The organism is Rhodococcus sp. MSC1_016 (genome assembly GCF_023667485.2).
Taxonomy (GTDB): Bacteria; Actinomycetota; Actinomycetes; order Mycobacteriales; family Mycobacteriaceae; genus Rhodococcus_F; species Rhodococcus_F oxybenzonivorans.
Genome location: NZ_JAMOZI020000001.1, coordinates 402,783 through 458,611, shown reverse-complemented (window position 1 = coordinate 458,611; position 55,829 = coordinate 402,783). Strand labels below are relative to the sequence as shown.

General features: G+C 66.5%; 57 protein-coding genes (2 of these 57 cut by a window edge). 28 read left to right on the top strand and 29 right to left on the bottom strand.

Annotated features, from left to right (window positions below; all coding sequences use genetic code 11):
* The 4 genes from L1080_RS02000 to L1080_RS01985 all read left to right on the top strand — a co-directional run.
* Positions 1-1,383, top strand: partial view of a dihydrolipoyl dehydrogenase family protein gene (locus tag L1080_RS02000; protein ID WP_250771910.1) — the 3' portion only. It extends 51 nt beyond the left edge of the window; 1,383 of the gene's 1,434 nt are visible here — the last part of the coding sequence; its start codon lies off the left edge, out of view; its stop codon occupies positions 1,381-1,383.
* Between the two features lie 65 nt (positions 1,384-1,448).
* On the top strand, positions 1,449-3,029 hold the full coding sequence (locus tag L1080_RS01995; protein WP_250771913.1) for a carboxylesterase/lipase family protein: 1,581 nt from the start codon (positions 1,449-1,451) through the stop codon (positions 3,027-3,029).
* Complete coding sequence (locus L1080_RS01990) at positions 3,026-4,495, top strand: carboxylesterase/lipase family protein (RefSeq protein WP_159924891.1); 1,470 nt, start codon at positions 3,026-3,028, stop codon at positions 4,493-4,495. The genes L1080_RS01995 and L1080_RS01990 overlap by 4 nt, the downstream gene beginning before the upstream one ends.
* A gap of 174 nt (positions 4,496-4,669) precedes the next feature.
* Positions 4,670-5,581 carry an SDR family oxidoreductase gene (locus L1080_RS01985; protein WP_250771916.1) on the top strand — a complete coding sequence of 304 codons (912 nt, stop codon included), beginning with the start codon at positions 4,670-4,672 and terminating at the stop codon, positions 5,579-5,581.
* Positions 5,582-5,608: 27 nt separating this feature from the next.
* Here the strand turns inward: L1080_RS01985 and L1080_RS01980 are convergent, their stop codons facing one another.
* Positions 5,609-5,989 carry a VOC family protein gene (locus tag L1080_RS01980; protein WP_250771919.1) on the bottom strand — a complete coding sequence of 127 codons (381 nt, stop codon included), beginning with the start codon at positions 5,987-5,989 and terminating at the stop codon, positions 5,609-5,611.
* A 144-nt stretch (positions 5,990-6,133) separates the two neighbouring features.
* Between L1080_RS01980 and L1080_RS01975 the strand changes: the two genes are divergently transcribed.
* Complete coding sequence (locus L1080_RS01975) at positions 6,134-7,231, top strand: CaiB/BaiF CoA transferase family protein (RefSeq protein ID WP_250771922.1); 1,098 nt, start codon at positions 6,134-6,136, stop codon at positions 7,229-7,231.
* A 43-nt stretch (positions 7,232-7,274) separates the two neighbouring features.
* Here L1080_RS01975 and yczR read toward each other — a convergent pair whose 3' ends face one another.
* Entirely contained in the window at positions 7,275-8,759 is a 1,485-nt protein-coding gene (gene yczR, locus L1080_RS01970) for a MocR-like transcription factor YczR (protein WP_250771925.1), read from the bottom strand.
* Positions 8,760-8,821: 62 nt separating this feature from the next.
* Between yczR and L1080_RS01965 the strand changes: the two genes are divergently transcribed.
* Complete coding sequence (locus L1080_RS01965) at positions 8,822-9,082, top strand: hypothetical protein (RefSeq protein WP_250771930.1); 261 nt, start codon at positions 8,822-8,824, stop codon at positions 9,080-9,082.
* On the opposite strand, the gene L1080_RS01960 is transcribed toward L1080_RS01965, so the two are convergent.
* Positions 9,051-10,589 carry an alkaline phosphatase D family protein gene (locus L1080_RS01960; protein ID WP_250771933.1) on the bottom strand — a complete coding sequence of 513 codons (1,539 nt, stop codon included), beginning with the start codon at positions 10,587-10,589 and terminating at the stop codon, positions 9,051-9,053. The genes L1080_RS01965 and L1080_RS01960 overlap by 32 nt on opposite strands.
* 31 nt (positions 10,590-10,620) lie before the next feature.
* On the opposite strand from L1080_RS01960, the gene L1080_RS01955 reads away from it, so the two are divergent.
* Positions 10,621-11,214, top strand: coding sequence for a methylated-DNA--[protein]-cysteine S-methyltransferase (locus L1080_RS01955; RefSeq protein WP_201453426.1), 594 nt, complete (start codon positions 10,621-10,623; stop codon positions 11,212-11,214).
* A gap of 79 nt (positions 11,215-11,293) precedes the next feature.
* Here L1080_RS01955 and L1080_RS01950 read toward each other — a convergent pair whose 3' ends face one another.
* On the bottom strand, positions 11,294-12,583 hold the full coding sequence (locus tag L1080_RS01950; protein WP_109332728.1) for an adenylosuccinate synthase: 1,290 nt from the start codon (positions 12,581-12,583) through the stop codon (positions 11,294-11,296).
* 228 nt (positions 12,584-12,811) lie between these two features.
* Between L1080_RS01950 and L1080_RS01945 the strand changes: the two genes are divergently transcribed.
* Entirely contained in the window at positions 12,812-13,465 is a 654-nt protein-coding gene (locus L1080_RS01945) for a hypothetical protein (RefSeq protein WP_213577762.1), read from the top strand.
* Positions 13,462-14,238 (top strand): site-2 protease family protein, encoded by a 777-nt coding sequence (locus tag L1080_RS01940; RefSeq protein ID WP_250771935.1) that lies wholly within the window; start codon positions 13,462-13,464, stop codon positions 14,236-14,238. Before L1080_RS01945 ends, L1080_RS01940 begins: the two co-directional genes overlap by 4 nt.
* A gap of 43 nt (positions 14,239-14,281) precedes the next feature.
* Here the strand turns inward: L1080_RS01940 and L1080_RS01935 are convergent, their stop codons facing one another.
* Positions 14,282-14,785, bottom strand: coding sequence for a winged helix-turn-helix transcriptional regulator (locus tag L1080_RS01935; RefSeq protein WP_250771938.1), 504 nt, complete (start codon positions 14,783-14,785; stop codon positions 14,282-14,284).
* A gap of 53 nt (positions 14,786-14,838) precedes the next feature.
* Here L1080_RS01935 and L1080_RS01930 point away from each other — a divergent pair, with 53 nt between their 5' ends.
* From L1080_RS01930 to L1080_RS01920, 3 genes are read left to right on the top strand one after another with little or no spacing between them, the layout of a single operon-like run.
* The gene (locus L1080_RS01930; RefSeq protein WP_250771941.1) at positions 14,839-16,245 is read left to right on the top strand and encodes an MFS transporter; all 1,407 of its coding nucleotides are present in this window, start codon (positions 14,839-14,841) and stop codon (positions 16,243-16,245) included.
* The gene (locus L1080_RS01925) at positions 16,242-17,009 is read left to right on the top strand and encodes a thioesterase family protein (RefSeq protein ID WP_250771944.1); all 768 of its coding nucleotides are present in this window, start codon (positions 16,242-16,244) and stop codon (positions 17,007-17,009) included. The genes L1080_RS01930 and L1080_RS01925 overlap by 4 nt, the downstream gene beginning before the upstream one ends.
* Before the next feature lie 41 nt (positions 17,010-17,050).
* Positions 17,051-18,220, top strand: coding sequence for a thiolase family protein (locus L1080_RS01920; protein WP_250771947.1), 1,170 nt, complete (start codon positions 17,051-17,053; stop codon positions 18,218-18,220).
* 15 nt (positions 18,221-18,235) lie between these two features.
* On the opposite strand, the gene L1080_RS01915 is transcribed toward L1080_RS01920, so the two are convergent.
* On the bottom strand, positions 18,236-19,192 hold the full coding sequence (locus tag L1080_RS01915) for a helix-turn-helix transcriptional regulator (protein WP_250771950.1): 957 nt from the start codon (positions 19,190-19,192) through the stop codon (positions 18,236-18,238).
* A gap of 63 nt (positions 19,193-19,255) precedes the next feature.
* Here L1080_RS01915 and L1080_RS01910 point away from each other — a divergent pair, with 63 nt between their 5' ends.
* The gene (locus tag L1080_RS01910; RefSeq protein WP_250771953.1) at positions 19,256-19,717 is read left to right on the top strand and encodes a pyridoxamine 5'-phosphate oxidase family protein; all 462 of its coding nucleotides are present in this window, start codon (positions 19,256-19,258) and stop codon (positions 19,715-19,717) included.
* Positions 19,718-19,721: 4 nt separating this feature from the next.
* Here L1080_RS01910 and L1080_RS01905 read toward each other — a convergent pair whose 3' ends face one another.
* The 4 genes from L1080_RS01905 to L1080_RS01890 form a co-directional block, all read right to left on the bottom strand.
* Positions 19,722-20,135: a hypothetical protein gene (locus L1080_RS01905; RefSeq protein ID WP_250771956.1), complete on the bottom strand. Its 414-nt coding sequence runs from the start codon at positions 20,133-20,135 to the stop codon at positions 19,722-19,724.
* A 106-nt stretch (positions 20,136-20,241) separates the two neighbouring features.
* Entirely contained in the window at positions 20,242-21,168 is a 927-nt protein-coding gene (locus tag L1080_RS01900) for a cation diffusion facilitator family transporter (RefSeq protein ID WP_250771959.1), read from the bottom strand.
* A 252-nt stretch (positions 21,169-21,420) separates the two neighbouring features.
* Entirely contained in the window at positions 21,421-22,488 is a 1,068-nt protein-coding gene (locus L1080_RS01895) for an FUSC family protein (protein ID WP_250771962.1), read from the bottom strand.
* 64 nt (positions 22,489-22,552) lie between these two features.
* Positions 22,553-22,969, bottom strand: a complete 417-nt coding sequence (locus L1080_RS01890; protein WP_109332741.1) for a DUF3151 domain-containing protein — start codon at positions 22,967-22,969, stop codon at positions 22,553-22,555.
* Positions 22,970-23,106: 137 nt separating this feature from the next.
* Here L1080_RS01890 and L1080_RS01885 point away from each other — a divergent pair, with 137 nt between their 5' ends.
* Positions 23,107-24,192: an Rv0361 family membrane protein gene (locus tag L1080_RS01885; RefSeq protein WP_250771965.1), complete on the top strand. Its 1,086-nt coding sequence runs from the start codon at positions 23,107-23,109 to the stop codon at positions 24,190-24,192.
* Positions 24,193-24,250: 58 nt separating this feature from the next.
* On the opposite strand, the gene fbaA is transcribed toward L1080_RS01885, so the two are convergent.
* Complete coding sequence (fbaA, locus tag L1080_RS01880) at positions 24,251-25,285, bottom strand: class II fructose-bisphosphate aldolase (protein ID WP_109332743.1); 1,035 nt, start codon at positions 25,283-25,285, stop codon at positions 24,251-24,253.
* 250 nt (positions 25,286-25,535) lie between these two features.
* Between fbaA and L1080_RS01875 the strand changes: the two genes are divergently transcribed.
* Together L1080_RS01875 and L1080_RS01870 are read left to right on the top strand one after the other, a co-directional pair.
* Positions 25,536-26,219 (top strand): VTT domain-containing protein, encoded by a 684-nt coding sequence (locus tag L1080_RS01875; protein ID WP_236603521.1) that lies wholly within the window; start codon positions 25,536-25,538, stop codon positions 26,217-26,219.
* A 25-nt stretch (positions 26,220-26,244) separates the two neighbouring features.
* Positions 26,245-26,910 carry a DedA family protein gene (locus L1080_RS01870; RefSeq protein ID WP_159924854.1) on the top strand — a complete coding sequence of 222 codons (666 nt, stop codon included), beginning with the start codon at positions 26,245-26,247 and terminating at the stop codon, positions 26,908-26,910.
* On the opposite strand, the gene L1080_RS01865 is transcribed toward L1080_RS01870, so the two are convergent.
* The 5 genes from L1080_RS01865 to L1080_RS01845 all read right to left on the bottom strand — a co-directional run bounded on the left by L1080_RS01865 (position 26,907) and on the right by L1080_RS01845 (position 32,020).
* Positions 26,907-28,037 carry a GTP-binding protein gene (locus L1080_RS01865; RefSeq protein WP_250771969.1) on the bottom strand — a complete coding sequence of 377 codons (1,131 nt, stop codon included), beginning with the start codon at positions 28,035-28,037 and terminating at the stop codon, positions 26,907-26,909. The two genes, L1080_RS01870 and L1080_RS01865, sit on opposite strands and share 4 nt — an antisense overlap.
* 107 nt (positions 28,038-28,144) lie before the next feature.
* Complete coding sequence (locus L1080_RS01860; RefSeq protein ID WP_159924850.1) at positions 28,145-29,500, bottom strand: LLM class flavin-dependent oxidoreductase; 1,356 nt, start codon at positions 29,498-29,500, stop codon at positions 28,145-28,147.
* A 64-nt stretch (positions 29,501-29,564) separates the two neighbouring features.
* Entirely contained in the window at positions 29,565-30,680 is a 1,116-nt protein-coding gene (locus L1080_RS01855; protein WP_250771972.1) for a glycoside hydrolase family 76 protein, read from the bottom strand.
* 34 nt (positions 30,681-30,714) lie between these two features.
* Complete coding sequence (locus L1080_RS01850) at positions 30,715-31,413, bottom strand: TrmH family RNA methyltransferase (RefSeq protein ID WP_250771975.1); 699 nt, start codon at positions 31,411-31,413, stop codon at positions 30,715-30,717.
* A gap of 4 nt (positions 31,414-31,417) precedes the next feature.
* Positions 31,418-32,020 (bottom strand): DUF6636 domain-containing protein, encoded by a 603-nt coding sequence (locus L1080_RS01845; RefSeq protein ID WP_250771978.1) that lies wholly within the window; start codon positions 32,018-32,020, stop codon positions 31,418-31,420.
* A 101-nt stretch (positions 32,021-32,121) separates the two neighbouring features.
* Here L1080_RS01845 and L1080_RS01840 point away from each other — a divergent pair, with 101 nt between their 5' ends.
* Entirely contained in the window at positions 32,122-32,568 is a 447-nt protein-coding gene (locus tag L1080_RS01840; RefSeq protein WP_250771981.1) for a hypothetical protein, read from the top strand.
* On the opposite strand, the gene L1080_RS01835 is transcribed toward L1080_RS01840, so the two are convergent.
* A complete protein-coding gene (locus L1080_RS01835; RefSeq protein ID WP_159924840.1) occupies positions 32,552-33,292 on the bottom strand; it encodes a lysoplasmalogenase family protein in 741 nt (246 codons plus the stop codon). The genes L1080_RS01840 and L1080_RS01835 overlap by 17 nt on opposite strands.
* 104 nt (positions 33,293-33,396) lie before the next feature.
* Between L1080_RS01835 and L1080_RS01830 the strand changes: the two genes are divergently transcribed.
* On the top strand, positions 33,397-34,038 hold the full coding sequence (locus tag L1080_RS01830; RefSeq protein WP_159924838.1) for a ScbR family autoregulator-binding transcription factor: 642 nt from the start codon (positions 33,397-33,399) through the stop codon (positions 34,036-34,038).
* A 201-nt stretch (positions 34,039-34,239) separates the two neighbouring features.
* On the opposite strand, the gene L1080_RS01825 is transcribed toward L1080_RS01830, so the two are convergent.
* From L1080_RS01825 to L1080_RS01810, 4 genes are all read right to left on the bottom strand, one after another.
* The gene (locus L1080_RS01825) at positions 34,240-34,644 is read right to left on the bottom strand and encodes a hypothetical protein (protein ID WP_250771984.1); all 405 of its coding nucleotides are present in this window, start codon (positions 34,642-34,644) and stop codon (positions 34,240-34,242) included.
* 184 nt (positions 34,645-34,828) lie between these two features.
* A complete protein-coding gene (locus tag L1080_RS01820; protein ID WP_159924836.1) occupies positions 34,829-35,029 on the bottom strand; it encodes a DUF6186 family protein in 201 nt (66 codons plus the stop codon).
* Between the two features lies 1 nt (position 35,030).
* Positions 35,031-35,492: a hypothetical protein gene (locus L1080_RS01815; protein WP_250771988.1), complete on the bottom strand. Its 462-nt coding sequence runs from the start codon at positions 35,490-35,492 to the stop codon at positions 35,031-35,033.
* A 91-nt stretch (positions 35,493-35,583) separates the two neighbouring features.
* The gene (locus L1080_RS01810) at positions 35,584-36,096 is read right to left on the bottom strand and encodes a DnaJ family domain-containing protein (protein ID WP_250771991.1); all 513 of its coding nucleotides are present in this window, start codon (positions 36,094-36,096) and stop codon (positions 35,584-35,586) included.
* Between the two features lie 331 nt (positions 36,097-36,427).
* On the opposite strand from L1080_RS01810, the gene L1080_RS01805 reads away from it, so the two are divergent.
* From L1080_RS01805 to L1080_RS01795, 3 genes are all read left to right on the top strand, one after another.
* Positions 36,428-36,904 (top strand): DUF4190 domain-containing protein, encoded by a 477-nt coding sequence (locus L1080_RS01805; protein ID WP_250771994.1) that lies wholly within the window; start codon positions 36,428-36,430, stop codon positions 36,902-36,904.
* A 154-nt stretch (positions 36,905-37,058) separates the two neighbouring features.
* Positions 37,059-38,603 (top strand): flavin-containing monooxygenase, encoded by a 1,545-nt coding sequence (locus tag L1080_RS01800; protein ID WP_250771997.1) that lies wholly within the window; start codon positions 37,059-37,061, stop codon positions 38,601-38,603.
* Positions 38,600-39,055 (top strand): SRPBCC family protein, encoded by a 456-nt coding sequence (locus L1080_RS01795; RefSeq protein WP_250772000.1) that lies wholly within the window; start codon positions 38,600-38,602, stop codon positions 39,053-39,055. Before L1080_RS01800 ends, L1080_RS01795 begins: the two co-directional genes overlap by 4 nt.
* Before the next feature lie 85 nt (positions 39,056-39,140).
* Here L1080_RS01795 and pyrE read toward each other — a convergent pair whose 3' ends face one another.
* From pyrE to L1080_RS01765, 6 genes are all read right to left on the bottom strand, one after another.
* Complete coding sequence (gene pyrE, locus L1080_RS01790) at positions 39,141-39,674, bottom strand: orotate phosphoribosyltransferase (RefSeq protein WP_109332769.1); 534 nt, start codon at positions 39,672-39,674, stop codon at positions 39,141-39,143.
* Between the two features lie 20 nt (positions 39,675-39,694).
* Positions 39,695-40,522 (bottom strand): SDR family NAD(P)-dependent oxidoreductase, encoded by an 828-nt coding sequence (locus L1080_RS01785; protein ID WP_159924822.1) that lies wholly within the window; start codon positions 40,520-40,522, stop codon positions 39,695-39,697.
* Positions 40,523-40,589: 67 nt separating this feature from the next.
* Positions 40,590-41,372: a type III secretion system chaperone family protein gene (locus L1080_RS01780; RefSeq protein WP_250772072.1), complete on the bottom strand. Its 783-nt coding sequence runs from the start codon at positions 41,370-41,372 to the stop codon at positions 40,590-40,592.
* A 95-nt stretch (positions 41,373-41,467) separates the two neighbouring features.
* Positions 41,468-42,349 (bottom strand): DUF5666 domain-containing protein, encoded by an 882-nt coding sequence (locus tag L1080_RS01775; RefSeq protein WP_250772003.1) that lies wholly within the window; start codon positions 42,347-42,349, stop codon positions 41,468-41,470.
* Between the two features lie 171 nt (positions 42,350-42,520).
* Positions 42,521-45,073 (bottom strand): ATP-dependent chaperone ClpB, encoded by a 2,553-nt coding sequence (gene clpB, locus L1080_RS01770; RefSeq protein ID WP_159924818.1) that lies wholly within the window; start codon positions 45,071-45,073, stop codon positions 42,521-42,523.
* 148 nt (positions 45,074-45,221) lie between these two features.
* Positions 45,222-46,298: an alpha/beta hydrolase gene (locus L1080_RS01765; RefSeq protein ID WP_250772006.1), complete on the bottom strand. Its 1,077-nt coding sequence runs from the start codon at positions 46,296-46,298 to the stop codon at positions 45,222-45,224.
* A 216-nt stretch (positions 46,299-46,514) separates the two neighbouring features.
* On the opposite strand from L1080_RS01765, the gene L1080_RS01760 reads away from it, so the two are divergent.
* Positions 46,515-47,666: a globin domain-containing protein gene (locus L1080_RS01760; RefSeq protein ID WP_159927470.1), complete on the top strand. Its 1,152-nt coding sequence runs from the start codon at positions 46,515-46,517 to the stop codon at positions 47,664-47,666.
* Positions 47,667-47,734: 68 nt separating this feature from the next.
* Positions 47,735-48,487, top strand: a complete 753-nt coding sequence (locus L1080_RS01755) for an FAD-binding oxidoreductase (RefSeq protein WP_250772009.1) — start codon at positions 47,735-47,737, stop codon at positions 48,485-48,487.
* A gap of 10 nt (positions 48,488-48,497) precedes the next feature.
* Here L1080_RS01755 and L1080_RS01750 read toward each other — a convergent pair whose 3' ends face one another.
* The gene (locus L1080_RS01750) at positions 48,498-49,661 is read right to left on the bottom strand and encodes a globin domain-containing protein (protein WP_159924812.1); all 1,164 of its coding nucleotides are present in this window, start codon (positions 49,659-49,661) and stop codon (positions 48,498-48,500) included.
* A gap of 111 nt (positions 49,662-49,772) precedes the next feature.
* Complete coding sequence (locus L1080_RS01745) at positions 49,773-51,350, bottom strand: AMP-binding protein (protein ID WP_250772012.1); 1,578 nt, start codon at positions 51,348-51,350, stop codon at positions 49,773-49,775.
* Between the two features lie 194 nt (positions 51,351-51,544).
* Here L1080_RS01745 and L1080_RS01740 point away from each other — a divergent pair, with 194 nt between their 5' ends.
* From L1080_RS01740 to L1080_RS01720, 5 genes are all read left to right on the top strand, one after another.
* Positions 51,545-52,018: a CinA family protein gene (locus tag L1080_RS01740; protein ID WP_159924808.1), complete on the top strand. Its 474-nt coding sequence runs from the start codon at positions 51,545-51,547 to the stop codon at positions 52,016-52,018.
* A gap of 84 nt (positions 52,019-52,102) precedes the next feature.
* On the top strand, positions 52,103-52,510 hold the full coding sequence (locus tag L1080_RS01735; RefSeq protein ID WP_159924806.1) for a ChaB family protein: 408 nt from the start codon (positions 52,103-52,105) through the stop codon (positions 52,508-52,510).
* Positions 52,507-53,688, top strand: coding sequence for a zinc-dependent alcohol dehydrogenase (locus L1080_RS01730; RefSeq protein ID WP_250772016.1), 1,182 nt, complete (start codon positions 52,507-52,509; stop codon positions 53,686-53,688). Before L1080_RS01735 ends, L1080_RS01730 begins: the two co-directional genes overlap by 4 nt.
* A 100-nt stretch (positions 53,689-53,788) precedes the next feature.
* The gene (locus tag L1080_RS01725) at positions 53,789-55,282 is read left to right on the top strand and encodes an FAD-dependent oxidoreductase (RefSeq protein WP_250772020.1); all 1,494 of its coding nucleotides are present in this window, start codon (positions 53,789-53,791) and stop codon (positions 55,280-55,282) included.
* Positions 55,283-55,305: 23 nt separating this feature from the next.
* On the top strand, positions 55,306-55,829 hold the 5' portion of the coding sequence (locus L1080_RS01720) for a type 1 glutamine amidotransferase domain-containing protein (RefSeq protein WP_109332788.1). Its footprint extends 40 nt past the window's final position; 524 of the gene's 564 nt are visible here — the first part of the coding sequence; it begins with the start codon at positions 55,306-55,308; its stop codon lies off the right edge, out of view.

Here is a 55,829-nt window from a genome sequence, read left to right as displayed (position 1 = left end):
GGCGGCCCCGCGGGTGAGAACGCGGCGAGCTATGCCATCGCGGGCAGCGAGCGCACCGCCGCACTGATCGAGCACGAACTCGTCGGCGGCGAGTGTTCGTACTGGGCCTGTATGCCGAGCAAGGCGTTGCTGCGTCCCGGGGAGGTCCTGGGGGCCGCACGCAACATGGCCGGTGTATCCGCCGGAGCCCTCGATCCGCAGGCCGTACTCGCCCGGCGGGACTCGTTCACCAACAACCACGACGACTCGTCGCAGGTGATGTGGGCCGATGCGCAGGGAATCGAGGTGATCCGCGGCTCGGCGTGCCTGGCCGGCGAGCGGACGGTGACGGTGGGCGGCTCCCGCCGTATCCGCGCCCGGCACGCCGTCGTCGTGGCGACGGGAACCACGGCAACAATTCCGGACACACCCGGGCTCCGCGCAGCCTTGCCGTGGGCCTCGCGGGATGCCACCAATCTGCGGGAGGTTCCGCGCCGGGTCGCGGTGATCGGCGGCGGCGTCGTAGCCTGCGAGAGCGCGTCGTGGCTGCTCGACCTCGGTGTCGAGGAACTCACCATGGTGGTGCGAGGCCGAGGGCTACTCGCGAAGAACGAGCCGTTCGCCGGGAAGCTGGTGGCCGAGGGACTCGAAAAGAAGGGCGCCCGACTCCTCTTCGGCGCCGACCTCCGCGGTGTGGAGCGGCGCGATGCGCAGGACACCGGTGTCGGCCGGATCCACGGCGGCCCCGCCACGCTCGACGTGGCCGGGCAGGACCCGTTCGAGGTCGACGAAATCGTGGTCGCGACCGGCCGCACCCCTGCGACTTCGGGGTTGGGGGTCGACCCGCGACTGCTCGACGCGCGCGGTTACCTTCCCACCGACGACCACATGACGACACCGGACGGATGGTTGTACGCCGTCGGCGACGTCAACGGGCGGGCATTGCTCACTCACATGGGCAAATATCAGGCGCGGGTCTGTGGTGACGTGATCGCGGCGCGTGCGGAGGGAAGACCGCTCGACGGTTCCCGCTACATTGCGTCCGCCGATCACGGTCAGGTTCCCCAGGTGGTGTTCTCGGACCCCGAGGTCGCTGCTGTGGGGATCACCGAGAAGGAGGCCCGCGACGCAGGCGTGGACGTCGAGACGGTGGAAGTCGACATCGCCGTCGCGGGCTCGTCCCTCTCTCGCGACGATTTCGGCGGCCACGCGAAACTTGTCGTCGACAGAGATACCGACACCCTGTTAGGTGCGACGTTCGCCGGCACGGACGTCGCCGAACTGGTGCATGCCGCGACGGTAGCCGTCGTGGGAAGGGTGCCGCTGGACGCCCTGTGGCATGCGGTGCCGTCCTACCCGACGGTGAGCGAGGTGTGGCTGCGGCTGCTCGAGGCACGGCGCTGAGCGGTCCCTGCTGCGAGAACGCCGTTCAAATCGGTTTCTCAGGAGGTCTACGTATAGTCGCCGACATGGCGTCCGACATTCGCACGACAGGCACAGTCGCGACCGACAGGGCAGCGACGACCGACAGGGCAGCGACCGACACAGTGGTGAAGACGACCGACGGGAGGGTGCGCGGCCGACGGCTCGACGACCTCGTGGCCTGGCGCGGGATTCCCTATGCTGCCCCGCCGGTAGGTCCGCTGCGACTGCGGGCGCCCCAGCCGGTCACCCCGTGGAGCGGGGAACTCGACGCCACCGAGTTCGGGGACGCGGCAGTGCAGCACAAGAAGTTCACGGTGCTGCGGCCGGGCAAGTACCAGCCGAGCAGTGAGAACTGTCTGACCCTCAACGTTCTGGCCAGGCCCGGCACCACCGGCAAGCCCCGCCCGGTGATGGTGTTCGTCCACGGCGGCGCATACACACTGGGCATGTCTGCGACCGCACTGTACGGCGGTCAGTCACTGGTACGCCGGGGCGATATCGTCTACGTGTCGATCAACTACCGGCTCGGTTCGCTCGGCTACCTCGATTTCACCCAGTTCTCCACCCCCGAGCGGCCATTCGATTCCAACCTCGGGCTCCGCGACCAGGTGGCGGCACTCGAGTGGGTGCAACGCAACATCGCCGGATTCGGTGGCGACCCCGACAATGTCACCCTGTTCGGTGAGTCCGCAGGCGGAAACGCCGTCACCACGTTGATGACCACACCTTCCGCTCGCGGCCTGTTCGCTCGTGCGATCGCCGAGAGCTCGGCGCCCGGTCTCGTCACGACGGCCGAGCGGGCCGCCGGGTGGGCCGCCGACTATGTGAAACTCCTGGGCGCCGAACCGGAGAACGCGGCCGAGGCCTTGAGTACCTCACCCGTCGGAGCGCTCGGTCGAGCGGGAAACCGGTTGGGTGCCAAGGTTCTGGTGGAGACTCCCGGGCTTCACCCGTTCGGTCCCGTGATCGACGGGGACTTTCTTCCGAAGCCACCGCTCGACGCGTTCTCCGACGGCTCCGCGCACCGTGTCCCGCTGATCATCGGCACCAACAGCCGTGAGGGCACACTGTTCCCGAAGGTCTTGGACGCCCTGCCCACCGATCCTGCGCGGATCGGCCGGATGTTCGAGCTCACCGACCCGGCGGCACAAGCCCGCGTCACCGCAGCGTATCCGGGCTATCCAGCCCCCGACGCCGCGGTGGACCTCGGTGGTGACCTGACGTTCTGGAAGCCGTCGGTGGAACTGGCCCAGGCGCATTGCGCCTACGCACCGACGTACAGTTATCGGTTCGACTTCGCTCCGCGAATCATGACATGGCTCGGACTCGACGCCACCCACGGATTCGAATTACTCGCCGTCTTCGGGGTCGCCGACACTCGTTTCGGTCGCGCGCTCACGTTGGCGGGGGGTCGACGCGGACTGAAAGACGTGACCGATACGGTGCAGAGGAACTGGTTGCAGTTCGCCACGCACGGAACACCTTCGGCTGCGTGGCCGAGATACGACACCGATCGGAGGGCAACGCTCGTGTTCGACACCGTCACCACAGTCCAGGACGATCCGCGCAGGGAACGTCGACTGGCGTGGGAAGGGTACGAGGGCTACTACGGGCAGGGCCTGTGAGTCCACTCGAAGTCCACACCGAGAGCGGCGCCGTCGGAGGGCGTCGACTCGACGACCTGATCACCTGGCGCGGAATCCCGTACGCGGCTCCCCCGGTGGGCCCGTTACGGTTACGTGCCCCGCAACCGGCCCAGCCGTGGTCGGATGTCCGACGAGCCTTCCACTATGGGGCAAGCGCGCCCCAAGGTAGCGGGCCGTGCGACGAAGACTGCCTGACTCTCAACGTGGTGGCTCCCGCGGAGCCGTCCGCGACGCCGCGCCCGGTGATGGTGTTCATCCACGGAGGCGCGTATTCGGGGGGAAGCTCTTCGTCCTCGCTGTACGGTGGCCACTCGCTGGTACGGCGCGGCGACATCGTCTATGTGTCCATCAACTACCGGCTCGGCGCCCTGGGATACGTCGATTTCAGCCAATTCTCCACGCCGGAGCGGCCTTTCGACTCGAATCTCGGCCTCCGCGATCAAATGGCTGCGCTCGAGTGGGTGCAACGCAACATCACCGAGTTCGGTGGCGACCCCGACAATGTCACGATCTTCGGTGAGTCGGCCGGCGCCAACGCCGTCACTACCCTGATGGGAACACCCGCCGCGAAAGGACTGTTCAGCAAGGCCATCGCACAGAGTCCGCCGGCGGCGTCGGCATACCATCCCGAGCGGGCGGCACGGTGGGCACGCGAATTCGTCGAGATCGCGGGAGTGCCCCTTTCCGAGGCCGCGACCTGGCTGCAGACCGCGACGGCCTCCGACTTCGTCGAAGTGGGAACCACTTTGGCGGATCGGGGCGCCGACGAGGAGCCCGGAACACGAGTGTTCGCACCGGTAGTAGACGGCTTCCTGCTTCCCGCTCACCCGCTCGATACCTTCGCCTCCGGTTCCGGTCACCCGGTTCCCTTGATCATCGGCACCAACCAGTACGAGGGCCGGGTGTTCCCGCGGTTCCTCGATATTCTGCCCACCGACGCCACCCGCATCGAAAAAATGTTCTCGCATGTGGACGAGTCCGTGAAAAAGCGGGCGATCTCCGCGTACCCCGGCTATCCCGGTCGGCGTGCTGCCGCGGACCTCGGCGGTGACGTCACGTTCTGGGAACCATCCCTACTCTGCGCAGAGGGTCATGCCGCCGTAGCCCCCACCTACAGTTACCGATACGACTTCGCTCCCCGCCTCCTCCGCCTCGCCGGGCTCGGTGCCACGCACGCCACGGAGATGTACGCGGTGTTCGGGCTGACCGGACCCTGGGCGCGGGCACTCACCGCACTCGGTGGGTGGAAAGCGCTACGCACCGTCACCGACACGGTGCAGTCGCACTGGCTCCATTTCGCACGGCACGGCACGCCGGCGCCCGGCTGGCCCACCTACTCGCGGGAGAACAGGGAAACCCTCATCATCGACGAGAGAAGTCGGGTCGAGAACGATCCGCTCGGCGAGCGTCGTCGCGCCTGGCTCGGCTACGAACACCGGCGCTAGTCCACTTCCGGAACGTCGTCGCGAGTCGCGCAGGGCCTGCGGTTTCAACCCCGCAGGCCCTGCGGTTTCACCCCCGCAGGCCCTGCGGTTTCACCCTCGCAGGCCCTGCGGTGTGCCCTACTCTGAAACACCCGCACACTCGCACGCCTGTTCTCCGCGGTACCGGAGGTGAACATGATCGAACACGACGATCTCGCAGGACTCACCACGGTGGTCACCGGCGCCACGTCCGGACTGGGCGCGGAGACGTGCCGTCAGTTGGCGGCCCGCGGTGCGACGGTCGTGCTGGTCGGCCGCGACCGGGCGAAGGTCGACGAGACGATCGCCGAGTTGTCGTCGGCATACGACCCTGGCCGGTTGAGTTCGGCAACGGCCGACCTGTCCTACCTGGTCCAGGTGCGGAATCTGGCCGAGGAACTCCGGCATCGATTCCTCCGCATCGACGTGTTGATCAACAATGCGGGGATCGATGTGGGAGAGCGTCGCCTCACCCCGGACGGCATCGAGTCGACCTTCGCGGTGAACTACCTCGCGCCGTTCGTACTCGGCACCGCCCTGGCCGACGCCATGGCGCAGGCCGCCACCACGGATGCCGCCGGCTTCCGCCACCCCGCGCGCATCGTCAACGTCAGCTCGTCGGGGCATCGCGGTGGGCACCTCGACTTCGACGACCTGCAGGCCTCGAACGGCAAGTTCCGCGGCCAACGCGTATATAACAATTCCAAGCTCGCACTCACCCTGTTCAGTCGGGAATTGGCGCGGCGCTTCGACCCGGCACGGCTGGTGGTGAACTGCGCGGATCCAGGCTTCGTCAAGGGCACCACCCTCGGCCGCGACCTTCCGTTCGGCTACCAGGTGATCGGAACCCTGCTCACTCCGTTCATGGCCGATGTCGAGAAGGGCGCGAAGACGATCGTGTGGACCGCCACGGCCGCCGAGGCGGGCAAGTTCACCGGCGCCTACGTCAAGGCCTGCAAGGTAGTTCAGCCGAGCAAGGATGCACGGAACCCCGAACTCGCGGCCAGGTTGTGGGATGCCACCGAGGCGCTGGTGGCCGGACGTGGCGGCGCCGACCTCGACGCCTGAGGTCCGGGTACTCACAGGTTCGGGTACTCACGGGTTCGGGTACTCGAACAACGACAGGACGTTCCCGTGCGGGTCCCGGAACCATGCCACGCGGATGCCGTCCGGCGCGGTCCAGGCGGCGTGCTCGTCCTGGTCCATGCCGGGATACTCGGTGAACGAGATCCCTTTGGTCCGGAGTGCGTCGACCACACCGTCGAGATCGGGGACCTTCCATCCCAGCACCGTGTACCCGGTGTCGGCACGCGACTGGACCAGCGTGACCCTTAGCAGTGACCCGTTGCAGTTCAGGGCGAGCGCGAATTCGTCGCGGGAGTCGAGCTCGAGCCCGAGGGTGTCCACGTAGAACATCTGGGAGACGTCGAGGTCGGTGCTGGGAACGAAACTGACGAGCTCACCCGGAAAACTCATGCATCAACTTTGCGCCGCCCACCCACCGCGGGGCAAGGGAGCGGAGTTACACGACGGCCGTGTCGTGACCCGCGGCACAACTCCCTCACCCGGCAAGTTAACGTCGATTCGACAGGTTGTCCCGCATCGGAATGAGGAACTCGAGTGTCTGCTCCCGTTACAGAGAAGAAGGGCCCGCTCGCGGGCATTCGCATTGTCGAATTCGCAGGTCTGGGACCCGGCCCCCACGCGGCCACCCTGCTCGCCGATCTCGGTGCGGACGTCGTCTGCGTGCAGCGCCCCGGCGTGATCCCGCAGGACGGACCCTACGACCAGATTCAGCGCGGACGTCGCGTCGTCGAAGCCAACCTCAAAGATCCCGCGCAGGTCGAGAAGGTGCTGGAGCTGATCGAGCGCGCCGACGTCGTCATCGAGGGCTTCCGCCCCGGCGTCACCGAACGCATGGGCCTGGGCCCCGACGTCTGCCTCGAGCGCAACCCGCGGTTGGTCTACGGCCGGATGACCGGCTGGGGACAGGAAGGCCCGCTGGCCAATGCCGCCGGCCACGACATCAACTACATCTCCCTCACGGGTGTCCTCCACGCCATCGGGCGTAAGGGTGAGCGCCCGGTTCCCCCGCTGAACATGGTCGGCGACTTCGGCGGCGGCTCCATGTTCCTCATCTTCGGCATCCTGTCCGCGCTGGTGGAACGCCAGACCTCCGGCAAGGGTCAGGTGGTCGATACCGCGATGGTGGACGGCGCCCTGGCGCTGTCGCACATGATGTGGGCTTTCCGTGGCCGCGGTGTCTGGTCGGACGAGCGGGGCGTCAACCTCCTCGACACCGGCGCGCCGTTCTACGACACCTACGAGACGGCCGACGGCAAGTACATGGCCGTGGGATCGATCGAGCCGCAGTTCTACGCCCTGTTGCTGCAGGGACTCGAACTCGACGCCGCCGACCTGCCGCACCAGATGGACGTGTCCGCGTGGCCGCAGATGAAGAAGGTCTTTGCCGAGAAGTTCCTGTCGAAGACCCGCGACGAGTGGGCCGCGATCTTCCTCGGCACCGACGCATGCGTGTCCCCGGTCCTCACCTTCTCGGAGGCGCCGTCCAATGAACACATCGCCGCCCGCGGCTCACTGATCGAACTCGACGGCGTCACCCAGCACGCCCCGGCCCCGCGCTTCTCCCGCACCCCCGCCGGCGCACCCACCCCGCCTGCACGCGAAGGCGTCGACATCGACACCGTCTGGACCTGAGCGCAGTGGCAGAGTACGTTTCCACGTCCTCTGCCACTCCCTCTCAGACGACCAGGGACGGTTCGGCCAGCTCCGGTCCGACGGCCAGGGTGGCGTACGCGGCGGCGATGCCGTCGACGCCGCGTCGCAATTGATCGGGTGTCCGGGCGTACGGCAATCGGATGAATCGCTCGAAGGCGCCCTCCACGCCGAACCGTGGTCCAGCGGCGAGCAGCACGCCGAAGTGGGGCGCCGTCGCAGCCAGCGCGGTCGACACCGGAGCCGGAAGCCGCAGCCACAGCGACATGCCGCCGGAGCCTATGGTCGGGACCCAGTCGGGAAGTCGATCGGCCAGGGCGTCGAGCATGGCACTGCGCTGCTCGCGCAGCTCGTCACGCCTGCGGGTGAGCACCGCGTCGTCGTCGGTGAGCAGGTGTGCGGCCGCCAGCTGGTCCATCACCGGTGTGCCCAGGTCGACCGCTGCGCGGGCGCCGACGAGACGTGAGATCAACGACGGATCGGCGCGTATCCACCCGACCCGCAGCCCGCCCCAGAACGACTTGGCCGTCGACCCGATGGTCACCACTTCCGTTTTCGCCGTTCCCCGGCCGTACGCGGCGACCGGCCCCGGCGACGGCTCGTCGAGCCACAGGTCGACCATTGTCTCGTCGACGATCAGCGTCATCCGCGTCTCACGGGCGATCTTCGCGAGTTCCGCTCTGCCGGGTCCGTCGAGGCACAGACCGGTGGGGTTGTGGAAGTCGGGAATCAGATACGCCATTCGCGCGGCGGTCTGCCGCGCGGCGCTCCGGATTCCGTCGAGGTCCCAGGCCGCGGAACCGCCTCCCTCGGGACGGACGGGAACGGGCACCGGCCGCGCCCCCACTCTCCGGATCGCCTCCAGCGCATTGGGATAGGTGGGATGGTCCACCAGCACCCGCTCCCCCGGGGCGGTCAGCACGTTCAGCAGCAGTCGCAGGGCGTGCTGCGCGCCCGAGGTGACCATGATCTGTTCGGGTGTCGTGTCCAGTCCGCGGGCCCGATAGCGGGCGGCGATCACGTCGCGCAAGGCGCCGATGCCCACCGGTTCCATGCCGTGCGTCGGAAGGAACTGCGGAAGAGACTGCAAGGCAGAGGAGTACGCATTCTCGACCGCCTCTCCCGGCGCTGCCATCGCCGCATAACTGAGATCGATCATCGCACCCTCCGGCCCCGGCTGATGCGCGCGGAACATGAGGCCGTTCTGACGGGATCCGGGCGGCAACGCCACCGTGCTCCGCGACCCCTGTCGGCTGATCAGGTACCCCTCATCGCGCAGCACCGAATACGACGACGTGATCGTCGTGCGGCTCAGTTCCAGCACCGACGCCAGTTCGCGTTCGCTGGGAAGTGCCACACCCAGGGGGACGCGGCCGTCGTGCACGAGCAGCCGGATGCTGTCGGCGAGCGCCCGGTATGCCGGGCGGACCGCCGAACGACGGGTGCTGTCGTCCTGCCAGTTGCCGAGGTCCCTCGCCAGCGAACGCGCACCGAGTACACGGGTCATCATGCAGTCCAGTATCGGCCCTGTGGCTATTCGATCCCAAGCCAGTCGGGCGCAGAGTTGACCCCATGACGACACTCCTCACCCTCGCCTGCATCATCCTCCTGGCCGCGGCCGTCGCCCGATACGGCCCCAAAGAAGGAGGTGAAGGCCTGTTTCGCGTGGAGCAGTTTCGCCTGGGCGCACCTCTCGGTGGCATATTCGCCGATCCACCGAGCAGTCCAGAATCTGCCGACTGGACTGCTCGCCCGATGAGCACCGACGGTAGTTCAGGGAGCCTTGCGGATTCCCGCGATGTCACCGAGCAGGAGGCGCCAGCACCTGACTGAACAGCACCGTCCCGGCCGCGTCGAACAGGTCGACCCGCAACTCGGACGTCTCCCCGTCGATGAAGACCTCCCCGAAATGCTGGTATCCGTCGAGGGGTGAGGAATTCGGGGCAGGGGGTGCGTGGACGAACACAGCCTCGGGACCGAACGTCGGATCGAGGTCGTTGGGGCCGAAACCACCGGCGTTGAGCGGGCCCGACACGAACTCCCAGAACTCGTCGAAATCCTTGTACGCGGCACGGTCCGGCGAGTACCGGTGCGCGGCGGTGTAGTGCACGTCCGCGGTGAGCCAGACGGTTCCCGTGACGCCGCCCGCCTTGATCGCGGACAGTACCTGCGCGATCTCGGATTCACGGCCCGACGGTGGTCCCGGATCCCGGTTGGCGATGCCCTCGAACGCGGTGTCGCCGTCCGGTACCACCACCCCGAGCGGAAGGTCGTTGGCGATGATCTTCCAGGTCGCCGTCGACGCACCGAGTTCGCGAATCAGCCAGTCCTTCTGTGCTGCGCCGAGGATCTGTCCGGCCGGACCGGTATTGACACCGTTCGCATCCTTGTAGGTGCGCATGTCGAGCACGAAGACGTCGAGAAGAGGTCCGTAGCCGATCTTGCGGTACACGCGCCCGTCGACCGCCTCGGTGGGCTCGATCGGAAGCCACTCGTGGAACGCCTGGAATGCCCGCTGCGCCAGAACGTCGACGCTCTTCTCCGAGTAGGCCTCGGCGCTGAGGAGTTCGCCGGGATACCAGTTGTTGACCGTTTCGTGGTCGTCCCACTGAACAATCTGCGCGACAGAGGAATTGAAGGTTCTGTAGTGCTGGTCGCTGAGGTTGTAGGCGTACTGACCGCGGTACTGGTCCAATGTCTGCGCGAGCGCACTCTTGGCCTCGGTCACCGTGTTCCGCCAGATACGGCCGTCCGGCAGCGCAACCAACTCCTGCAGGGGTCCGTCGGCGTAGACGACGTCACCGGAGTGGAGGAACAGATGCGGGTCGCGTGCGGCCATCGTTTCGAATATCCGCATACCGCCGAGGTCGGGGTTGATTCCGTAACCCTGACCCACCGTGTCTCCGGACCACTGCAGCCGGATGTCGCCCGCGGTACTCGGTGCGGTGCGGAAGACACCCGTCACCGCCTCCGAGGAGGCGCCGTCGTCACCTTCGAGGGTCACCCGGTAGTGCACCTGCTGCCCGGCGGGTAGTCCGGTCACACGCAACCGTCCGGTGCCGTCCGTGTCCGGGGTGAGCAGTCCACCCTCGAATCGGACCGGGTCGGTGAACGACTCGGTGGCCGCCGTCTCGACGATCATCGTCGCCGGCCGGTCGGACCTCGCCCAGATCACTGCGCCGTCGGCGCGCACATCGCCGGCGGCAACTCCATGGGTCAGCGCGGGCCGGGGGCGTAGGAGGGTGGGACTCGAACCGGCCGAGCCGGAACACCCGGCGGCGGGAACAGCGAGTACTCCGAGAGCGGTGGCGCGGAGCAGGGTACGGCGCGACAGGTGCACGGGACATCTCCTCGGTGGTGGATCCTCGAGGATGTCCAACCGTGGCCAACAGACGGTAAACGTCGGATGTGGGGCGCATACTGGGTTGGTGACCACAGGATTCTGCCTGTTCGACACAGCACTCGGCACGTGCGCCATTGCCTGGCGGGCCGCCGGGATCGTCGGTGTGCAACTGTCGGAGGGTTCACCCGAGGCGACACGGGCCCGCGTCGAGCGCTGCTTCCCGGGTGCGGTGGAGCACTCACCGCCCACACCGGTACAGCAGGCGTTGGACGCCATTCGGGAACACCTCGGCGGCGCACTCGACGACCTGCGCTGGATCGACCTCGACTTCGAGGGAGTCCCCGAGTTCGATTGCCACGTATACGAGATCGCCCGGGCCATCGACCCGGGCGACACCCTCACCTACGGGGAGGTGGCTGCAGCACTCGGCAAACCCGGCGCCGCGCAGGCCGTCGGCCAGGCACTCGGACGCAACCCCTTGCCGATCGTCGTCCCCTGCCACCGCGTGCTCGCCGCCGGAAACAAGGTCGGCGGATTCTCCGCGGGCAGCGGCACCCTCACCAAACGCGAACTACTCGCCCTCGAACACGCACCCGGATTCGACGACCCCGTCCTGTTCTGAGCAACCGCACGGGCCGGACCGACGTCACAGCCGTTCGACGTCACAGCCGTTCGACGTCACAGCCGTTCAGTGCGACTGTTCAGCGCACCACGTCGCGGCGCACGATGGTCTCGTCACGGCCGGGGCCGACACCGATGCACGAAATGTAGGCGCCGGACAGCTCTTCGAGGCGCAGCACATAGTTCTGCGCATTCTTCGGCAGTTCCTCGAAGGTGCGTGCGTGCGAGATGTCTTCCCACCATCCGGGCATCTCTTCGTAAATGGGGGTGGCGTGGTGAACATCCGTCTGCGACATCGGCATTTCCTCGTGCCGTACACCGTCGATGTCGTAGGCGACGCAGATGGGGATGGTGTCGAGGCTGCTGAGCACGTCAAGCTTGGTGAGGAAGTAGTCGGTGATGCCGTTGACGCGAGTTGCGTAGCGGGCGATCACGGCGTCGAACCAGCCGGTGCGGCGGGCGCGACCAGTGGTGACACCCACCTCACCACCCGTCTTGGCCAGGTATTCACCGTGCTCGTCGAACAGCTCGGTCGGGAACGGACCGGAGCCGACTCGCGTGGTGTACGCCTTGAGGATGCCCAGCACCGTGGTGATCTTGGTGGGTCCGATGCCCGAACCGACCGCCGCGCCACCGGATGTCGGGTTGGACGAAGTCACGTACGGGTACGTCCCGTGGTCCACGTCGAGGAGAGTTCCCTGCGAGCCCTCCAGCAGAACCGTTTCGCCACGCTCGAGAGCCTCGTTGAGCTGCAACCGGGTGTCGGCGATGCGGTGCTTGAATCCGTTGGCCTGTTCGAGCACCTCGTCGACCACCTGCTGCGGGTCGAGCGCCTTGCGGTTGTAGATCTTGGCAAGCACCTGGTTCTTGAATTCCAGTGCCGCCTCCACCTTCTGGGTGAGGATCTTCTCGTCGAGCACGTCCTGCACCCGGACGCCCACTCGGGCGATCTTGTCCTGGTAGCAGGGCCCGATGCCGCGGCCCGTCGTGCCGATCTTCTTGGCGCCCAGGAAACGTTCGGTGACCTTGTCGATGGCCACGTGGTACGGCATGATCAGGTGCGCGTCAGCCGAGAGCAACAGCTTGCTGGTGTCGACGCCCCGCTCGTCGAGTCCGGCGAGTTCGGTGAGCAGCACTCCCGGATCCACCACCACACCGTTGCCGATGACGTTGGTGACGCCCGGCGTGAGGATGCCCGACGGGATCAGATGCAGCGCGAACTTGTCGCCGTTCGGAAGAACGACGGTGTGCCCGGCGTTGTTTCCGCCCTGGTAGCGCACCACCCACTGCAGGCGTCCGCCCAATAGATCGGTCGCTTTGCCCTTGCCCTCATCGCCCCACTGGGCGCCGATCAGGACGATTGCCGGCATGACGTTGTCTCCTACGGTCGACGTACAGTCGTATCCGACTGCGTGGTTCTGCCGTTCGTAGGCAGTGGCCGGGGGAACAGTCTAGCCGAGCGCACAGAGAACAGACCCCACAGTACGACCGGAGTGGCTTCGGGGCCGGTGTCGGGCATACAACTAGGATGGCCGGATGGAAAGCTGCGGCAGCCGTAGCGGGACATATCCGGGCGAGGAGTGGCGTTGACCCCCGTTGTGCTCATATGCGGTGACGTGCCGCTTCCCCTGCCCCTGGGGTCGATCTCGGCGTCGAGCGCCCCCACCGTGCCGGACAAGGACGACTTCGACGAGGTCTTCTCCAAACTCCAGGTTGTCACGCATCCGCGGCTCATCGTGGTCGGTAGCGACGCCGCACTGGCCGCGACCCTGACCCGGCTGATGCGGACCGACCGGTTACATATCGAGCTCGCCTACGTCGCCGAACACAGCTCACCGGCAACCGACGCCTACCACCTGTCCGCGGGAGCACGGGCCGCCCGCACGGCCCTGAAAGGAACGGCCAAGCCGGTGCCTCTCATCCGCGACGACGCGGGCATCGCGCTGGTCGGGCTCGCCACCGTGACGGCGCCCGGCGGTGAACCGTTGGTCGGCGAGGCGTACGTCGACGACACCCGGCTGTTCTCCGGTACCGCCACCAACATGCACGTCACCCCCACTCCACGGATGCCCGGGCTGCGGGCCTCGATCGATCCCCGGCGGCGCTGGTTGCCGCGTCGATGGATCGAGGGGCGCGCGGTCCAACTCGGGTCGCCGGCCGCCGCGCTGACCCGTGACGACGTGCCCAATCCGCGCGCGGTGAAACGGTCGACGTTCTACCGTCACGACCGCGAGTGGTTGCTCGTTCGATGAACCTGCCCAGAACGCGGTCCACCGCCGTCCGGCCCAGCCCGGTCTTCCTCCTCGTCGTCGCCACCGCCGTCGCCGGTGGAGTACTCGCGTGGGGCGCCCGGGCCGAGTCCGTCGTCGGCCACGTCGGGGTCTTCCTCCTCGTGGTGGCCGGCTGGGTGGTGACGCTGTGCCTCCACGAGTTCGCGCACGCGTACACGGCGTGGCGGCACGGCGACACCGATGTGGCGGTGCGCGGATACCTCACCCTGAACCCGCTCAAGTACAGCCACCCCTTGCTGTCGATTGGCCTTCCGGTGCTGTTCATCGCCCTCGGCGGAATCGGGCTACCGGGCGGCGCCGTCTACCTGCGGACGGGGTTGTTCCCGCCGAAGGTCCAGGCGAAGGTGTCGCTCGCGGGGCCGGCCGTGAACCTCGTGTCGGCAGTGGTCCTGCTGACCGTGATTCGCGGGTGGGGCCTGGGCGGTGATCATCGGGTGTTCTGGACGGGCCTGAGTTTCCTGGCTTTTCTGCAGGTGATGGCCACGGTACTCAACCTGCTCCCCGTTCCGGGCCTCGACGGCTACGCCGCACTCGAGCCCTTCCTGCCGCCGCGGACCCGCCGGTCCGTCGATCAGTACAAGCCCTACGGACTGCTCGTCCTCGTGGCCCTACTCTTCGTGCCGTCGATCAATACCGTGTTCTTCGACGGAATCTACTGGCTGTTCGAGCTGTCCGGTGTGCCGGCGATCTACGCACAGTACGGCAACTACCTGATGCGTTTCTGGCTTTCGTGAGTCCCCCGTGAGTACTTCTTAACAGTGGGCTGTTGACAAACACTCACGGGAGGGAGCGGCGAGCCTGCTCCTCGGTGAAGTTGGGCGTCAACCGCAATTCGGTCAACGGCACCTCGCGGTCGGGACTGCGCACCTCCACGCGGACGGGTTGACCCGTCGCGTCGTCCCGCAGTCCGATCGGCGCGCCGCGTTTTCCCTGCAGGTACTTGTCACCCCACTGCATGAGTGCCAGCACGGCAGGCAGGAGGTCGCGACCCTTCTCGGTCAGCACGTATTCGAAGCGGGTCCGTTGTCCGGGTTCCTTGTAGGGCTGCCGCTCGAACAAACCTTCCGCGGTGAGTTCCCGCAGGCGCGCCGCCGCCACCGCCTCGGTGACCCCCACACGCTGGACGAAGTCGTCGAACCGCGTGGTCCCGTAATAGGCCTCGCGGAGGATGAGAATGGCCGAACGCGTGCCCACTACATCCATCGCCTTTCCGATCGAGCAGTGCGTGGCCCGCCAGGTGTCGCGATCGCCGAGGAAGCCGTCCAGCCGTGCCGCATTCATGCCACCATGATAGCTGACTTGCAAAAAGCAAAGCCAGGTGTACATTGCTGGCTATGGCATTCAGCAGTCAGGTGCGAGGGGATATCCGCCTGCGTCCTCTCCTTCTCGTCCTGTGTGGCGCCCCGTTCGTCGCGAGCCTCGATCTCTTCGTCGTGAACATCGCCCTCGGCGACATCGCCGCCAGCTACCCCGGTTACTCCCTCGGCGACCTGAGCTGGGTACTCAACGGCTATGCGATCGTCTATGCGGCACTACTGGTTCCACTCGGCCGGTGGGCGGATCGCATCGGTCACCGGCGCGGATTCATGCTGGGACTGGGGCTGTTCACAGCTGCGAGTGCAGCCTGCGCGCTCAGCCCCTCCCTGTGGTTTCTCGTCCTCTTCCGCCTGCTGCAGGCTGTCGGCGCCGCGGCCCTAACCCCCGCAAGCCTCGGATTGCTGGTCGGAACCGTCCCCGCGGAACGACGCGCCGGCGCAGTCCGCATGTGGGCGGCCTCTGGTGCGGCAGCCGCCGCGTTCGGCCCCGTCGTCGGCGGAATCCTCGTCGAGGCCTCCTGGCGCTGGGCGTTCCTCATCAACATTCCGATCGGAATCGCACTCCTGATCGCCGCGACCCGTGTCGTGCCCGACGTCCGCCCCACCGCCACCGACACCGAACTCGACCTCATGGGGGCGGCCCTGCTGATTCTCGGGATCGGCGCACTGTCGCTCGGGATGGTCCAGGGGCCGGAATGGGGATGGGGGGACCCCCGGATCACGCTCGCTTTCACCCTCGCCGCCGCCTGCCTTGCCCTGTTCTGGTGGAGCAACAGCCGTCACCGGGCACCCCTTATCGAACCGGCCCTGCTGAAGGTGCGCACGTTCGCGTGGTCCAACGCGACCGCCCTGGTGTTCAGCGCAGCGTTCGCGGCGGGACTGCTGTCGAACATCCTCTGGCTGCAGAACGTGTGGGAATACTCGGCGATCAGGACGGGACTCGCCATCGCTCCCGGACCGATCCTCGTGCCGCTCTTCGCGATCGCCGGCCAGCTCCTCGCCCGGCGCTTCTCTCCCGGCACCATTGCCGCTGCCGGAAGTCTGCTGTGGGCGGCGGGCACGCTACTGATCCTGGGGTCGGTAGGGGCGGAGCCGCACTACCCCACCGAATTTCTTCCGGGTCTGCTGATCGGCGGAGTAGGCGTCGGTCTCGCACTCCCCACCATTCTCTCGTCCGCCACTGCCGGGCTTCCGCAATCCCGGTCGGCGACTGGCAGTGCGATCGTCAACATGAATCGGCAGATCGGCACCGTGATTGGGGTCAGCGTGCTCGTGGCGGTCCTCGGCACCACCGTGGGCTACGACGACACCCACTCTGCCTTCCTCGTCGCCTGGTGGGTGATCGCGGCAGTCGGCGTCGGTGCGGCGGCCACATCCATCGGCATGAATTCCCAGAACCCACTCACCGTAAAGGTACCGGCATGACCCCGCTGACCGCACTTGCTTTCCCCACCGAATTCGACTCCACCTGGCGTGGTTTCGGCGGTATGCACGGCGGACTCGTCGTCGCATCGATGCTGCACGCGGCCGAGGCCGAGACGGCAGCGACACCGGTCACCGTCTCGGCCCACTTCACCCGGCCCGTCGACCCGGGCCCGGTGGACCATCAGGTCGAGGTCGTGCACGGCGGGCGGACACCGAGTGTCCGCGTATCGATGCCAGGTTCCGCCGATGCACTGATCCGCCTCACCCGCACCCCCAGCGCCATCACGTGGCCTCCCAGTGCGCCCGACCTCGGCGACAAAGATCCCAAAGTCCTCACACCCCTGGTGATTCCGGCCGACTACATGCCCTTCGCCCAGTACCTCGACATCCGCCCGATCAACTCGGCACGTCCCTTCGCCGGCGGCGCCGACCCTGAATTCGAGGTGTGGATTCGTCTGCTCTCATCGATCGATTTCAGCCCTTCGGAACGCGCGGCAGTATTACTCGACGCGTTACCGCCGGGGTTGTTCGCCGTACTCGACGCGCCGGTAGCCATCCCCACCGTCGAGTTCAGTGCCCACTTCCCTGTGAGTACTTATCAACAGCCCGCTGTTAACAAGTACTCACGGGAGGGGTGGTACCACCTGCGCCACCGCACGGTTTGGGCCACCGAAGACTCGTGCGTCGACGAGACCGAACTGCGCACCGCTACAGGACACCTCGCGGGTCAGGCGCGTCAGCTCCGCAGAATCCTCACCCCCTGATCGCCAACCACAGCTCAGCAGCACAGAGAAAGGGAACTCCCATGAGAGACGCCGTCATCGTCGAGGCCGTCCGCACACCGATCGGCAAGGGCAAACCCTCCGGGGCCCTCCACGATGTGCACCCCGTCGACCTCCTCGCACACAGTCTGTCGACCCTCGTCGAGCGCACGGGGATCGATCCCGCACTCATCGACGACGTCATCGGCGGCACCGTGACGCAAGTGGGCGATCAGGGCCAGAACCTCACCCGCACCGCACTTCTCGCCGCCAGCTATCCCGAGTCCGTGCCGGGCACCACGGTCGACCGGCAGTGCGGCAGCAGTCAGCAGGCAGTCCACTTCGCCGCGCAGGGTGTGCTGTCCGGGGCCTACGACATCGTGGTCGCGGCCGGTGTCGAGTCGATGGGCCGGGTTCCGATGGGCTCGAACGTGGTCGGCCGGGAGTCGCTGGGTCTGGGATTCGAGCGCCGCTACCCCGACGGCCTCGTTCCCCAGGGCATCAGCGCCGAACTCATCGCAGCCCGTTGGGAACTGTCCCGACAGCAATTGGACGAGTTCGCGTTACGCAGTCATCAGAAGGCCGCGACGGCAGCGAGCGCGGGGAACTTCGCGAAGGAACTCGCCGTCCTACCGGAACTCGGTGTCGACGAAGGGATCCGTCCGGATACGACACTCGATGTCCTGGCCGGTCTGCGTCCCGCCTTCCACAGCGAGCACTATGCGACGCGATTTCCGGAGCTCGACTGGTCGATCACCGCGGGCAACAGCAGTCCACTCTCGGACGGGAGCGCTGCCCTGATGATCACGACGTCGGAGATCGCGGGCCGACTCGGATTGACCCCTCTGGCCCGACTGCACAGTTTCGCCGTCGCCGGTGACGACCCGCTGATGATGCTCACCGCGGTCATCCCGGCCACCCGTAAGGTGCTGGCGCGCAGCGGGCTCGACATCTCCGACATCGATCTGTTCGAGGTCAACGAGGCGTTCTCATCGGTGGTCCTCGCATGGGCGGCCGAGACCGGCGCCGACCTCGATCGGGTAAACGTGCACGGCGGCGCGATCGCGCTCGGTCATCCGCTCGGTGCCAGCGGGGCGCGCATCATGACCACGCTGGTGAACGCCATGGAGCAGCGCGGCGCGCGATACGGTCTGCAGACCATGTGCGAGGCCGGCGGGCTCGCCAACGCGACGCTGATCGAGCGCCTCGGGTAGAGGTGTGGCTGCGCGTCACCGGTGGCGGTTCGTCATCGCCTCACCGGTGTCGCGCAACGCCGCCCGCAGCGACGCAGGTGCGAGCACCTCGACCCCTGCACCCAGCGCGGTCAACTGTTCGAGGGCCACGTCCTCGGCCTCGAGCACCAGGTCGACGGCCACCCAACCGTCCTCGTCGGGAGGTCCCGCCTCGACACGCGCAGCCTCCACACCCACGATCCGGGGCAACTGACGCCACGACCGCGGTGACAGGCGCACCCGGCACGGGAACCGGAGCATCGCACGATCGAATTCCGCGACGGAGGCCGACCACCACGCACCGAGATCGAACTGTTCCGGCCGCAGTGCCGGCTCCGTGAGGACCGTGGCGTCACTGACCCGGGACACCCGGTACGACAAAATCCTGCTGCGATGCTGCGCAACCAGGTACCAGACACCCGCCTTGGCCACCAGACCGAGTGGATCGAGCGTCCGCGTCACCACGTCGGCACCTTTTCTGTAGTCGATGCGCAGGCGCCGCCCCTCCAGCACCGCGGTGGCGACGTCGGGCAGGTGCTCGTTGTCGCGGGGTGGCGTGAACCATCCCGGCACGTCGACGTACAGACGATCACGCCACAACTGTGCACCTGCACGCAGCGGAACAGGCAACGCGTGCAGCAACTTCGACTGCGCCGCCGCGGTCACCTCACGCAGACCGAGGTCGTCGGCGAGCGAAGGCACACCCAGCAGCATCAGCGCCGACGTCTCCGCCCCCGTCATCCCACCGAGTTTCGACTGCCATCCGTCGAGCAACCGAATACCCCCGCCGGGACCACTTTCGGTCCAGACGGGCACGCCCGCCGCGGACAGCGCCGTGACATCCCGGTACACCGTGCGCACCGAGACACCCAGCTCCTCGGCCAGCTGCCCAGCCGTGACACCGCGGCTGCCCTCCAGCCGCAGCATCAGTTCGACGAGCCGACTCGAACGCATTGCCCGAGTCTAGAGAAAATGACTGACAGAAGGTGTCAGGGATAGGCGCGCACACTGACGTACATGACGCACTGGACACAGTTCGAGACCGAAGCGCCCGACCTCGCCAAAGCCGTGATCGCCCGCTTCGAGGCACACAAACACCACGTTCTCGCGACCGTCCGCAAAGACGGCTCACCCCGAGTCAGCGGCACCGAAGTCGAGTTCTACGAGGGCACGCTGCTGCTCGGTTCGATGGTGGCAGCACGGAAGGTGCTCGACCTGCGGCGCGATCCACGATTCGCGCTTCACAGCAACCCCGGGCACCACACCATGGAGGGCGGCGACGCGAAGATCAGCGGCCGCGCCGACGAGATAGTCGGCGAGAGGAAACAGCAGATCGTCGACCACTATCCCGACGAGATCGGCGAGGCAGACGTCTTCGAACTCTCCGTCGACGAGGTGGTACTCACCACCGTCGACGGCGAACACCTCTACGTCGACCTGTGGAAGCCGGGTCGGGGCGTCACCCGCTTCACCAAATAGCGGTTCACTGGGTGACGGCGAAACCGAAACCGAGGGCGCAGGTTGCGGCCGTTCCCGTCGTGCCATCCGGGTCGTAGGTTCCACCAGGGATGAGGTGAGCGGTGAAGCCCGGCAGATCCCGCTCCACGTCCTTGTCATTCACCAGCGGGCCCGACGATCCGATGGTAGGGCCGGCCTGACCGATATTCAGGTACGCCACCTGAGCGTCGGTGGTCGCATTATCTGGCCCCTCGAATTCCCACTCGATTTTCTGCGTATCGGTGTCTCGCTCCACATCGAAGGATGCTTCGGCGTTGCAATTCGCCAACGGATCGGGCATGAACGGCGCGGCGGACGCCACGGCGGGCGCGGAGAGGAGGGCGGCCGCACCGATGGCTACGGCTGCTGCGGATTTCGTGAGCGCTCCGAGAGTGGACATGAATCTGGCTCCCTTGTGAGACGGCACCGACTGTTCCGGTAAGTCTGACCCGCCGACTGCGCGGACGCCACGATTGTTAGCGGAAAGAAACCAACCATTCCTGCGCTTACCAGGTCACGTTCTTTTCACAGTGGCGTCCGTTCGCCGTGGATTCGACCTGCACTGTGGCGTGTGAGAGCTGGTGGGTTTCGAGGACTGTGCGGGCCGATTCGAGGACGAGGGCCGAGTCGGATTCCGTGGTGAGGTGCACCGTCGCCACATCCATGCCGGTGGTGAGAGTCCACACGTGGAGGTCGTGCACGCCGATGACGCCGGGAACTGCCGCCAGGTCTGCTTCCACCGCTTCGACATCGACGTCCGCGGGGCTCGCCTGGGTGAGGATCCGCAGCGATGCGGCGGCGAGTTTCAGTGCGCGGGGCACCACCCACAGGGAGATGAGGACACCGACGACGATGTCGGCGTAGGTCCAGTTGAACGCGATCACGACGGCACCGGCAAGGAGGACACCCACACTGCCGACCGCATCCGCGAGAACTTCGAGGTACGCCCCGCGCACGGCCAGGCTGTCCTTGGAATCGGCCCGCAGCATGAGCATGACGACGAGGTTCGCGGCCAGACCGGCGGTAGCCGTGAGGACGAGTGCGAGACCGGGGAGGTCGGGTGCGTCGCCGATGCGGGAGATGGCCTCGTAGAACACCCATACCGCGACGGCGAGAAGCATTGCGGCGTTGGCCATTGCGGTCAGTACCTCGGCGCGGTGCCAGCCGAAGGTGCGTGCGGCGGCGGCGCTGCCCTTGCGCGCGAGCACGAGCGCGACGAGACCCATCGCCATGCCGACGACGTCGGTGAGCATGTGCCCGGCGTCGGCAAGCAGCGACAGCGAGTTGACCGTAAGGCCGACTCCCGCCTCGAGGACGAGGAACGCGAGGAGGATGACGAGCGCTATCGCCATACGACGGACCCGCCCCTTGGATGGCCCTACCTCACCCCCGCCTTGCGTGTGGCCGTGCGAATGACCGTGGCCGACTCCCATGTGTAGAGCTCCTCCCGAAGTTCTGCCGATCATATGCGTACTTGTGCATGTGTATCAACAGCGTCGTGCCGGCGACCACGTCGACTCAGCCGTTGCCTGCGTCCCGGGCGGCGCGATCGAGCCGGCTCCGATGGGTCTCCCACCAGGCCTGATCGACCGCCCTTCCGGCCATCCCGGCACGGTTCCGGTCGCGTCCAGCAGCGTACGTCGTACTCGCCGGCTTCCACGCTCTCATTCGTGACGCTTGAGATCTCAGAGATCGGGGCGGTACGCCGGCTTCTGCACCGTCGGGGGCAGATGCGCTATGGCAGAGATGCGGTTCAGCCCTGCCACCTGCATCAGATCGACGGTGAGCGAACGGATCTGAGCGAAGACGACGGTGGCCGAGAGACCTGCATTCTCCACCAGTTCCGGTTTGAGTCCGGACGCCACCGAACGGAGCACGCGGGCAGCCTCGGCCTGGTCGGGTTGCTGACCGGGGTCTGCGAGCACCATCAGGCGCAACGTTTCGATGGCCTGGGCCAATTTCTCGACCTGGTCGACCAGTCGCGGATTGAGGATCTCGTCGTCACGTACCAAAGTGAGCGAACGCCGGGCCAGGACACGAATATTGCGCAGAGCGTTGTCGAGCGGGTCGGCAACGGCGCTCAAGCGTTCAAGTCGGCCGCGGGTGTTCCAGTACAGCGGCGAGATACGGCTGACCTCACGGCCGCCCGCGAGGTGCGTGCGCAAATTGTCGATGGACGACTGGGTGGCTCGCGCCTTCCGCAGTGCCTCCTCGATGGGCTTGTCGTCGTTGGCGACCAAGCCGTCCGCCACCAATTGCATCACTTCGGCGGCAGTTCCCAGGACTCCGGCGGCGTGGCGCCTCGCCCGGCCCACGGGATGCGTGGGTATCAACGCCACCACCGCGATGCCCACCAGGCCTCCGGTCAGTGCGTCCACCATGCGATTGACACCCGCCATGCCACCGGGTGGTAGCAGAGTTGCGACGAGAACAGCGGAATTGCCCGCCTGCATCGACAGGACCGGGCCGCTGTTCAGGAGCACCGCCGCGGTCATGGCCAAGGCCACCACGAGGGCGATTTGCCAGGTACCGCTGCCGATGAACGCGATGAGGAGGTCCCCGACCCCGATCCCGATGGTCACACCGGCCACGAGTTCGACGGATCGACGCAGCCGCGCGCCGAGCGACAGTCCCAGCGACACCACCGCGGCGATCGGCGCGAAGAACGGGGACGTGTGACCGATCACCACCGTGGCAACCCACCACGAGGCACCCGCCGCGACGGCGCACTGCAGGATCGGCAGGGCCGACACTCGCAGCCGCTGAGCCGAAGTCTTCAGTCCGTTCCGAACTCGGACCGGTGCTGCGGTGACGGCGCTACCCGAGGCCAAGCGCTTCGGCGGCTCGGGGGTCGCTGTCCTCGAGCAAGTCGAGGCAACGGGCGTATTCGTCGGTTTCGCCGATCGTCTTCGCGGCCTTCGCGAGGACGGCGACGCAGCGCAGGAATCCGCGATTCGGTTCGTGGCTGTAGGGAACGGGGCCGAAGCCCTTCCAGCCGTTGCGGCGCAGCTGGTCGAGGCCACGGTGGTATCCGGTGCGTGCGTAGGCGTACGCGGCGATCGTCTCGCCGGCGTCGAGAGCTGCCTCGGCGAGATACGCCCAGGCGATGGAGGCGGTGGGGTGTGCGGCCGCCACGGAAGCCGGTTCCTCGTGGTTCAACAGGGCCGACTCGGCCTCGTCGTCACCGGGAAGCAGCGTGGGCTGGGGTCCGAGAAGGTCACCGAAAGAGGTCATGCGCCTATTGTGCCCCCGGCGGGACTGTTCCTCTGCCCCGCCCCGTAGACGAAGCGCCCTGTGGTGGTCTGCATTGCCGCACGTTGTCGTTAGGCTTCGGTCCAACGTTCATTTCTCTGCAGACCGAGGGGCAACGCGTGCAGGACCCGAAGAAAGACGAACCGACCGAGAAGCCGACTACGGATACACCGGCAAACGAGACCGCCCGACCGGTCACCGCCGACACCGACAAGGCCCGGCCGGTCACCGCCGGTACCGACAAGGCCGCCGCCGGGACCCCGGCATCCGACGCGAAGAAGCCGGCCGACAACACGCCGTCCGCCACACCCTCTGCGAAGACTCCCGAGTCGGCACAGTCCTCTCCCGACAGCGCCGCGTCCGAGGCGGTGACGAAGGCGATTCCGAAGCAGAAGCGTCCGCCGGAGAAGCCTGATGCGGCCACGGTGAAGATGCACCCGAAATCCCCGCCGCAGGCTGTGAAGGGGGCGAACTGGCAGGGGAAGAAGGAACCCGGCAAGGCGGATCCCGCCGACACCGAGACCGTCGCCATCCCGATCACGAAGTCCCCCGTACCGCAGACGCCGCCGCCGCCCCGCCCCGCACAGGCCCAGCAGCCCGGTCGTCCCCAGCAAGCGGCCCCGCCCCGACCAGCGGCATCCGCGCAGAAGCCACCGGCGAACCGTCCGACTCCGCCGCCACCCACGCCTAAAGCGGCGCCCCAGCGAGTGCTCCCGACCCAGCCGAGCGCCCCGCAGCGGGTCGGTCCCGCAGCGCCCGCGGCCAGGAAGCACGGCAAGGCCTGGCTCCTGGCGGCGATCGCCGCAGGCGTCCTCGTGATCGCCGCCATTGCCGTCGCCGGTGTGGTGGTCTACAACAACAATCGGGCCGAGAACTCACCCGAGGCGCAGGTACAGGGCACCATCGATACGTTCGTCGCGGCGCTCACCCAGGGCGACCTCGCGACCCTGCGCACCAGTACCTGCGGCGGTCTCGCCGAGTACTACCAGGGCATCTCGGATCAGGATTTCGCCGAGGTCCATCAGGTAGCGATCACTCAACAGAACATTCCGGTGGTCGGCGAGGTCGACGCCGTCCAGATCACCGGCGACACCGCCATCGCCCAGGTGAAGGCCCATACCGCCGCCAACCCGAACGAGCAGTCGTGGCGCACGTTCGACCTGGAAAGGGTCGACGGCACCTGGAAGGTCTGCGACCCCCGATAACGACTGTGCGCCTTTCTGGTAGCGGTAACTACCAGAAAGGCGCACGAGCCCGAAGGGCCTATCCCGAGACCGAGCGTCCCGCGGACTTGAGGTCGTTGCAGGCCTCGATGACACGGGCGGTCATCCCGGCCTCGGCCTTCTTCAGGTAGCTGCGCGGGTCGTAGACCTTCTTGTTGCCCACCTCGCCGTCGACCTTCAGCACACCGTCGTAGTTGCTGAACATGTGGCCGACGATCGGACGGGTGAAGGCGTACTGGGTGTCGGTGTCGACGTTCATCTTGACGACGCCGTAGCTCAGCGCCTCCTCGATTTCCGACTTCAGCGAACCCGACCCGCCGTGGAAGACGAAGTCGAACGGCTTGGCGCCGTCCCGCAGGCCGAGCTTCGCGACGGCGACCTTCTGGCCGGTCTCGAGCACCTCGGGACGCAGCTTCACGTTGCCCGGCTTGTAGACGCCGTGCACGTTGCCGAACGTCGCTGCCAGCAGGTACTTGCCGTTCTCGCCGGTGCCCAGAGCGTCGATGGTCTTCTCGAAGTCCTCGGGGCTGGTGTACAGCTTGTCGTTGATCTCGGCTTCCACACCGTCCTCTTCACCACCGACGACGCCGATTTCGACCTCGAGGATGATGTTCGCGGCCTTGGAGATAGCAAGGAGTTCCTTGGCGATCTCGAGGTTCTCGTCGATCGGAACGGCCGAGCCGTCCCACATGTGGGACTGGAAGAGCGGGTTGCGGCCGGCGCTGACGCGCTGCTGAGAGATTTCGAGCAGCGGCCGGACGAAACCGTCCAGCTTGTCCTTGGGGCAGTGGTCCGTATGGAGGGCGATCGTGACGTCGTACTTCGCGGCGATCACGTGTGCGAACTCGGCGAGCGCGACAGCACCGGTCACCATGTCCTTGACGCCCAGACCTGAACCGAACTCCGCACCACCGGTCGAGAACTGGATGATGCCGTCACTGCCCGCATCCGCGAAACCCTTGATTGCGGCGTTGATAGTTTCGGACGAAGTGCAGTTGATAGCTGGGAAGGCAAAGGAGTGCTCCTTGGCTCGACCAAGCATCTCGGCGTAGACCTCGGGAGTCGCGATTGGCACGGCGGCAGTCCTCCATAAACGTGTCGATTTCGGCGCACGCGATCAGCGCAGCGCGCGATGTGGTCCTAGCAGTATGGCAATACCGGTAGCCTACGTCGCCCGGTGGCTGTCGTGGCACCTCGTTTCCGGGCCGTCCGAGACCGGTCAGGAATCGTTGACCTGCAGTATTCCGATACTCCGCGCATACGCCGGTACGCTGAGGGCCGTGATTGTGCAGGCAGCATCGGATTCCGTGACCAACCTCGCGTTGATGCCGGGGTTCCTCGACCCGGTGAACCTCCTCAACTCCTTCGGCACCTGGGTGCTCGTCGGACTTCTTCTGGTCGTCTTCATCGAGTCGGGATTGCTGTTCCCGCTCCTGCCCGGCGACTCGCTTCTCTTCACCGCGGGCCTCATCGCGGCGTCGAAGTCGGCCGAGATCGAGCCGTTCGCCCCCATCTGGGCGCTATTGGTTCTGATCCCCATCGCCGCGATCCTCGGCGACCAGGTGGGCTTCTTCATCGGCAGCAAGGGCGGCACCGCGCTCTTCAAGAGCAACGACGCCCGGTTCCTCAAGAAGAAGTACATCGACGAGTCGCACGCGTTCTTCGAGAAGCACGGCCCGATTACGATCATCCTGGCCCGCTTCGTGCCGATCGTGCGCACGTTCGCGCCGGTCGTCGCGGGTGCGTCACGGATGAAATACTCGCTGTTCCTGACGTACAACATCGTGGGCGGCATCCTGTGGGGCGCCGGCGTCACGCTACTCGGATACCTGCTCGGTCAGATCGAGTTCATCCGTGACAACGTCGACATCATCTTCTTGTTGATCGTGTTCGTGTCGGTGCTCCCGATCATCGTCGAGGTCGGCAAGCGTGTTCTCAAGGCCCGCCGGGGAGAGACGCCTGCTCCCGAGGCCGCAAGGCCTGTCTCCACCCCCACCGATCCCTCCTGATCGAGATCGAGGCAATGCGCTGACCATGGTCGTATCGGCATCTGGCACCTTCGGGCCCCTCGTCTCCGCCGGCCCCGCGCTGGTGTGGGTCATCGTGCTGGCATTCGTCTTCATCGAATGTGCCGTCATCCTCGGGCTCTTCCTGCCGGGTGACTCGATGCTGATCACCGCGGGCATCGTGCTCGCCGGCCACCAGTCGGGGGCAGGTCACGTGTGGGCCCTGTCGGTCGGCGCGATGGTCGCCGCGATCTGCGGAAATCAGGTGGGGTACGTCATCGGGCACCGCACCGGCAACCGCATCTTGGCGCGCAAGGGCGGCAAGTACCTCAACTACGCCAACCTCCACCGGGTGAACATCCTGTTGGAACGGCACGGGTTCTGGGCTGTGCTCATCGCCCGGTGGATCCCGTGGGTGCGTACCCTCTGCCCACTCGTTGCGGGGGCAGCGAAGATGAACCACACCAAGTACACCGTCGCCAGCAGCATCGGCGCCGTGTTCTGGGCGCCGGTACTGCTGCTCATCGGGTTCTACTGCGGTTCCTTCCTCGACCGGGTGTCGTGGCTGATGCCGGTGGTGTTGGGCGGCATGGTTGCACTGCTGGTGATCGGAACTGTGGTCGGCATCTGGCACTACCGCCAGGAAATGGCCCGTCCGCCCGAAGAGGTGGAAGTCGAGGAAGTTCTCGACTAGTGCTGATGCACCGCTTCCCACTCGGGCAGCGGGTCGTCGAAATGCACCCACTCGGCCGGACCGGACGCCCATTCGGCGTCGGTGAGGAGCGCCGGATCGAGGATGCGGGCAGGCGCCTCCGGGTCGAGCCGGACACCGATGAAGACGATCTCCTGACCGGGCGTCTCCTCCGCGGCCGACCACAGCTGCGCAGGTTCGATCACCAGATTCGGTCCCGCCTGCGACCAGATCGCCGCAAGATCCGGGCGGCTCGCTATCCAGCAGAACCCCTTGCTTCGCAGCAGTCCGGTGAACTGGCCCAGCGCCTGGTCGAGCCTTGCGGGATGGAACGGCCTCGTCGCCCGGTAGGTGACACTTCGGATCCCGTACTCCTCCGTTTCGGGTGTGTGGCCGCCCACAAGCTCCTCCGCCCACCCAGGCGCCAGGGCAGCCGACTCCGGGTCGTACAAACCGGTGTCGAGGACGTCGGCCAGGTCGACCACACCACGTGAGGTGCGCTGGAGTCTCGCCGTCGGATTGAGTCTGCGCAGGAGTGCCTCGACCGTGCCGGCTGTGCGCTCGCTCACCAGATCGGTCTTGTTCAGCAGAATCACGTCGGCGAACTCGACCTGGTCGACGAGTAGGTCGGAAATGCTGCGCTCGTCGCCCTCTCCCGCCTCGAGGTCGCGCTCGTCGAGGCGCTGACCCTTCGCGAGCTCACCGACGAACGTCGACGCGTCCACCACTGTCACCATGGTGTCGAGCGCCGCAACCGTGCCGAGGCTGAAGCCGTTCTCGAATTCCCAGTCGAACGTGGCGGCGACGGGCATGGGTTCCGAAATGCCCGTCGACTCGATGACGAGGTGGTCGAACCGTCCCTCCTCGGCCAGGCGGGCGACCGCCTCGATCAGGTCCTCGCGGAGCGTGCAGCAGATGCAGCCGTTGGTGAGCTCGACCAGCTTCTCCTGCGTCCGATCGAGATGTCCCTGCCCTGCGACGAGGGCTGCGTCAATGTTGACCTCGCTCATGTCGTTGACGATCACGGCGACACGCCGGCCGTCCCTGTTGGCGAGGATGTGGTTGAGAAGAGTGGTCTTGCCCGCGCCGAGGAAGCCGGACAGGACGGTGACAGGAAGTGGACGAGTCATTCGGAAATGATAACTGTTTTCATCAAGGCGGGATTCGAGCGGCACTCCACTCGATGCCACCGTCGTCGACAGGGGAAGAACGCGGCGGCATCGGGCGAAGGACGGGACTAGAGGGCCACCCTGCCCGACGTCTGCGCGTACTGGCTGGCCGGACGTTCCAGCCCGAAGTGGTCCCGCAGAGTCGTACCCGAGTATTCGGTGCGGAACAGACCCCGCTCCTGCAGGATCGGCACCACCTTCTCGGCGAACACCTCGAGACCTCCCGGGTAGTACGGGGGCATCACGTTGAAGCCGTCGGCTGCACCCTGGGTGAACCATTCTTCGATGGTGTCGGCCACCTGCACCGGCGTTCCCACGAACACGCGGTGTCCTCGGGCGCCCGCGAGGCGATGCAGCAGCCCTCGCAGCGTCGGACGCTCCCGCTGCACGATGCCCGCGACCACCTGCAGCCGGCTCTGCTGGTTGTCCGTCACGTCACCGGCGTCGCCGAACAACTCGGCGGGCACGGGGGCATCGAGGTCGAGGTGGCGCACCTGAGTTCCGGTGATGCTCTCGAGCTGGGCGAGGCCGTACTCGGGAGAGGTCAGCTCGTTGAATTCGCGTTCCAGATCCCGTGCCTGCGCCTCGGTGTCGCCGATGAACGGGCTGATTCCGGGAAGGATCTTCACGTGGTCGGGGTTGCGTCCGAACTGCGACGCACGTCGCTTGATGTCTGCGTAGAACGCCTGCCCGTCCGACAGTCGCTGATGGGCGGTGAAGATGGCCTCGGCGTACTGCCCTGCGAAGCTGCGCCCCTCGTTCGACGCACCCGCCTGTACCAGCACGGGGTGACCCTGCGGCGAGCGCGGCGCGTTGAACGGTCCGCGGACCCGCAGGTGGCGTCCGACGTAGTTGATCTCATGAATTTTCGACGTGTCGGCGTAGACGCCCCTGTCCGTGTCGAGAACGATGGCGTCGTCTTCCCAGCTGTCCCACAGCTTGACCGTCGCATCGACGAATTCGCGTGCCCGCGCGTATCGGTCGGCGTGGTCGGGATGACTGGGAAGGCCGAAGTTCGCCGCCGCCAGATCCGTTCCGGTGGTGACGATGTTCCAGCCGGCCCGACCCTTCGAGATGTGGTCCAAGGAGGCGAACAGACGCGCGAGGTTGTAGGGCTCGAAGTACGTCGTGGACGCGGTGGCGATCAGCCCGATCCGCTCCGTGACTGCGGCGATCGCCGTCAGCAAGGTGATCGGCTCCAGCGCTCCGGCCGCGCCGTGCCCGGCATCGCTACGCAGCGCGGGACCGTCCGCGAAGAAGAGTGCATCCAGTTTCGCCGCCTCCGCGGTGCGCGCGATCTCCTGGAAGTAGTCGACGTCGAACAACCGCTCTGGTGACGTCAGCGGGTGACGCCAGGCCGATTCGTGGTGCCCGGCCGGATAGATGAACGCATTGAGACTCAGCTGCCGCTGTTGATCTGACATACCGAGATGTCTAGCAGCGCGGAAACCGCCTGCCCACGGTTAAGTTTCGTGTGATCGAAACGCACTACCGCCGGGGATACCCGGCGGCCGACACCGCGTGCGCCGCCTCCATCAGCATCCAGCCACCCAACTGGACGGAGAGGTCGCGCTCGGGGATGTCGGACGAACGCACCGTGCCCCCGGTGAACGCCGCGATATTCCTGCCGAGACCGGGAAGCCGGGCCTGCTTGCCCCAGTCGGCGCCGAACAAGGGCTGACCCTCGATCTGCAAGCGGTTCTCCCACGCAGTTTCGGCTGAGGTGAGCACGATCTGCGCTGCGATCTCCCGCGCGCGGATGTCGTCATGGTTCTCCCAGGGCAACATCACCGCAGTCAGCGCGAGATAGCGGGCGAGGATACCGTTGAACAGACCCCCGTCTCCCCCGCCACCGCCGCGAATGACCCCACCCGGAGCCAGGTGCTCGTCGACGGCGTCGATCAGCCGGTGAATGCGGCCTCGATGCCGCGGCGCACCGAGACGCACCGCCAGCTCGGTTTCGAGCCCGAGGACGACCCCCTGGCAGTACGAATAGATGACCCTTTCGGCCTCACCGCCGCGATGGATCCCATCGATGACGAGGCCGGTGTTCTCGTCCAGCAGCGTGTCGTCGATCCAGTCCGCGGTGGCCTGCGCCCGCCACAGTTTGCCTGTGCGGGCCAGCATGATTCCGGCCGGGCCGTTGGCCGGAGCGTTGTAGAAATCCGAGCCCTTGCGCCAGGGCAGCCCGCCACCGTCGGGATCCCAGGCGTCGAACAGCTGGGATTCGAGTGTCTGCACCGCATTCCGGTTGTCGATCAAGTGCGTGCGCTGCGCGCGTTCGAGCGCGATGCCCAGCCACGCCATGTCGTCGTAATAATTGTTGGTCCAGCCCGTAATGTTCCGAAGGCGGTGACTGCGAGCGAGTTTCACGATCCGACGGCGGCGACGCGGAGTGGGGTCGCGTTCGAGTGCGTCGACGGCGCAGTCGATGAGGTGTGCCTGCCACCAGTAATGCCAACTGACGAACAACCGTTCACGTTTGACCGCCGGCCAGGCCACCACGCCCAGCGTGGTGCCCGGAAGGCCCCACAGCCGGCGAAGATGCCTGCTCACCACCGCTTCTTCAGCGGCGTCGGCGCGCGCCGACCACTCGTCCTGCATGAGGGTTGATCTTGCCTAGTCTCCGGGCGATCCGCTACCACGCCCGACCGAGGTCGGCGTGCTCGCGCACCCACGCATGCATGGCAATGCCTGCCGCGACACCCGCATTGATGCTCCTCGTGGAACCGAACTGCGCAATCGATACGGTCATGGCTGCAACCTCTTTCGCCTCGTCGGTGACTCCGGGACCCTCCTGACCGAACAGCAGCATGCAGTCCCGCGGCAGGCTTGCGGTTTCGAGCGGAACGGAGCCCGGCGTGTTGTCCACGGCCACGATGGTGAGACCCTCCTCACGCGCGAACTCGACCAATTCGTCGATGCTCGAGTGATGTCTGACGTGCTGATACCGATCGGTGACCATCGCCCCGCGCCGGTTCCAGCGCCGCCGTCCCACGATATGAACTTCCGCGGCGGCGAAGGCGTTGGCCGTCCGCACCACGGTGCCGATGTTGGCGTCGTGCCCGAAGTTCTCGATCGCCACATGCAGCGGGTGGCGCCGGCTGTCGATGTCGGCGACGATGGCTTCACGTGTCCAATAGCGGTAGGCGTCGACCACGTTCCGTCGGTCACCGCCGGCCAGCAGTTCGGGATCGTAGCGGGAATCCGTCGGGACCGGTGCGTCGTGTTCTTCCGTCCACGGACCGACACCGTGAGTATTCTCACCCCACTCGGTAGGGCCCGGCTCGCCCGACTCGGCCAGGACCGGAAGTGAACCCACCTCTGCGCCAATCATGGAATCAGAACGTCTCGTTGGAATCGGGTGAGACCGTGAATCCGTGGGACGTCTCGTCGTTGACACACGTCACAGCGGTCGCTGTGGTGCTGCAGGAGTAGCCGAGTTCGGCGAGCTTGGATCCGGCAGGCAACACCGGGTCGGGTTCGGCATCACCCGAGGTGTACACGAGGCCGCCGGCACACATGAACGCTCCCTCACCCTCGTTCTCGACGCGAATGCCGTGGCCCCAGTCGACCATGCAGTCTGCCGGCCGCGGCGGGACCGGACTGGTCGATCCCTGGCATCCCGCTTCCGTGCGACTCGGCAGCTTGATGATGCCGCACTGGAACGCGCCGTCCGGGGAGGTGAAGAAGTACGACTCGTTGTGCTCGTACGGAACGTCGACGAGGGTGGTGGTCGGCGCTTCCGTCGTCGTGGTCGGCGCAATCGTGGTCGTGGTGGTCGTGACTGGCGGAACCGTGGTGGTGGTAGTGGTCACAGGCGCTGCGGTGGTGGTGCTGGTGGTGGTCGGCGGAGCCACCGCCTCGGACGAACCCCCACATGCTGCGAGCGTCAAAGCAGCACCAATGCTCAGACCTACCAACGACACCCGACGCCACGCCATACGGCCACCTCCACATACTTGCCTGCTGCCGACACTGCACTCTAACGGCACCACTGCCCGGCGTCCCCGCGGCGGTCTACCCTGGACACGGAGGCACAACGATGAATCATCAGCGAATCGTGCGGACGGTCTGCTTCATCACAGCCGGTTACGTCATCGTCCTCGCAGTCTGGCTGGGGTGGTTGATCGAGCACACCCCCGAGGCCACGATTCCGTACCAGATCATGGGACTGGTCGCCGCCTTCGGGTCGGCGCTGGGATTCGGCATGATGGCTGCCGAACGACCCTCCCGGGCAGACCGCCGACTCGCGCGGCGCGGGCTCGAAGGATGGGCCAGCATCGAGCGCGTGACACCGCTTCGCCGCACCCCCGACAACGGCGAACTGACCGAACTGGATCTGCGGTTGACCGTGCCGGGGTCCGAGAGCTACTCCGGACGCGTCGTGTACGAGGTGCGGCGCGAGGAGGCCACCCGTTTCGTGCCCGGCGAAACCATCACCATCCTGGTGGACCCGAACAATCGGGACCGCATCATGCTGTGTCCGTGACCCGGCGACCTGTGTTCCGGCGGCGTAGCGCGAGCATCCCCTCGACCAGCAACAGTTGCGCGGCGGCGTAACTGGCGAGGATCAGTCCTTCGGTTACAGCCCTGCCGCGCTCACGTCGCACGAACAATCTCCGCACCACGATCAGCCCGTCCGACGCCGTGAACAGCACTCCGCCCAGACCGAGCCAGCTGCGCCGGTCGACGCTCGGTATCGCCACGCTCGCAACGACGCCTGCGCCGGGGGCGAGGGTCGGATCGGCAGCGAGTGTGGACGTCGTAGCCAAGGCTGATCCATAACCAGTGAGGGGCGCAGCGACACCGGCGGATCGAGCCCGCAGCAACAGGGCTGCCCCGAGCCAGCCGGCCAGTCGCGGACCCCACGCCGCCGGAGTGGGACGCGCACCGTTGCGCAGCAGCAAAGCCGAGTAGCACGCCTGCATGACCGCGAAGGCCGAAGCGCCCCGCACCAGGCGGGCATCGTCATCCGGGTCGATCATGAAGACGTCACCGACCGTCGCGCCTGTGAGCCCGGCCAGCAACAGTCCCGCGTCCACGGAGTCGGTCGCGCCTCGCCGGCGCACTACCCGGGCCGCCAGTGCCGGAGCGATCAGAGGCTTCGCGATCTTCTGCAGTCGCTCGCGTCCGGTCACGGCGCCGACCACGGTGGCCACAGTCGCCCCCGCGAACACGACGTGCTCCAGACCCCAGTCATCCTTCGACGTCACATCTTCCTCCCACACTTGCGGTCGCGCCGAGGGTACCGCGCGCTCGAGTGGTTGACTGGAGGTTGGAATGCGACGGTGACGAGGGCGATCGTGAGGCACAGGTCATGGCAGTACAGGCACGTGCGGCAGCCACCCGCCATCAGGTCCTGGAAGGCGCCGCGCTCAGCTTCGAGAAGCTCGGCTACGGCGGCGCCAGCCTGAGTCGGATACTTGCGTACTCCAATGTCACGAAGGGTGCCTTGTACTTCCATTTCGAGTCCAAGGAAGCCCTCGCCTGGGCGGTGATCAAGGAGCAGCACGCCATGTCGATGCTGGCGGCGCAGCGAGTGCTCGCCACGGCGCAGTCCCCGATGGAGGCTATCGTCTTGTGCGCCAAGGAAATGGCGCGGCAACTGCTGACCGAACCGATCGTCCGGGCGGGGGTCCGCCTCACCCTCGAGCTCGGCAATTCTCGCGGACCGGCCACCGATCCCTACATCGACTGGACCGACACGCTCGTGGCACTGGCCGTCAAGGCGACGGCAGCAGGTGAACTTCGGGCGACCGTCGATTCCGCCGCTCTTGCCCGCTTCCTGGTGAGTTCCTTCACCGGGATGCAACTCGTGTCCGAGGCACTGAGCGGTCGAGCCGACCTGTACGAACGCCTCGCCGACATGTGGGCGCTGCTGCTCCCCTCGATCGCCGCCCCCGACATGTTGCCCCGCTTACTCGAGCTTGCCGCCGCACGTGACGACCTCGCCTCCTGATTGCCGAGGCACAAGACGAGCGCACGACGGCTCGCCACCCCGGACTCCGATGACGTCGATTCGGCCCCATTCAGTTCTCAGGCAACATCATTCCGTCTGCTTGGGATGCCCAGTGCCCTTTTGCCGCATCACTGGTCGCGAATCGCAGGTCCCACAGCTCCTCGGACGCCGGCGGCGCGACCCGTTCACCCCGCTTCCGCCTCACAGCTCCGGCACCGGTACGGCCCCGAAGTCGCCCTTGGACGGCGCCGACAGAATCCGGGCAAGCTCTGGATCGGCATACACCTCCACCGTATGGAGCCACGTTTGAATCGTGCGGGCCGGCGGAGCGGGATTATCCATCGACGAGCCCGCCCGCAGCGACGCGATCAGCTCGTCGACGAAGTCGGCGACCTCCTCACCCGACAGGTAGCTCACCCACGGAAACGCCGCCGCGACGACCTTGCGGACCAGAGCACCGTCACCCGAGTGCAGTAGGGCGTCGACCATCGCCGTCGCCGCCGCGAGCACCTCCCGCTCCTGCTCCGCCCGTACCGCCGTCATCAAGACCAGATCCTCGCCGCCTCGCCGCGTCACTCGCAGCGGCCGCGCCTTGATCGCTGCCACTCCGACAGTGTCGCCTTCCCCTTGTTCTGGATATCCGAGAACGGAGGCACGGACGAGACCCCCCTCTACCTCGAGACCGACGAGCGCGGACTGCACCTCGGAAGTCGAGGGCGGCGAACATTGAGGACCCGGCCACCAGCACTTCCGGCACTACGGGCGAACGGACGGCGGTTGACCCGGGTGATCAGGGCAGGGTGTACCGGGCGAACACGTGCCACCCTGCGAAAGCCCAGAGGCCGACGAGAAGTAGTCGTCCGGGCAGCCGGGTCCACAGCGCGGAGACGACGCTCGCAAGGCTCGACCACCGTCCGCCGGTCCGGCGGCTGTACAACTCGATGCCGATGCCGGTGCCGATCAACATCAGCCAGATGATCGTGACTATCACCTCACCCTCCCGCGGGAGAACGGGGTCGCACCCACCTGCGGTACATCCGGACGACTGGGCCCCCGCCGACGGCAAGCCATCCGCAAAACAGGACGAATCGAACCGGATGCCACGCCAGCGCATGATCGATCACCGTGCTGAGTGTGGGAAGGGTGGTGGACCGGCCACCCAGGGCGAGACCGAGTCCTTCGAGGCCTGCGGCAACAAAGAGCAACACCAGCCACGGGAGCACCGAGCGTAGCGTGATCTCCCCTGCCCGTGGCGTGTCGTTGTCCCGAGGATCGGGAGCGCCGCCGATGACGGCCACACCGGCCAGCAGAACAACGGGCATTCCGACTGCGATGTAGGCAAGGCCCGTGAACGGCTCCAGTCCGGTTGCCCAGTATGCGTAGAGCGCCGTGATCACCAGACCGGCTGCACCAACAGCGCTGGGCACATCAACTTTTCGGAGAAGCGATTTCATCGCACCACCCACCCCTACCCTGGTCCGTCGCGTGCTGCTCCAGCCGCCAGGGTCGCACCCGCGCAACCGTCGCCGCACGGGGCCTGACCGGTCACCGTCCCCGACGCCACCACCGCCGCGGTCGCGGCGCCGGCGGCTGGTTCTCTGCGGACGACTGGTCCTCTTCGGACGGCGGGAGCGATGGCGGGTGCGTGGGCACCGCTCGGCGGTCCATTCGCCACTGCGACACCACCTCGTCCGCGTCGACGGGGCTGACCGGCACTCGCGGCCCGGACGGCGCGCGCAACCAGGCCACGATCTCGAGGTTGAGCTGATGCACGATCTCGCGCACCGCGTCCTCCGACGGTATTCCGCGGACCGTCTCGGGGAGCCGCTCGATCTGCTTGCGCAACTGCAGTGGCGTCGGTAGCAGTGCGTCGAGGGGCAGGTTCTCACGCCGCAGATAACCTTTGACCCACCACAACTCGTCATCGACGTCGCCGGACAGTGGTATCGGTTTACCTGCTCCGGGAAGGTTGTCGAAGTCACCGCGCTCCTGCGCCAGCCGGATCTGCTTGTCGATCCAGCTCTCGAAGCTCACCTCGGGAGGTTTGCGCTCGGTCATACACCGATTCTCCCAGGATGTGCGGCACTGCGGCAGCAAGTCGTGCGGTGCGGGATCTCCCCGAACTCGGCGCGGACCACGTCACCGACCCGCGGCGGACGCTCCGCATCCGCGCACCGATTCGCGGGACTCGCCGACCAATCCCTCAGCATCCGGCCAAAGGGTGTGCGGATATGCGGCGCGACCGTCCCTTATTCGAGAATCCGGCGTCGCCCTGCTCGCCGACCACGCCGCGACCGAGTAGGCACCCGGACCCTCACCGATACGGTTTGAAGGCCACCGAACCGGGCATGCGTTGTACACCCCAGATCGACTACGCCCGGAGGTAATGATGAGCAGACCCCTGACAGGTCGCGGTGACGAAAACGACCCGCATCGTGTGACCGATATCGACGGTCGTTCCGTCGACGGTCGTTCCGTCGACGGTCGTTCCGTCGACGTCGAGCAACGAGTAGTCACCAAACCCGCACGTACCAGCACTGCTGCCGCATTCGCCCTCGCTGTCGGCGTTGCCGCCCTCGTCTGCGTGCTGATCGTGATCCTGTCTCCGGTCGGACTGGTGCTGGGCATCATCGGGCTGATTCTCGGCATCCTCGGACTGAGGGCGTCTCGCAAGGTGGGTATCACCGGTAAAGGCGTGGCGATTGCCGGCACTGTACTGAGCGCGCTGGCGATCGTCATCTCGATAGCTTTCGCGGCCGGAATGGTCACTGTGCTCAACAACGACAGTGCCGTCGAACGAATCGAGCAGGAACTCGACAAGATGCGGGACAAGCTGCCCGATAGCGTCGAGGTCCCCCAGCCGTAACTAGCACGCTCCGTGCGCCTTTCTGGTTGCCACCGCTACCAGAAAGGCGCACGGGCGCGGAGCGCCACTTGCCATTGCGCCTTCTTCCTTTTACTGTGACATCGAGTCTCAGTTAATTACCGGTGACCGTTCCACCTCGGCCCAGGAAGAGGACATGACAGTGAGTGCCCCGCAGCAGGCCGGCATCGCCTCCCAGGCCTCGGAGGACGAACGGCATCTGTCGGTCGTCGTAGTCGGCGCCGGTCTGTCCGGCGTCGCCGCAGCGGTCAAGCTGGAAAAGGCCGGAATTACGGACTACCTCGTGCTCGAGAAATCAGCACGCGTCGGCGGCGTGTGGCGGGAGAACACCTACCCCGGCTGCGGTGTCGACATACCCGCACCGGTGTACTCGTTCTCCTTCAATCCCAACCCGCAATGGCGGAGCAACTTTGCACTACAGCCGGAACTGCTGTCGTATATCGAGGAAACGGTCGACAAGTTCGGCGTCCGATCCAAGATCTCGATGCACACCGAGCTGATCGAGGCAGCGTGGTCCGAAGACCGCCGACGGTGGGTCCTCGACACCACCCAGGGCACGATGGTCGCCCAGCACGTCATTTTCGCGGCAGGACCGATCACCGAACCGAAGACACCCGAGCTCCCCGGAATCGACGGCTTCGCCGGCGAGATCTTTCACTCGGCGCGCTGGAATCACGATGTCGATCTCACCGGCAAGAGGGTGGCGGTGGTGGGAACGGGCGCGTCCGCCGTGCAGTTCATTCCGGAGATCCAACCGGACGTGGCGCAGCTGTACGTCTTCCAGCGCACTCCCGCGTGGGTCGTCCCACGTCTCGACTTTCCGTTCCCGCGCATGGCGCAATGGGTGTTCGGTCGAGTTCCCGCCGTACAGAACGCATTTCGGCACCTCCTGGACGTGGTGCTGCGGACCCTCACCCTGGCGATGCGGCGCGAACGGACCGCACGCCTACTCAACCCCATCGGTACCCGCTGGCTCGCGGCACAGGTGCCCGACCCCGAGCTCCGAGCGTCGCTCACCCCGGACTTCACCTCGGGGTGCAAGCGACTCCTGCTGTCCAACACCTATCTGCCTGCACTGACGAAGCCGGGCGTCGAGCTGATCCCCCACGCGCTCGTCGCGGTCGACGGGCAGTCGGTGGTGGCCGCCGACGGCACCCGACGCGAGGTTGACGTCATCATCTTCGGTACCGGATTCGATGTGAGCCACCCACCCATCGCGAGCCGCATTCGCGGACGCGACGGACGCCTTCTGTCGGAGAAGTGGGCGAAGAGTCCCGAGGCCTATCTGGCCACCACCACTCCGGGTGCACCGAACGCCTACATCATGCTCGGCCCGAACATCTTGGTGTACAACTCGTTTCTGGGATTGGCCGAGAACCAGCTCGACTATGTCATCGACGGCTTGACCAAGGCCGAACAGCAGGGCATCGAAGTACTCGAGGTCCGCGAGGAGCCGTTCCGCGCATTCAACGACGCCGTCCAGAAGGGCCTGGCCCCCACGGTCTTCAACAACGGCGGATGCAGTAGCTACTACCTCGACACCGACGGCAAGAACTTCGCGGCCTGGCCGTGGTCCACCGGATCACTGCGACGCCGCCTCGCCCGATTCGACCTCGAAAACTACGCCGTCCGGCCTTACCGGCACTCGCCGTCCGCCCATTCCACAGGAAAGTCGTCATGATCGAGATTCATCACACCGCCGTAGCCCAAGCGCCGCTCGCCGCCTGTTTCGCGTATCTCGACGACTACACGCACGTGCCGTCCTGGCTTTTCGGGATCACCCAGTTCGATCCCGTCGGCGAACCCGTCCGCGGACTCGGTGCCGTCTACAACGCGGCGATGCGGGTCGGCCCCAAAACGCTGGGCTCGGTCGTCGAGATCACGGCGTGGGAAGAGAACGCACTGATCCAGCTCGATTCGATCGACGGCCTCACAACCCACTCACAGTGGCGATTCGAGGCCGTCAGCGAAGAAGCGACCCGACTGACCGTCGACTTCCACTACGAGCTTCCCGGCGGACTTGCCGGGAAGGCGCTGGCGCGGATCGTCGAACCGTTTGTGGCGCAGGCAATCCGACACACCGACGCCACCCTGCGGCGTCAGGTGGAACAGGCGGCGCAGCGCTCGTTCTGACCGGGTGGCGGGCATCCTCACCCGAGAACAAAGCCCACCTGCCGTTCAAGGGCGGGCGCTGCCTGCACCAGCGCCGTGCCTCGAGTCAGTTCAGTCCGAGATCTGCGAGGCCGAGCAGCGACCGGTACTCCAGCCCCTCGGCCGCGATCACGTCGTCGGCTCCGGTGGCGCGGTCGACGACGGTGGCAACACCGACCACGGTGGCGCCCACGTCACGGAGCGCCTTCACCGCGGTCAGGGGGGAATTGCCGGTGGTGGTCGTGTCCTCGACAACGAGAACCCGTTTGCCGACCACGTCCGGTCCCTCGATCTGGCGCTGCATCCCGTGCGCCTTGGCTGCCTTACGGACGACGAACGCGTCGATCGGCCTGCCCGCCGCGTGCATGACGGCCATCGCCACCGGGTCGGCTCCCATCGTGAGTCCACCCACCGCGTCGAAGTCCCAATCCGACACCAGCTCACGAAGCAATTTCCCGATCAGCGGACCGGCCTCGTGATGCAGCGTCGCGCGGCGCAGGTCCACGTAGTAGTCGGCTTCCTTGCCCGAGGACAACGTCACCTTGCCGTGCACTACAGCCAGCTTCCGCACCAGCGCGGCCAAATCCTCGCGATCACTCATGACAGAAACCCTACCCACCGCTACGTGCGGCCACGGCCCCGGCCAACCACGTTGGTGAGGCGACGCACAACGCTCTTCGGGACCAGCCGTCCCACCGAAGTAAGCACCTTGTACTGGGCGCCCGGGACGCTGACGACCTTCCCCTTCTCGAGATCCGCCAGGGAGGCCGCCACCACTTGCTCGACGCTGAGCCACATGACCTTCGGGATGGAAGTCATTTCGATTCCGGCGCGTTCGTGGAACTCGGTGCGAATAAATCCCGGGCACAACGCCTGCACGCGGACACCTGTCCCCGCCAGACCTCCCGACAACCCCTCGGAGAACGAGATGACATACGCCTTGCTTGCCGAGTAGGTGGAGCCGCGGCCGGAGAGAAGTCCGGCCACGCTGGCCACGTTGATGACAGTGCCGTTGGCCGACGCGATCATCGCCGGCAGCGCCGCCCGGGTGAGCTGCATGACGGCAGTGACGTTGACGTCGAGCTGAGCTTGCAGCAGCCCGGGATCGGCGGTCCAGAACTCACCGGAGGTGCCGAAGCCCGCGTTGTTGACCAGTACGTCAACGCCCTGGTTCAGACGCCCGGCCACTTCCAAGCGACCCGCGGTCGTCGCCAGATCGGCGGGAAGGATCTCGCACTCCGTGTCGAACCTTGCCTTGGTCTCGGTGGCGAGCTCGCGCATCCGCCCTTCGTCACGGGCGACCAGCACCAGGTCGTAACCCAGCGAGGCGAACTTACGGGCGAACCCCGCGCCCAGCCCGGAGGTGGGGCCGGTGACGAGGGCGACCGGTCGAGTGGGGGCGTCGTCGGAAGCGGACGGGAGGTCGGCGGAACTCGAAGGCGTCGACATACCGGTGACGGTAGCAAGGCGCGGCACGCCTGTGCGCGGTTAACGAGTCCCTGGACTCGTCAACCCCTCACGCGCGGGGGCGCCCCTGGGGAGGACGACCACCGGCCGGCGGGTGCGGCGCCGAGGCACGCCCCTCGGCTGGGCGCCCTTCGGCTGGGCGACCTTCGGCTGGGCGTCCCGCGGCTGGGCGCCCTTCGCGCAGTCGCGGCCGGCTCGGGTCGTGAGGTTGACGATCGAGTTCGCGTGGCTCGATGACCGGCGGGAGGACGTGCAGCAGACCGGACAGCCGGGCCACCGCCTCGATCGCCGAATCCCATTCGCGCCCGGTGCTGTTGATGGGCAGCGAACCGAGGGTCCACTCCCCCTCGCTCCACAGCATGTTCACGTGCGGAGGAACCGACTCGGTGAAGGCGACCATCCGCTGATCGCAGACGCGGCGCGCGATCTCGAGGTCGGTGGCGAAAACCACCCGCGGCCCGATGGCCCCCAGCAACTCGAGGTCCGCATCCTTGGGCGGCGGCGTCGACTTGAGCCGGAGGTCGATGTCGACATCGGAGCCCACTTTGCGGTGCACCGCGACGATGGTCGCGGTTTCCTCCAAGTCGAACAGGATGAACGACTCACCCCGACGTTCGCCCCGCACGACATCGAGGGCGCTGAGGTACTCCTGCTTGGCCATAGCGGCGCGGTGGAATTTGGCCGGCAACCGTTCTTCAACGCTCTCGTAGGTGTAGCCCTGAGCCTTCGCCCAGATCTGCCGCACACGGCCGGTCTGATCGCGCCGCGAGCGATCGAAATAGAGCAACGCACACGCGCCTGCGAGTGCGATCAACGCCAGTACGAACCACATTCCCGTCATCGGTGATCAGCCTAGCGAGTCGACGGCGCAATCGGACCATGCGGTACCGGGACACCCCGTGTCGGACGGCGCCGAGGACACGATGGTCAGTTGCCGCCGAGCCGGGGCAGCTCTGTGCTGATGATCGTCTCCGCCATCATCGAGCCGTTTTCGATCTTGGTGCCCTGAACCATGACGGTGAATCCGGGCTTCAGATCGGCGACGGTGGCCCCGTCCAGGGCGATCACGTTGGTCTGGGGGTTGGTCTGCACCGTCACCTGTGATCCGCCGATGGCGTCGAGGGTCAGCGTCGTGCCGTCGTTGGCGCTGATCGTTCCGAACGCAGCACCCGCCTCTCCGATGGCCTCGCCGATCCCGCCGGGGAGTTGGTCGAGCGGCGACTCGGATGTCGTGGACGGGGGCGCGCTGGTCCTCGGCGGTGCGGTGGTGGCAGGCGGGCGTGACGTGGTCGGTCCCGCCACCGTCGACGACGAGGAATTGTTCGGCGCCGACGTGAAGAGCGCGATGCCGAAACCGATGACGGCGATCAGCAGCAAGGCGGCTGCAGCGCCGGCGATCCACGTGGCGACGCGGCGCGGCTTCTTGTCGTCAGGTTCCTCGCCCGGCGGCCTAGGCGGGTACTGGGGGTTCGGGTACTGGGCATGGGGATATTGCCCGGTGGGATAGCCGCCGTAGTACTGCTGCGCGTCGTACGGCGGATAGGCCTGCGTGGCGTTGGGCGGCGGCGCCCCCGAGGCGAACCTGGGGTCGTACGGCGGGAGCGCCTGCGTGGGGTTCGGCTGATTCTGCCCGTACGCCGCGGTGGGGTCGGACGTATAGAACTGTTGCGTGGGCTGCTCGGGGGTGCTGCCCAGGTACTCCGTCCGCTGCTCGTCTCGCGACCACGACTCCGTGCCGTCGGATCCCGATGTCGCCGAGTCGTCGTATGCGCGTTCCTGAGGAGTACGCGGATCGTCGGGGTTCGTCATGGTCGGGGCCCCCTCCCTCGGGGTGTGGTTGCCGGTCGAACATGCTCGTGCGGCCTTCACGCGCAGCGCGGCCCGTTCGGGGGTTCAGGGTAGTAGCGCAACTTAAGACGGCCCTGTGAAAACAGGCGTGAGTGGCAAGGCGCCGGACGCACCTTGCCACTCACGGACGGGTCAGCCGAGGACCAGCGAATCACCGTTCTCGGATACCTTCACCGGCACGGTGTCACCGTCTTTGACCTCACCGGCGAGGAGCTTCTTCGCCAACTGGTCACCGATGGCCTGCTGGATGAGGCGCCGCAGCGGCCGGGCTCCGTACATGGGGTCGTACCCGCGCACCGCCAACCAGAACCTCGCGGAGTCGGAGACGTCCAGGGACAGCCGCCGCGCCTCGAGGCGGTGGGACAGCTGGTCGAGCTGGATGTCGACGATCGCTTCGAGCTGTTCCTCCGACAGGGCGTCGAAGATCACGACGTCGTCGAGACGGTTGATGAACTCCGGCTTGAACGCGTGCCGCACCGCATCCATCACCTGTTCCTTGGTTCCGCCCGACCCCAGGTTGGAGGTGAGGATCAGGATGGTGTTGCGGAAGTCGACGGTGCGCCCCTGCCCATCGGTGAGCCGGCCGTCGTCGAGTACCTGGAGCAGGATGTCGAAGACGTCGGGATGGGCCTTCTCCACCTCGTCGAACAGCACGACCGTGTACGGGCGTCGGCGCACGGCCTCGGTGAGCTGGCCGCCCGACTCGTACCCCACATATCCGGGCGGGGCACCGACGAGGCGGGCCACCGAGTGCTTCTCGCTGTACTCCGACATGTCGATGCGCACCATGGCGCGCTCGTCGTCGAACAGGAAGTCGGCCAGCGACTTCGCGAGCTCGGTCTTACCGACACCGGTGGGGCCGAGGAACAGGAACGAACCGGTGGGCCGGTTGGGGTCGGCCACCCCGGCGCGGGCCCGCCGGACGGCGTCGGACACCGCTTGCACAGCCTCCGTCTGGCCGACGACACGTTTGCCCAGTTCGGTTTCCATGCGCAGCAGTTTGGCGGTTTCGCCTTCCATCATGCGGCCGGCGGGAATACCGGTCCACGCTGCCACCACGTCGGCCACGTCGTCGGGACCCACCTCTTCCTTGAGCATGACGTCGCCGTCACCGGCGGCGCCGGACTCACGGGCCGCCTGCTCGAGTTCCTTCTCGAGCTGCGGAATCTTGCCGTACCGCAGTTCGGCTGCGCGGCCGAGGTCGCCGTCGCGTTCGGCGCGCTCTTCTTCTCCGCGCAGGTTTTCGAGCTGCTCCTTGACCTCGCGGACGGAGTCGATGGCCTGCTTCTCGTTCTGCCACCGGGTGGTGAGCTGGTTGAGCTTCTCCTGCTCGTCCGCAAGTTCCTGGCGCAGCTTGTCGAGCCGTTCCTTCGACGCCTCGTCGGACTCCTTCTGCAGCGCCATCTCCTCGATCTCGAGGCGGCGGACGATCCGTTCGACGGTGTCGATCTCCTCGGGACGGGAGTCGATTTCCATCCGCAGCCGCGACGCCGCCTCGTCGACGAGGTCGATGGCCTTGTCGGGGAGGAACCGGGAGGTGATGTAGCGGTCGCTGAGGGCGGCGGCGGCGACCAGCGCGGAGTCGGTGATGCGCACACCGTGGTGCACTTCGTACCGTTCCTTGAGTCCACGCAGGATGCCGACGGTGTCCTCGACGGAGGGTTCGCCGACGAGGACCTGCTGGAAACGCCGTTCGAGGGCCGCGTCCTTCTCGATGTGCTTGCGGTACTCGTCGAGCGTGGTGGCGCCGACGAGCCGAAGTTCACCGCGGGCCAGCATCGGCTTGATCATGTTTCCGGCGTCCATCGCCGATTCACCGGTGGCACCGGCGCCGACGATGGTGTGCAACTCGTCGATGAACGTGATGACCTGGCCGGCCGAGTTCTTGATGTCGTCGAGAACCGCCTTGAGCCGTTCTTCGAACTCGCCGCGGTACTTGGCGCCCGCCACCATCGAACCGAGGTCGAGGGAGATGACGGACTTGCCGCGCAGCGATTCGGGAACGTCGCCCGCGACGATGCGCTGAGCCAGTCCTTCGACGATGGCGGTCTTACCGACACCCGGCTCGCCGATCAGCACCGGGTTGTTCTTGGTCCGTCGGCTCAATACCTGGACTACCCGGCGGATTTCGTTGTCGCGCCCGATCACGGGGTCGAGCTTGCCTGCCCGTGCCGCGGCCGTGAGGTCGGTCGAGTACTTCTCGAGCGCCTGGTATGTCCCCTCGGGGTCGGGGCTGGTGACGCGAGCACTGCCGCGGACGGTGGTGAACGCGTCGCGCAGGGCCTCCGGGGTGGCACCGTGCCGTCCGAGGAGGTGCGACACGTCCGAGTCGCCGGACGCGAGCCCCACCATGAGGTGCTCCGTGGACACGTACTCGTCGTCGAGTTCGGTGGCGAGATGTTGCGCAGCGGTGATGGCGCCGAGGGCTTCGCGCCCCAACTGCGGTGTGGTGGTGGCCCCGGATGTCTTGGGCAGCCGGTCGACCAAGGTCTGCGCTTCGCGATGGACCGCGGTGGGATCGACCCCGACCGCTTTGAGTAGCGGTGCGGCGATGCCGTCGGTCTGATCGAGCAGGGCCACGAGTAGATGCGCGGGCCTGATATCGGGGTTACCGGCCGACGACGCCGACTGGAGCGCAGCGGTCATCGCGGCCTGGGTCTTGGTGGTCGGATTGAATGAGTCCACTGGTCACCTCTTCTGGCGAAGTAGAGCGGTCCGTCGCCGGAGCCGGGAGGGACCTGGCGACGCTGTCACTCTTCTTAACGCGCGAAAGGTTGAGTCTGTTCCGCTCAACTTTGGATTTTTTGGAGTTCCTTCACCATCGTGCCCACTTTCAGGCGCCGATCGCAGCTGCCATCATCGGCCACGAGGTGTAGAGGTCCTCTTTCCAATACTCCCAGGAATGGGTGCCGGCCGGCCGGAGGTCGACCGTGACGGGTATGCCGAGGGTGTTGAGCTTCTCGGCCAGCCGAACGGTGCAGTCGTTGGTGACGGCCTCGATGACTCCGCCGACCACCACCTGGGTGGCGAGGGTGCCGCGGTCGCCGCCGACCGTGCGGGACTCCAACGTGTCGTGTTTTCCGGGGAACCCGGTTCCGTTGGAGAGATAGAGGGTGGTGCCCCGGAGTCGTTCGGCGTTGACGAACGGATCGTTGGCGATCCACAGCGGGTCGTCGGCCGGACCCCACATGTTCTCGGGGTTGCCGCCGAAATCCGCGACGGTGATCTCGACGTATCGGCGGGCCACGGGATTGCTGGTCATCGCGCAGCCGCTGTAGGCGCCGACGCTTCGGTACAGTCCCGGCCGCGCGATCGCGAGATTGAGCACGCTGGTGGCGGACATCGACAGCCCCGCGATCGCATTGCTTCCGCTGGCATCGAGGGCGGAATCGACGATGGGCGGCAGTTCCGCGGTGAGGAAGGTCTGCCACTTGTTCCTGCCCAGCTTCGGGTCGTCCCGCTTCCAGTCGGCGTAGTAGCTGGACTCGCCGCCGAACGGAATGACCACATTGACGTCCTTGTCAGCGAAGAACCGTCCGACGTCCGCCCGGGGTTCCCACCCGTTCTTCTCGGAGTTGCCCTCCACGCCCCCGAGCAGGTAGACGGTGGGACGTTGCGCCGACGCGGCCGGAAACACGCGAACGGTGATGTTCTTGTCCATCGCGGCCGAGTGGACGATGTAGTCGGCCTGTGCATCCCCCACCGACCTGACCTCGACCAGCCGCGATCCGTCCGCGGCCTGGTGGGCCGTGATCGTCTCGGTGACTCCGCGAGGCTCCGCCGCTGCTGTCGGCGGGCCCGTCAGGGCCGCAAGCACCACGGCCAGTGCGCCCGCGGCCACCGTCGACGGCCGCCTGACGGCACCGCCGCGCCGCCGTGGACCGCCCAGTCTTGCACCGTCAGCCCGCATGGTCCCCCCTGATTTCCTCCCGACCGGTACCGGATGCATATCGTGCCTTGTCGGTCTCGAACGCCCACGCGCGACCCGCCGAATCGGCCTGCGATTCGCCGGAAGTGACGTTCGCCGCAACCCGGGGTCCCGGCGACCGACGGCTAGAATGCAGTGGTTCGTATCGACACGCACGACACAGGGGACGGCTTGACACGAGATTGCCTCGATCCGCTCGTGATTTCGCGTCTGCGCGCAAGCTTTTCGTCGATCCTCTCAACCGAGCAGGGGCGCACTCGCCTCGCCACCACCTTCTACTCCACGCTCTTCGCCGAGCATCCCGAGTTCCGGTCACTCTTCCCGGCGGCGCTCGATCAGCAGAAGCACCGACTGTTCCAGGCGCTCGAATTCGTCATCGACAATCTCGAGGACCAGGACCGCGTCCTCGGATTCCTCGCCCAGCTGGGCCGCGATCACCGCAAGTACGGCGTCGAAGGCCGGCACTACTCGGCGTCGGCGAGAGCCTTACTCGTCGCTGTCCAGGATTCGTTCACCCGGGCGATCTGGACCCCTTCCCTCACTACCGCCTGGTCGGAACTGATCGAGTTGCTGCTCCACACGATGGCCGACGCCGCCGACAACGACGACCTCCCCGCAGCGTGGGGAGCCACCGTCGTCGGCCACGAACGCCTCCTCGACGACCTTGCGGTGGTCCGGCTCGAGGCCGACTCCCCGATTCCCTACGCGGCCGGCCAGTACCTCAGCGTCCAGATTCCGCAACGCCCTCGCCTGTGGCGGTACCTGTCAGCGGCCATTCCCACCAACCCGTACGGGCAGATCGAGTTCCATGTGCGTCGGGTGTCGGGCGGCTGGGTCAGTCCGGCCATCGTGAACGAGACGCAGGTGGGTGACCGTTGGCTGCTGAGCTCGCCGCTCGGCGGGCTCGAGGTCGATCGCGCCGGCGGCCGCGACGTACTCATGATCGGTTCGGGGACCGGTATCGCTCCCCTGCGCGCGCAGGTGATGGACATGGCCATGAAGGCCCAGAATCCGCGCGTGCACCTGTTCGTGGGCGGCAAGTACCCCTGCGACCTCTACGACATCGAGACGCTCTGGCAGCTGTCGCTCAGCAATCCCTGGCTCACCGTGGTGCCCGTCTCCGAGGAAAACGAGAACCCGTGGTGGCATGCCGTACCCGTTCCCGACGAGCCACCGGGACTGCATCGACGACTACAGGGGCGACTCGGACAGGTGGTCGCCCGGTTCGGGTCGTGGGCCGACCGGCAGATCCAGATCTCCGGTTCGCCCGCAATGATCAAGACCACCGTGTATGCGTTGCAGGGCGGCGGCACACCACCGGAACTGATCCGGCACGATCCCCTCGTCTAGCGCCCTCCGCCCGCCGATTCGCCAGCCACATCCGAAATCCGGTTCCACGTCGGGAGAACAGCACACACATGCACGCCACGCAGACCACCTGGACCAGCACCGTCGTCGAACATCACCGCCTGCGACGAGATCTTGCGGTGATTCGCCTCGTCGGCGAGTACGTCCCGTTCCGGTCGGGTCAGTACGTCGACGTCAGCGTCCCCCAGAACCCACGATTGCTGCGGAGGCTGTCGCCGGCGCTGCCCCCGTCACTGGACGGCAAGCTGGAATTCCATGTGCGGACCGTGCCCGGCGGCTGGGTGAGCGGCGACATCGTGTCGGATACCGAACCCGGTGACCAGTGGCAGATCCTCGAACCTCGCGGAACGATGTCGGTCGACGAGGACGGGCCGGACGTGATCATGATCGCCGGAGGCACGGGGTTGGCCCCGTTCCGGTCCATCCTGCTGGACCTCGCGCGGAAGCCGAATCCGCCGCGGGTCTTCCTGTTCGTCGGCGACCGGACGCCACGGGACCTCTACGCGTCCGACATGCTCTATCTGCTGTTGCAGAACCTTCCCTGGCTCACCGTGGTCCCGGTGGTGGAGAGCATCACGAATCCGGACTGGGCGGACGAATGGCACGAGCGGACGAGGGTGGACGTCGGGTTCTCCGACGACGACCTCATCGAGGGCACCCTGCCCGACGTCGTGACGTCCTACGGGGCCTTCACCGACCATCAGGTACTGGTGTGCGGGTCGGCGGCCATGGTGCGCGCCACCCTGGACCGCCTGCGAGATACCGGAACACCGGCCGAGAACATCCAGTACGACCCGTACTGACATTGCGGGATCAGTACGACGGATCGTGCCGGATGTTCTCCGGCGGAGTTCCTGCCGCCTGCAGCCGGAACCTGGTGGTGTTGATCATCGCCTCGGAGCCGACCAGCTGGATGTCGCGCTCGGACCAGGTTCCGAAGTCGGCGACGACCTGGCCGACCTTGCCGGTGAGCCTGCGGTGCATGCCGGGCAGCGTCGCGCTGCTGGGGCCGGTGTACCACCAGGGGTCCTCGTCTTCTTCGGTGACGGGCACGACGGTGAGCCACGGATTCTGTTCGGCGAGAGCCCACAGCGTGCCCAGGTCGTACAGGTCGCAGGGATAGCGGCCTGCGAAGAACAGATGTACCCGAAGGTTCTGGGGACGCCGCGCCATGTCGAGTATCTGGGCGCGCAGCGGGGCGATGCCGGTACCCGAACCGATCATCAGGACGTCGCGGCCGTTCTCGAACCGGACTCCGAGGTCGCCGAGCGGTGATCCGACCACCCACCGCTCACCCACCTGTGTCTGGGTGACGATGGCCGGACTGACCCAGCCGCCGGACACCCGGCGTATGTGGAATTCGATGATGCCCTCGTCGTTGGGCGGGTTCGCCGGCGAGAGATAGCGCCACATCCTGGGCCGTGAGGGCACCTGCACGCTCACGTACTGGCCGGGGTTGTAGCTCATCGGCTCGTCGAGTCGGAGCCGGACCACCGAGATGTCCTTGCGAACCGGTAGATGCTCGATGACGGTGGCACCCCACGCCGGCGGCCCCGACTCGGCGTTCGCGGCGTCCATCATCGTGGCGGCGATGACGGAGAGCACGTCACGCCACGCCTGCTCGAGTTCGTCGGTCCACGGCTCGGTGGACGGAAACTGTTCCACCGCGGCGATCAGGGAATTGCCCACCGCGACGTAGTGCGCGTCCTGGACGCCGTACTTGCGGTGGTCGCGGCCGAGTTGCGCCAGATAGGTGAGGATCTGCCCGGACTGCTCGAGGCGGTCGATCACATACTGGACAGCGGAGATCAATCGGTCGCGCTGCACATCCATCGCCGCAGGGAAGAAGTCACGTGTCTCCGGATACCGTGCAAACAACAGGGCATAGAACGACCCCGACAGCGTCTGCGGCCCGTCCGGTACTGCTGCAATTGCCTTGAAGCTCGACCGGACCAGGGATATTGCCTGTGAATCCACCGCGCATCCTCGTCACCGACTGAACGCGGCCACGCCGCGAAGTACTTGGGCAGACTATAGGTGCGGCGGCTGTGCCGCCGACCAGGTCCCTCGATAGATGCCCAGGTCCCGCTAACCGACCGACCGGTTCGACGTCTCCCAGTAGCGCGCCCGCAGCGTCTTCTTGTCCAGTTTGCCCAGAGCCGTCACCGGAAGCGTCTCGACGAAATCGACCGACTTGGGCGCATGAACCGACCCCTTCGCCGCCCGCACCCTTTCGACGAGTTCCGCCGCATCGACACTCTGCCCGGCGCGCAGCACGACACAGGCCTTGACTGCTTCGCCCCACTTCTCGTCCGGAACGCCCACGACGGCGACCGAGCCGACGGCGGGATGCGCCGAGATCACATCTTCGACCTCCCGGGGAAACACGTTGAAGCCGCCGGTGACGATCATGTCCTTCTTGCGGTCGACGATGGTCATGAAACCGTCTTTGTCCTTGCGCGCGATGTCGCCCGTGTGCAGCCATCCACCGCGGAACGCCTCGGCAGTCTCTTCGGGCTTCTTCCAGTACCCCTTCATGACGAGTGGACCGCGGACACAGATCTCCCCGAGTTCACCTTGCGGAACTTCGTTGAGGTCGTCGTCGAGCAGCGCCACCTTCAGCCACGGCACCGGCCGGCCACAGGTGGCGAGCCTGCTGGGGTCGTTGGGCAGATGCTCCTCTTTACGCAGAACCGCAATGGTCATGCCGCATTCGGTCTGGCCGTAGAACTGAAAGAAAATCGGCCCGAACTTCTCGATGCCTTCCTTCAGCCTCGCCGGTGACATCGCCGAGGCGCCGTAGAACAGTGTCTCCAGGCTCGACACGTCGCGCCGGGCGAGGTCGGGATGATCCATCAGGAGGTAGATCATCGTCGGCACGAGCATGGTGGCCGAGATCTTGTGTTTCTCGATTGCCTCCAGCACGGCACCGGGCTCGAACACGGGCAGCACGATCAGCGCGCCACCGCGCAGCAGGGTGGGAATGAAGAAGGCGGCGCCGGCATGCGACAGCGGCGTGCAGATGAGGAAGCGCGGTTCTTCCGGCCACTGCCACTCCGCCATCTGAATCTGATTGAGGGTGGCGCCGGACTGGTAGGACCCGACGACGCCCTTGGGCTTGCCTGTCGTGCCGCCGGTGTAGACCATGCTGCTGTTGTCGTCGGCGTCCACCTCTGCCGCGCGCAGGCGTTGCGGAGTAAAAGTGGCGGCGAGCGCCAGGATGTCGATACCGACCTCGGACGGCCCCAGCGACAACACGTTCTCGATGGAGGAACACTGGTCCTTCAGCTGTGCCGCGCGGTCCTCGAAAGCGTTCGGGTCGAAGATCAGAGTTTCGATCTCGGCGTCGCCGACGATGTAGAGGTGGTCGTCGAGCGAGCCCATCGGGTTGAGGGCACTCGCGCGGCAACCGGAGATCATGGTGGCGCCCATGCTGATGAGAACCTCGGGCCGGTTCTTGGACAGCATCGCCGTGCTGGTGCCCTTGCCGATTCCGAGCGAGGCCAGTGCCTGCGCGAAGCAGCTGATCTGATCGCGCATCTCACCGCCGGTGAGCACGACGTCGCCGAGGTACAGGGCCGGCTTGTCGGTGTTGCGTTCCAGCGCGGTGATGAGGAGATCGGCCGCGAAGGCGGGGCGATGCAGTTGTGCGAGCTCGTCGGTCATCAGTCGTCCTTTTCGTTCCCGCGACGCCGAGGCGCTTGGTCCGGCGACCTGGTGTCCGTTGTCCTCCGGTCCCCGACACCATAACCGGATTTCGGCAAAACTGGAACCTGTTCCACTGATGTGATGGGGTCGTCGTCGGCCAGCGCTTCCCCTTTACCCGAGAGCCTGTGGCGCGGTTCCGTTAACGTGAAGACATGGGTTCGAACGAGACGACCGCCGAACGTATCGCCGACGCGGCCGGGCGCGCACAGGTGTCCGTCGCGACTGCCGAATCACTGACCGGCGGCCAGATTTCCTGCGTCCTCGGAGCCGCGCCGTCGTCGTCGGATTGGTACAAGGGCAGCATCGTCGCCTACTCCAGCGAAGTGAAGCATCGGGTACTGAAGGTGCCGGAGGGTCCCGTCGTGAGCGAGGCCAGTGCCCGCGCCATGGTGGCAGCGGTCGCCGAGATACTCGACGCCGACGTCGCTGTTGCGGTGACGGGTGCCGGTGGACCGGACCCGCAGGACGGTCAGCCGCCCGGCACTGTGTGGTTCGGCGTCATCGCAGGCGGTGAGGTGAGCGCCGAGTTGCAGCACTTCGACGGCGACCCGAAGGACGTGGTGGACGCCACCACCGAGCATGCGCTCTCGCTACTCGCGAAGACCCTCGACGGACTGTCCGACTGACGCCTGCGGGCGCGCGCTGCGATTGAGCCCGTCCTCCCCGGGTACCCGTGCTCGAAAGGGCACCACCCACGTGAGGAGGATCCCGTGCCGAAGACCACCCAGAGCGGAAAGCCGAAGAAGAGCGAACTTCCCTCGACGCTGCAGAAGTCACCGGACAAGGCCCAGCGCACGTTCACGAAGGCCTACGACTCGGCGATGGACGAGTACCACGACGAAGAGCGCGCCCACCGCGTCGCCTACGCGGCACTCAAGCACAGCTTCGAGAAGGTGGGAGACCACTGGGAAGCGAAGGACGAGAAGGGCCCCTCGGACAAGCGGGCCGAGAACGGCGGCCCGAACGCGTCGGGAGAGACCGCCGAGGGAGTCGACGCCAACGCCAGCAAGGACCACCTCATGGACATTGCCCGCAGGCTCGATGTTTCCGGCCGATCGACGATGAAGAAGGACGAACTCGTGGAGGCCATCAAGAAGGCGAATCGGAGAGCGCGATGAGGGCGGTGACCTGGCAGGGTAAGCGGAAGGTCAGCGTGGACACCGTCCCTGATCCGGTGATCGAACAGCCCACCGACGCCATCATCGAAGTCACGACCACGAACATCTGCGGGTCCGACCTCCATCTCTACGAGGTGCTGGGCGCCTTCATGAAGCAGGGCGACATCCTCGGTCACGAGCCCATGGGCATCGTCCGCGAGGTGGGGTCTGCAGTCACCGATGTTCGAGTCGGGGACCGCGTCGTCATCCCGTTCCAAATTTCTTGCGGCGCTTGTTACATGTGCAGTCAGAAGTTGTACACCCAGTGCGAGGTCACTCAGATTCGTGAGCACGGATCCGGTGCGGCCCTGTTCGGGTACTCGAAGCTGTACGGCAGCGTGCCCGGCGGCCAGGCGCAGTACCTCCGGGTCCCGCACGTGGCGAACACGCACATCACCGTGCCCGAAGGACCTCCGGATTCGCGGTTCGTCTACCTGTCCGACGTGTTGCCGACCGCCTGGCAGGCGGTGGAATACGCTGCCGTACCCGACGGCGGTTCCGTCGTCGTTCTGGGGCTCGGCCCGATCGGGGACATGGCGGCACGCATCGCCGCGCACAAGGGTTTTCGGGTCATCGGGGTCGATCTCGTCCCCGAGCGCCTCGCCCGTGCGCAGGCGCGGCAGATCGAGACAGTGGACTTGAACGACGCCAAGGACGATCTGGGCGACGTGATCCGCGAGATGACCGATGGGCGCGGCCCCGACTCCGTCATCGACGCGGTGGGCATGGAAGCACACGGGTCGCCGGGTGCGAAGCTCCTCCATCAGATGACGTCCTTCTTGCCGGACGCCATCGCGGGACCGCTGATGACGACGGCCGGAGTGGACCGGTTGCACGCGCTGTATTCGGCCATCGACATCGTCCGCCGGGGTGGCACGATCTCCCTGAGCGGTGTGTACGGCGGAATGGCGGACCCCATGCCGATGCTCCGTTTGTTCGACAAGCAGATTCAGCTCCGCATGGGGCAGGCGAACGTCCTGCGGTGGGTCCCGGACATCCTTCCGTTGCTCACCGACGACGACCCGCTGGGCGTCGACACCTTCGCCACTCACGAGCTTCCGCTGGATCAGGCGCCGCACGCCTACGACATCTTCCAGAAGAAGCAGGACGGCGCAGTGAAGATTCTGCTGCGGCCGTAGTCCGTCCGGGCTTCTTGCACGAAAACCCTTCGGGTGCTGCGCCGCCCGGCACCCGAAGGTGCGTCGTTTCAACGACAGATCAGAAGGGAAAGCGCACACCATGACCTCTCTGTGGCTCGACCGCGCCGAACCGTTCAGCCTTTCCGTCGACGCCGAGCAGTCCTGGAACGAGCGCGGAAGATACGACACGGTGGTGGTGGGCGGCGGCCTGACCGGCCTCGTCACGGGATTGCTGCTCGCGCGTTCCGGCCAGCGGGTGGCCGTCGTGGAAGCCCGGACTCTCGGGGCCGTCACCACCGGAAACACCACGGGCAAGGTCAGTATCCTGCAAGGCACACGGCTTGCCGAGATCGCGCGCCGGCATGCCACGCACACACTCCGCTCGTACGTCGAAGGCAATCTCGAGGGCCAGCAGTGGTTGATCCGCTACTGCCACGAACGCGACATCCCCGTCGGCATCGCACCGGATTTCACCTACGCGCAGACGTCCTCGGGCACCGAATCCGTTCAGGCACAGTACGCCGCGTGCCGCGCCGCCGGACTGTCCGCGCGACTCGTCAGCGACCTCGACATCCCGGTGCCGAATGCCGGGGCGGTCACTCTGGACGATCAGGCGTACATCGATCCGATGCCCGTACTGCAGGCACTCGCGCGAGACATCCTCTCGCACGGCGGGAACGTGTTCGAACGTCGGCGGGTGACCGGCGCACGCTCGGTGCCGAAGTCGCACGTTCTCACCACCGACCACGGCGACATTCGAGCCGACCGGGTGGTTCTGGCAACGGGTATACCGATACTCGACCGTGGCGGCTTCTTCGCGCGGCTCTCGCCGGAGCGGTCGTATGCCGCGGCATTCGACATCCCCGGCGGCGCACCCGACGCCATGTATCTGAGCGCCGATCAGCCCACACGCTCGCTGCGCCCCGCTGCGGACGGAACGAAGCTGCTCGTCGGCGGCAACGGTCACGAAGTCGGGCGCACCGACTCGGCTCAGGGTGCCGTCGACGATCTGATCGGTTGGACGACCCAGCACTTCCCCGGCACCACCCTCACCCACCGCTGGTCGGCCCAGGACTACTCGTCACTCGACAAGCTGCCCTATGTCGGCCCGCTCGTACCGGGACAGGAGGGCATTCTCGTCGCGACCGGATTCGCCAAGTGGGGCATGACCAACGCCGTCTCCGCCGCTCTCGTACTGTCCGCACGCATCCTCGGCGGGCACATCCGCTGGGCCGATGCGTTCCACAGTTGGTCGCCCCACCAGGTATTCGACGTGACGGCCGCCGCCAAACTCAACGGCTCCGTCGCCGTCCACCTCGCCTCGGGATGGGGCGGTGCGCTCCTCGGTCGCCACACTGCAGACGACCCCGCACCGTCCGCCCGTGTAATCCGGGAAGGACTGGTCCCCGTCGGTGAGCACACGAAGGACGGCCACACCGAGCGCGTCTGCGTGGTGTGTCCCCACCTGGGCGGGGTGTTGAAGTGGAACGACGCCGAAGAAACCTGGGACTGCCCCCTCCACGGTTCCCGGTTCGCCTCCGACGGCAAGGTCCTGGAGGGCCCGTCGACCCACGACCTACGTCGCGTTACCTGAAAATCGAACCGAAGGGAGTAGCCATGACATCGGCTGAAACACTGCGCGGCCGGAAAGTTGCCATCCTCGCCACCGACGGCGTCGAAGAAGTCGAGCTCGTCGAACCACGCAGGGCAGTCGAGGACGCCGGCGCCGAAGTACGTCTGATTTCGCTGTCCCCCGGCCGTATTCAGGCCATGAAGTCGGACGTCAACGAGGCCGGGACCTACGAGGTCGACGCCGTTGTCGGTGATGTGTCCGTGGAGGACTTCGACGCGTTGATCCTTCCCGGCGGCACCACCAACCCCGACCACCTGCGCCAGGACGAGTCGGCAGTCGGCTTCGTCCGCGACTTCGTGAACTCCGGCAGACCTGTCGGCGTCATCTGCCACGGACCCTGGACCCTGGTCGAGGCCGATGTGGTCCGCGGCCGCACACTCACGTCCTATCCGAGCGTGCGCACGGATATTCGCAATGCGGGCGGCAATGTCGTCGACGAAGAGGTGGTGGTCGACAACGGATTGGTGTCGAGCCGCAACCCCGACGACCTCCCCGCCTTCTGTTCGAA

Excerpts from the sequence above, each read along its gene's own strand:
- L1080_RS01995 (WP_250771913.1), top strand. The coding sequence starts at position 1,449 with ATGGCGTCCGACATTCGCACGACAGGCACAGTCGCGACCGACAGGGCA.
- L1080_RS01985 (WP_250771916.1), top strand. The coding sequence starts at position 4,670 with ATGATCGAACACGACGATCTCGCAGGACTCACCACGGTGGTCACCGGC.
- L1080_RS01980 (WP_250771919.1), bottom strand. The coding sequence starts at position 5,989 with ATGAGTTTTCCGGGTGAGCTCGTCAGTTTCGTTCCCAGCACCGACCTC.
- yczR (WP_250771925.1), bottom strand. The coding sequence starts at position 8,759 with ATGATGACCCGTGTACTCGGTGCGCGTTCGCTGGCGAGGGACCTCGGC.
- L1080_RS01965 (WP_250771930.1), top strand. The coding sequence starts at position 8,822 with ATGACGACACTCCTCACCCTCGCCTGCATCATCCTCCTGGCCGCGGCC.
- L1080_RS01955 (WP_201453426.1), top strand. The coding sequence starts at position 10,621 with ATGTCCAACCGTGGCCAACAGACGGTAAACGTCGGATGTGGGGCGCAT.
- L1080_RS01950 (WP_109332728.1), bottom strand. The coding sequence starts at position 12,583 with ATGCCGGCAATCGTCCTGATCGGCGCCCAGTGGGGCGATGAGGGCAAG.
- L1080_RS01940 (WP_250771935.1), top strand. The coding sequence starts at position 13,462 with ATGAACCTGCCCAGAACGCGGTCCACCGCCGTCCGGCCCAGCCCGGTC.
- L1080_RS01935 (WP_250771938.1), bottom strand. The coding sequence starts at position 14,785 with ATGAATGCGGCACGGCTGGACGGCTTCCTCGGCGATCGCGACACCTGG.
- L1080_RS01930 (WP_250771941.1), top strand. The coding sequence starts at position 14,839 with ATGGCATTCAGCAGTCAGGTGCGAGGGGATATCCGCCTGCGTCCTCTC.
- L1080_RS01925 (WP_250771944.1), top strand. The coding sequence starts at position 16,242 with ATGACCCCGCTGACCGCACTTGCTTTCCCCACCGAATTCGACTCCACC.
- L1080_RS01920 (WP_250771947.1), top strand. The coding sequence starts at position 17,051 with ATGAGAGACGCCGTCATCGTCGAGGCCGTCCGCACACCGATCGGCAAG.
- L1080_RS01915 (WP_250771950.1), bottom strand. The coding sequence starts at position 19,192 with ATGCGTTCGAGTCGGCTCGTCGAACTGATGCTGCGGCTGGAGGGCAGC.
- L1080_RS01910 (WP_250771953.1), top strand. The coding sequence starts at position 19,256 with ATGACGCACTGGACACAGTTCGAGACCGAAGCGCCCGACCTCGCCAAA.
- L1080_RS01905 (WP_250771956.1), bottom strand. The coding sequence starts at position 20,135 with ATGTCCACTCTCGGAGCGCTCACGAAATCCGCAGCAGCCGTAGCCATC.
- L1080_RS01900 (WP_250771959.1), bottom strand. The coding sequence starts at position 21,168 with ATGGGAGTCGGCCACGGTCATTCGCACGGCCACACGCAAGGCGGGGGT.
- L1080_RS01890 (WP_109332741.1), bottom strand. The coding sequence starts at position 22,969 with ATGACCTCTTTCGGTGACCTTCTCGGACCCCAGCCCACGCTGCTTCCC.
- L1080_RS01875 (WP_236603521.1), top strand. The coding sequence starts at position 25,536 with ATGCCGGGGTTCCTCGACCCGGTGAACCTCCTCAACTCCTTCGGCACC.
- L1080_RS01870 (WP_159924854.1), top strand. The coding sequence starts at position 26,245 with ATGGTCGTATCGGCATCTGGCACCTTCGGGCCCCTCGTCTCCGCCGGC.
- L1080_RS01865 (WP_250771969.1), bottom strand. The coding sequence starts at position 28,037 with ATGACTCGTCCACTTCCTGTCACCGTCCTGTCCGGCTTCCTCGGCGCG.
- L1080_RS01860 (WP_159924850.1), bottom strand. The coding sequence starts at position 29,500 with ATGTCAGATCAACAGCGGCAGCTGAGTCTCAATGCGTTCATCTATCCG.
- L1080_RS01855 (WP_250771972.1), bottom strand. The coding sequence starts at position 30,680 with ATGCAGGACGAGTGGTCGGCGCGCGCCGACGCCGCTGAAGAAGCGGTG.
- L1080_RS01850 (WP_250771975.1), bottom strand. The coding sequence starts at position 31,413 with ATGATTGGCGCAGAGGTGGGTTCACTTCCGGTCCTGGCCGAGTCGGGC.
- L1080_RS01845 (WP_250771978.1), bottom strand. The coding sequence starts at position 32,020 with ATGGCGTGGCGTCGGGTGTCGTTGGTAGGTCTGAGCATTGGTGCTGCT.
- L1080_RS01840 (WP_250771981.1), top strand. The coding sequence starts at position 32,122 with ATGAATCATCAGCGAATCGTGCGGACGGTCTGCTTCATCACAGCCGGT.
- L1080_RS01830 (WP_159924838.1), top strand. The coding sequence starts at position 33,397 with ATGGCAGTACAGGCACGTGCGGCAGCCACCCGCCATCAGGTCCTGGAA.
- L1080_RS01815 (WP_250771988.1), bottom strand. The coding sequence starts at position 35,492 with ATGAAATCGCTTCTCCGAAAAGTTGATGTGCCCAGCGCTGTTGGTGCA.
- L1080_RS01810 (WP_250771991.1), bottom strand. The coding sequence starts at position 36,096 with ATGACCGAGCGCAAACCTCCCGAGGTGAGCTTCGAGAGCTGGATCGAC.
- L1080_RS01805 (WP_250771994.1), top strand. The coding sequence starts at position 36,428 with ATGAGCAGACCCCTGACAGGTCGCGGTGACGAAAACGACCCGCATCGT.
- L1080_RS01800 (WP_250771997.1), top strand. The coding sequence starts at position 37,059 with ATGACAGTGAGTGCCCCGCAGCAGGCCGGCATCGCCTCCCAGGCCTCG.
- L1080_RS01795 (WP_250772000.1), top strand. The coding sequence starts at position 38,600 with ATGATCGAGATTCATCACACCGCCGTAGCCCAAGCGCCGCTCGCCGCC.
- pyrE (WP_109332769.1), bottom strand. The coding sequence starts at position 39,674 with ATGAGTGATCGCGAGGATTTGGCCGCGCTGGTGCGGAAGCTGGCTGTA.
- L1080_RS01785 (WP_159924822.1), bottom strand. The coding sequence starts at position 40,522 with ATGTCGACGCCTTCGAGTTCCGCCGACCTCCCGTCCGCTTCCGACGAC.
- L1080_RS01780 (WP_250772072.1), bottom strand. The coding sequence starts at position 41,372 with ATGTGGTTCGTACTGGCGTTGATCGCACTCGCAGGCGCGTGTGCGTTG.
- L1080_RS01775 (WP_250772003.1), bottom strand. The coding sequence starts at position 42,349 with ATGACGAACCCCGACGATCCGCGTACTCCTCAGGAACGCGCATACGAC.
- L1080_RS01765 (WP_250772006.1), bottom strand. The coding sequence starts at position 46,298 with ATGCGGGCTGACGGTGCAAGACTGGGCGGTCCACGGCGGCGCGGCGGT.
- L1080_RS01755 (WP_250772009.1), top strand. The coding sequence starts at position 47,735 with ATGCACGCCACGCAGACCACCTGGACCAGCACCGTCGTCGAACATCAC.
- L1080_RS01745 (WP_250772012.1), bottom strand. The coding sequence starts at position 51,350 with ATGACCGACGAGCTCGCACAACTGCATCGCCCCGCCTTCGCGGCCGAT.
- L1080_RS01740 (WP_159924808.1), top strand. The coding sequence starts at position 51,545 with ATGGGTTCGAACGAGACGACCGCCGAACGTATCGCCGACGCGGCCGGG.
- L1080_RS01730 (WP_250772016.1), top strand. The coding sequence starts at position 52,507 with ATGAGGGCGGTGACCTGGCAGGGTAAGCGGAAGGTCAGCGTGGACACC.
- L1080_RS01725 (WP_250772020.1), top strand. The coding sequence starts at position 53,789 with ATGACCTCTCTGTGGCTCGACCGCGCCGAACCGTTCAGCCTTTCCGTC.